The sequence below is a fragment of the Bacteroides sp. OM05-12 genome, assembly GCF_003438995.1.
GTDB lineage: Bacteria > Bacteroidota > Bacteroidia > Bacteroidales > Bacteroidaceae > Bacteroides.
The window spans coordinates 115,343-165,496 of the sequence record NZ_QSUN01000003.1 but is presented as its reverse complement, the minus strand read 5'-3'; the positions used below and the strand labels follow the sequence as shown (position 1 = coordinate 165,496).

Sequence of the window (50,154 nt, the reverse complement as noted above, 5' to 3'; positions counted from 1 at the left end):
GAAGGAAGTATGCAGAGAAGCGGAGGAGTAAATATGAGTATTGTTTATAGTGGATATACGGATTATTGTGATAACTTTGTATATGAGAATGATACATTGGTTAAAATACTGTTGTCTGAAGGATATATTGCCTGTAAAGATCGTACATTTCATTTCTATTTAAAAGATCATCAGGGTAATAATCGTGTGGTAGCAAATGAATCAGGCGGTATAGAGCAGGTAAATCATTATTATCCTTTTGGTGGATTATTTGGTGAAAGTAGTGGTGGTGATGTTCAGAAATATAAATATGGCGGTAAAGAGTTAGAGCGTATGCATGGAGTTGATTTGTATGATTTCAGTGCCCGGATGCAGGATCCCGTGTTAGGACGATTTAATACGATGGATCCTATGTGTGAGAAATATTATTCGATAAGTCCCTATGCTTATTGTAATAATAATCCGATTATGTATATCGACCCCAATGGTATGGATATTGTAATTTGGTACCAGAATGAAAGAGGAAAACAAGTGAACTTTATTTTTAATGGTCAAAATGAGAATAATGCACCGAGAAATAAATTTGTAAATTCGGTTATTTCTGCTTATAATTATAATATAAAAAATGGAGGAGGAAATAATCTGAAAGTAATTGTGACAAATGCTAAAATAAAAATTGAAATAGTTGAGACAGATAAAGATAATAAATATGTTTCAAATAATAAAGGACTTATTAGGTTTAATCCAAATGCAGGATTAAAATTGGATGATGGGAATATATTATCTCCGGCAACAGGGCTTGAACATGAAGCTGCACATGCTGTAAATGATAAATTTGATAAACAAAATGAAAAATATGATTCTAAATATGGAACGAAAGAAGAAAAAAATGTAATAAAAGGAGCGGAATTAGAAACAGCTAGGGCAAATGGAGAGTTGCCGATAAATCATCAAGGAAGAGAAAGTCATAGTGAAGGTAAATGGGTTGTAACTAAATCTGTTATTTCTAATAAAGAAATAGATGAAAAACGGTCAAGAGAGTTAAGGAAAAAAATAAAAGATTTTAAAAACAATTGGACTTCAGAATGAAACGATATTTTTTTATGATGTTATTCGTACTACTAAGTAAGACGTTGGCAGGTAAAGATATAGATAAAATAAAATTGGTATATGGTGCAGAAGGTACATTTCTTCCTATTTCAGCCTCTTGCTCTCCAGAATCTTTTAATTTTAGTTTTGGTGATGATATTAATTTTTTAACTACATATGATGATATATTTATACGTGAGTTTTCTTCTTTGTATAAAGGTCTTTTGCCAAAAAATGAAGATGACTCTATAGATGCATTTGACCCTAGGATTATGACTATAATTATTTATCGTGATTATTCTATTCCTAATGATACAATTTGTTTGGGAGAATTCTATGGAATTAGTTTTAATGGTGAATTAATGGAAGATAATGAAGCATTGCTTAATTTGGTGAAAAGAAAAATTGGTTGGAATAGAATTAACAGAAAATCTGAATTTATGAAAGATATTCAGTCTTTGAAAAGATACTATAGTAATGATCTTCTTCTTTTATCAATAGATCATATCGTTTATAAACTTTGCGAAACTGAAATCTCAGATCATTATATTATTAAAAAATTATTAGAACAATCATCTCAAAATGTAGATGAGTTATTATATAAATTTCAAATAGAAAATGAATCTGATGTATTGAAAAGAATAGAAAGATGGTGTGAAGTGTATTTAATTTTAAACACTTATAAAGATGTAGATAGTGATTTGCTGTCAATCTTATATAATATTCCTTTGATAAAGAACCTTATAATATCTTTTTTTAATAAATCAGAGTTGAGTGATAAAAAAATGCCTAATGATGAAGTTGAAGAGCTATTATATAGCATAAGTAATTACATTAGTACTCTTTCTGACAGTGAGAGAATCTCTTTTTATGAAATGTATTATAAAGAAATGCATGAAAAATTGGAACATGAAGCGAATTATTTAAAATGAGAAAGTAAATAGTGATTAAAATAAATGGAATACAAGAATTCAAACTTATGAACTGAGATGTCAATATTTTAAATTACATTATGGAATGCTTTACTATGATATTACTGCTTTTATCTGTTTGTATCGGTGGGTGTAAGAATATTGATAGACACTCTGATGAAAAAGATCTTTTAATTTTATTCAGGTGAAAGCTTTGAAAGATACTCTCTATTATTTTATTGAAAATGCAATGGGTTTGACTAAAAAATAATGATATGAAAAGCTCTATTATTTTATTATTATTGTGGCTTTTATAAATTATTATAGAGAGAATCAAAATAATTATTCAATCACAAAAAAAATGCTTAAGAAATATAAACGTCAATATGTTGGCTACTTAACTAATGATAATGATATTGTTGTATGGATTAATTTTATTAGAAATAAAGATGTATGTAATGATGAATAGTCTAAAGATATTATTAGGATTAATGATGGTGGCAATAACTATTGGTCGATTTTCATTAATCTAACGAAAAAAAATATTTGGTATGTATATTAATGGTATTGGTTAGTATACAGATATGATTATTAACTAAAGGGCATATATTGGTTTGGATTTTAATAATTCGTGTGAATGCAAGACTCTTTTGTCAATGAAATTGGATTATGACTAAATTTGTTGTTTCTAAGTTAAGGGGCTGATAAAGATAATTGAGAAATAAAATTGAATGAATAGTTACATAATGTTTTAATGAATCGCGTATGAAAAAAATAATTATTAATACAATATTTATTATTTGTTGCTCTCTTTGTGTTTTTCCAGATATAAAAGCTCAGCATCAAGAAAATAAGGCTGAAAAAGATAGTATAAAAGATGTTTATTTATTGATGTCTGGACGTGGTTCACTTTCAGATAGTTATAAATTGAGTTTACCTGTTGTGATTCCTCCAACACCTCAATCCCAAATTTATGAAAAATATGTAGATCATCCTGTAACCGAATATAATGGGCTGGTTGATATAACTGTCCCCTTATACGAATTGGAATTGGATGGTATGAAAATACCTGTCGTGTTAAATTATCATTCATCAGGGATTAAATATGATTATGCAGGTCAATATGCAGGAACTCCTAATCAAACACCAAATGCGAATGATGGTGATGCCGGAGCAGGTTGGTCTCTTAGTATAGGAGGATATAGAATATCAAGGACTATAAACGGTGCTCCAGATGAAAAGTATCCATTTTATGACGAGAATGAGGCAGAACAATATTTGAATTCGATGACTGTTGCGGAAAAAGATAGTTATTTAGCATCAATTTATTATGCAAATCGAGCAGGGAGTTCTCCGGTAAAGAATACTAAGCAACCTTATAAAGATGCAGAGTTTGATATTTTTACTTATATGATGCCTTCGTGCAATGGTCATTTTATTTTGGATAAAAATAGAAGTCCAATAAATGTAGAAGGTGGATCTGAAAGAATTCAGACTGACTCTAATTTGGATAATTTAATTATTACTGATGGAAATGGATTTAAATATTACATGGGTAAATATATTGATAATAATCTATTGGCAGAGGTAAGAGTTATTGATTCAAAGAATGAAAAAGTTGGTTGGCCATTAAAACGGATTACTTCACCGCATAATAGAACTATTGATTTTAAATACGAAGAGTTTTCTTATGACTTAATTAAATATTCTTCACTGCCAATTGTTGAGCCTTATTATTTAGATGAAGCAACATCGGTTATGGATTTTTCAAGTGAATTGCCTAATTACAATGAACTTATCGACGTAGATTTTACTACAATGAATAGTGATTCTTATATGTTTCCTTATAAGGAATTATTAATATCTGAAATTGTAGCTGAAGATGTTAGCCTAACAATAAAAAGAAGAAAAAATGAAAAACCTAACAATTTAATTGAATCAATCGAGATTAAAAGAAACAATAAATTTGTCAGAAAAATCGTATTTAATTATAATATTCCTACGGGAATTGATTGGCACTGTTTGTTGAAAAATATCACAATTGAAGATGGCTTTGGTGGTAAATTTCAAAAATACAGTTTTGATTATTATGATCCACCAATTGAAGGCTTTCGTTCTCTTTTTCCTGATCAATGGGGGTATTATTCAAAAGGGAAACCTTATCTACAGACTTCAGAGGATAGGAAAGACCTTTTTTTGCATGCGGAATTTCTAAATATGATGGTGAAAGAAAGACGTAGTAACCATGTTGGAACAACTAGTCTTTTAGGTGAATCTTTTATTGCGGATTATGTTAAAACTTTTACATTTGACCGATCTAATGATAATTTAAATCCTCACTATTTTTCTCTGAGAAGAATCACGTATCCAACTGGAGGTACTACTGAATTTATTTATGAATCTAATGAATATTTGGATGATACAGGTCAGAGAAAGATTGGTGGTGGACAGAGAATAAAAAAAATAGTATCTAATGCCAATGATAATAACTCTCCTGTAACTACTATCTATAAGTATGGTGAATCGGAGAATGGAATAGGAATGGCAAATATAGCAATAAAGTCTCTATATTTTTATGATAAGACAGCACATGTGAGTGTCACTTCAAGTCCATCTGGTGGTCATTTTCTTCTTTATGGTAAAATCAGTTCAATGTTACATTTGTGCAGAAATCCTATAGTGCCGGAAATATCTGATTTTGAAGTGAATTACGCATGTGTTACTTGCTACAAAACGAATGCGAATAATTTAGCACAGTTTAGTAAAATGGTTTCAACTTATGAAATTCCTCAACGGTATAAATTAAAAACTGCTGCACTTATGAATACAGGGGATATGATATATAGTGGAGCATGGCCATATTATTATCAAGCTTGGTCATTGGTTGAAGAATATAATTTAGGAAAAAAAACTAAAATAACTTCTCGAACAATTTTTAATTCAAATAGTAAGTTGATTCAATCTGAAACCTATAAATATAGAGACACATCCAATAATACTGTAATGAAAGGACTTAAAGTGAAACAAAATGTAACTTTTGACAGGGATATGTATCAGGCGCCATGGGCTGCTCCATATACTACAGGTGGATTGTACTATGTATATAGCTGGATTAACCATATATTAAGTTGTCATGAATATAAATTAAAAATAGGTTCAGAACTCCTCTCTGAAAAGAAGGTAATAACGTATGATTTTGATGGAAATAATCCTGTAGAAACTTTAGAAAGATATAATTATGATAATAAGAATAGACAGACAATATATTCAGTAGATAATAGTATCAATGGTTTATTGATGACGGAATATATTTATCCTCAGAACGAAGCTGAGTTGCTAAACAAAAATATCATTATTGACCCAATTGAAATTAAAACTTTCAACAATAATAAATTAATCGGTAAAATAAAAACAATTTATTCAAATAATTCCATTCTACCTATTTCCAAAGAATCTTATATAGGGAATAATATAAATGGAGTAATAACATACGACAGATATGACAATAGATTTGGAAATTTGCTTCAATATACTCTAAATGATGCGATTGTTACTACGTACTTATGGTCATATAATGGTAAATATCCAATAGCTGAAATTAAAAATGCTAAATACCAAGATGTTTGTAAAGAAATGGGAGGTGGTAATGAATCGTTAGGTAATTTATTTCTAGAAAATCTAGCAATTAAAGTTCAACCATCAGATTCGGATATAGATTTATTAAAGGGGCTGCAGACATCATTAAAAGATGCAATGATTACAATTTATATATATAAACCACTATTTGGTATAGAATCAATGATTGATCCTCGTGGTATAAGAACATATTATGAATATGATAATTTGGGTTACTTAAAAGAGATTAGAGATTCAAATAATAAGATTTTAGAGTATTATGACCGAAAATATAAAATGAATTAAAAATATTCAATACTATATTGGTGAAGCTAGCTATTTTTGATAAAATAGTTGGCTTTATAAGAACTATTTTGAAGTATTTTTTAGAACTATTTGGAAAAATTCCCCTCTTAAATTTATCAGAAATACATAGAGGATAAATATTGATTGACTTTTTCGTAAAATCATGTATTTCTCCATCTTGTTTTAGTTCTCTTTTTTGTTGGCATTTTGATTATTTTGCCTTGTCTAATGATATGGCTCCGGAAAATTATTGTCTGTTTATATGATGTTCAACATACGGTCGATTGATTACAAACGATAGGAGTTTGTGAACAATCGACCGTATGTTTGTCTTCAATCGTCCTTATGTTTTTTTCAATCAACCCGATGATTTTAAAAAAACATCAAGGTCATTTTATAAATCACCTAAGGGAGCGTTGTCTAACACACAAGGGGGCGTTGACCGACGCTCAAGGGAGCGATAGCTTACATCTACCGGAGCGTAAGCCGACGCTCCCTTAGGCGTTTTGCTTGTTTGTTCTGTCAATTTAGCTGCTATTCAACTTTTACTTGGACTTGCCTTCACCTTAGCACTTTTGCTCTTATATTATTGATTACTATTTAATTAAAGTGAAGGCACTGTTTTTTTGAAGTGCACCCCCAAAGTTGAACTGTACCGTCCCATTTTTAATTTTCTATTTTCAATTCTCAACTCTTAACTCTCAATTTTAAAAAAATGCCTTCACTTTAATTGTCTATTTAATAGTTACTTATTCTCAAAAGTGAAGAGGTGAAGGTAATATTCAGATAATTTAAAATATGTACAAAAAGCAAATTTTTACCGGTGGGGAGGACTATATCCTGAACAAATAAAAAAAGGAGCTATGTTTAAATAGCCCCTTTAAATATATATTGGTATAAATCTTATTCCTGAATAGCTGCAATACCCGGAAGAAGTTTCCCTTCGATAGCTTCAAGAAGAGCACCACCACCTGTAGATACGTAAGATACTTTGTCTGCGATGCCGAATTTGTTAACACAAGCAACAGAGTCACCACCGCCAACAAGTGAGAATGCACCGTTTTTAGTAGCTTCAACAATTGCGTTACCTACTGCACGAGAACCGTCAGTGAAGTTGTCAAACTCGAATACACCTGTCGGACCGTTCCAAAGGATAGTCTTAGAGTTTTTGATGACGTCTGCAAAGATTTCCATACTCTTAGGACCGATGTCAAGACCTTCCCATCCGTCAGGAATTTCGTTAACAGGAACGATTTGAGTGTTGGCATCGTTTGAGAAACTGTCGGCAGCTTTTGCATCTACAGCCAATACTAGGTTTACACCTTTTTCTTTAGCCTTTTTCATCAAGTCGAGTGCCAAATCAAGTTTGTCATCCTCGCAGATAGAGATACCGATCTTTCCACCCATTGCTTTGGTGAAAGTATAGGTCATACCACCGGCAATAATCAGGTTGTCTACTTTGCTAAGCAGGTTTTCAATGATCTCAATTTTTGAAGAAACTTTAGAACCACCCATGATAGCGGTGAAAGGACGTTTGATATCATTCAATACTTTATCGACAGCTTTCACCTCTTTTTCCATCAGATAACCGAACATCTTGTTGTCGGCATCGAAGTATTTAGCGATAAGTGCTGTAGAGGCGTGTGCACGGTGAGCTGTTCCGAAAGCATCATTTACGTAGCAATCCGCATAAGAAGCTAATTTCTTTGTAAATTCTTTCTGGCTTTCTTTTACGGCTTTCTTTGCTGCTGCTTTTTCTTCATCTGTCGCATCTTCGGCAAGACCTCTCGGCTTACCTTCTTCTTCTGCATAGAAACGAAGGTTTTCCAATAAAAGAGCTTCACCCGGCTTCAATGCAGCAACTTGTGCATCGGCTTTCATGCAATCGTCAGCAAATTTAACATCCACACCTAACTTCTCGGAAACGTGTGCCAAGATATGTTTCAAAGAATATTTTGGATCCGGATTCTTTTTAGGACGTCCCATATGGGAAGCGATGATAAGCATACCGCCGTCAGCGAGAATTTTCTTCAAAGTAGGAAGAGCTGCACGGATACGAGTGTCGTCTGTAATGTTGAAGTTCTCATCCAATGGAACATTAAAGTCCACGCGAACGAATGCCTTTTTACCGGCAAAGTTGAATTTGTCAATTGTTTGCATAATCTCTATTTTTGTTTAAAAGTATATTGAACGCTTTTGAAATACGCTTGCAAAGTTATTAAATATTTCTTTTCCACTTTGTGTTTAATCTGATATTTTCGGACTGTAAGTTAAATAATGTAAGCATTATATCGTATATTTGTTGCATTATTTAAGTCAATCAGGTATCTTTGCTACCTCTACTTTACAAATTAGAAATAGAATACAGATGGGACACATATCTTATAAAGTTGCGGAACATATCTTTCTTGTTCATGCGGAAAAACCGGAGGCGGTCTTTGAATGCCTGACTTCTTATCAGCCCTTTGTGACGGAGGAGACAGAAGCACCATTGTTTGAACTTACCATATCCAGGGAACAGCAAACGTATGGAGAAGAAATAAATCGTTTTGAATGGGATGGATCGGAGTGTGTGATTTACCGGGATGATAAGGGATATTCTTTTGAGCTCTTTCCCGGTGGTTCGTCTCTCTCTTATATAATGCGTGCGGAAAAGAACTTTACGAGAGTTACCGCGTCCATGAAAGGGGAAGATCAGGATGTTTTTGTTTTAAATAATTTCCTGATGATGACATTTGCTTTTGCTTCCGCATCCTGTAAGACTTTGATGATACATGCTTCTGTTATTCGTAACTCCGGAAAAGGATTTTTATTCTTAGGTAAAAGTGGAACCGGAAAAAGTACGCATAGCAGCTTGTGGCTCAAATATATAGAAGGAAGTGATTTGTTGAATGACGATAATCCGATTGTGCGTATTGTAAATGGTGTACCCATGGTCTACGGATCTCCTTGGAGTGGTAAAACTCCCTGTTATCGAAATTTAAGTGTCCCGGTCGGAGCTTTTGTCAAGTTAAAGCAAGCTAAAGAAAATAGGATAGAGAAAGTGAAGCCCGTGCGCGGATTTGCTACGGTTTTATCCTCTTGCTCCGTGATGAAATGGGATGAACGTATTTATGATGGTATCTGTGATACGATATCGGAAATATCTATGATTGTTCCCGTCTTTCAGCTCGATTGTTTGCCGGATGAAGATGCTGCGTTATTGTCTTTTAATACGGTTTGCGGATGAGCGACTTACGATGTGTTTCTGTTCCTAACGAATCATTGCTTACACAGGTGGGTGAGTTGATAGCAGGAGGACATCATGTGACGATTAAGGTACGTGGTAACAGTATGAATCCGTTTTTCGTGGATAGGAGGGATGATGTCATTTTATCTCCGTTTACACGGAAAGATCTTAAAGTAGGAGCTGTTATCCTGGCTCGTGATAGAGATCGACGATTCATTTTACATCGTATTATAAAGATGGAAAATGACGTGATTACGATGATGGGTGATGGAAATTGGAGAGGCGTGGAACAGACTGTCCCGGAGGATGTTATCGGTTTGGTAACCGGTGCCGTGCGTAAAGGGAAGCTGGTGTCCTGTCAAGGATTTTGGTGGGGTGTGTATTCTGCTGTTTGGATGACTCTGCGTCCGGTAAGGAGATGGATATTGGCTGTTTGGAGAAGGTTGTAATTTTTTTTGTATGATGAATATATAAAATAACGGTTATGAAAATTAAAGAAGGATTCAAATTACGTAATATATGTGATACGAATGTAATCGTGGCGCAAGGTTTGGAGAATATCAATTTCAGTAAAATCATTAATTTGAATGATTCGGCGGCATGGTTATGGCAACAGGTGGAAAGCCGGGAGTTTTCGGTGGAATTGTTGGCTTCTTTGTTGATGGAACATTATGAAGTGGATGAAGATACTGCGCGTCAGGATGCAAAAGATTTAGTAGATTCTTGGTTGGAAGCAGGAATTGTATCTGAATAGGATGGATACTATTCAGCGTTTTTTTGCTTTGCTTAGATCCGGTCTATGGGGAAAAGCCGTAGAGAGTTCTCTTTTTGCCGATGGTGAAACGGATTGGGATGCTATTATCAGTATGTCGATGGAACAGACTGTTACCGCATTGGTTTTTGATGGAATGGAGACGTTGCCTCCGGCTTTGCGTCCTTCCAAAGCCAATGTTATGAAATGGTTTTCGATGGTGGTCAGGGTTGAGCAGTCTAATAAATTATTGGACAGGGAGTTGGCAAATATTGTAGAGTTCTATCGTGGTCATAGTATATTCCCTATTCTATTAAAAGGACAAGGTGTAGCCAGCTTGTATCCTCGTCCGGAACATCGCCAATGCGGGGATATAGATTTATATCTGGGGGATGATTATGAACGGGCAAAGGAGTTAATCGCTTCACAAGGAATAAAACTGGGTGATGAAGGTGAAAAGCATGTTAGTTATTCATATAATGGTGCTCCGGTAGAAAATCATCACTACGCTGTCTGTTTTTATAATCCGAGACAAAACCGGATTTTGCAACGATGGGCGAAAGAATGGTTGAGTGCAAAGACGAAAACTTTTCATGTTCGTGATACGGAGGTTCTTCTTCCTGCCCCCGGATTTGATGCCATTTATCTTTTAATTCATGCTTTACTTCATTTTATTCCGGAGGGTATCGGGTTGAGGCAGGTTTGTGATTGGACACTTATCTTAAAGACATATCATCGGCAGATAGATCGGGAACGTTTAATCGGAGAAGTCCGGTTATTGAAAATGGAAGATGCTTTCAGGACTTTCGGATACGTGGCGGTTCATTATTTGGGATTGCCTGCCGAGTGCATACCGTTTCCATTGGACAATGTGGCGGAAGCGGGAGAATTTCTTTTGCATGATATTTTGGAAGGCGGTAATTTTGGCAAGATGCGTGAAGAAGATAAAAAATTGCCTCAGGGGAAATGGGGTAAAGTGTGGTATAACTATAAACATATCCATGCACGATGCAAGAAAATGAAAGTTTTTTGCCGGGAGGAAGCGCGTTGGTATCCTTATTTCAGAGCGTTGAATTTGGTATATAAGAAACTTCACGGGTTAGACTGATGAAAAGATTGAAAGACATACGGTTTAAGAATCTTCGTAATATTGCCCGTTGGCTTTATTCGATTACCTATGGCCAACGGTGGCGTATTGCCGTTAGTTGTCTGACCGGTGCTTTTGAAGTGGCATGTAGTTTGGGGTTCGTATGGGCTTCAAAACAGGTGATTGATATTGCTACGGGAGCGGTTGCCGGAAATATTTGGGTGGCTGCATCTATCACGATTATTATTTTGTTGGGGCAGCTGTCATTTGCGGCATTAGATATGTGGCTGAGCGGATGTATGCCTGTGGACGTAGGAAACCGTCTGCGTAGCCGTTTGTTTAATCATTTATTGCGTAGCCGTTGGAAAGAGTTGGAGCGTTATCACACGGGAGATGTGCTTAACCGGGTAAACCGTGACGTAGACGAGGTGGTGCGGTTGCTTACGGCCACTATTCCGGATCTTTTTGTTACTGTCATCCAGTTTCTCGCGTCTTTTGCTTATTTATGTAAGTTGGATGCTTCATTAGCATGGTTGCTCATTCTTATTATTCCGGTCTTTTTACTTATCAGTAAGTTGTATGTACGTCGGATGCGTGAATATAACCGTAATATTCGCGTCAGTGATAGTAAGATACAGTCGGTCATGCAAGAGAGTATCCAGCATCATGTGATTGTGAAAACAATGGAACGGACAAGAAACCGTCTGGCAGTACTTGGTGAGTTGCAAGGAGGGCTCCGTAAACAGGTACAGGGACGTACACGTCTTTCTCTTTTTTCACGTATGATGATGTCCGTAGGTTTCAATAGCGGATATTTGTTGGTGTTTCTCTGGGGAGCAATGCGTTTGAGCAGGGGGGATATTTCTTTTGGTACAATGACGGCTTTCTTGCAATTAGTGGGACGTGTACAACGTCCGGCTTTTGATTTGACATCTTTTTTACCATCATTCATAACGGCCTATACGGCAGCAGAGCGTTTGATGGAATTAGAGTCTTTATCGACGGAAGATGATGATAATTCTATTTTTATAGAGGAGGTTACCGGATTAAGTTTTAGAAACGTTTCTTTTGCTTATGTGGAAAATGGTGAGTCTGTTTTTAATCATTGGAATGCGGAGTTTCGTGCCGGGACTTCTACGGCCGTGTTGGGTGAGACGGGAGCCGGAAAGACCACACTTATTCGTTTGATTTTAGCATTGGTCTCACCAACAGAAGGAACGATTGTCTTGACGGGTCCTCAGGGAGATGTGGAGGTATCACCCGGAACCCGTCCTAATTTTGTTTATGTACCACAGGGAAATACTCTTTTTAGCGGTACAATCCGGGATAATCTTTTGATGGGGAATCCGGATGCTACGGATCGCGAAATAGAAGATGCGCTTCGTATGGCTGTCGCTGATTTTGTTTTAGAGCTACCGGATGGAATAAATACCGTGCTCACGGAACAAGGGGGCGGTGTATCCGAAGGACAAGCTCAGCGTATCGCTATTGCCCGGGCATTGCTTCGTAAAGGAAATATCCTGTTATTTGATGAGGCTACCTCTGCTCTTGATCGGGAAACGGAGAGACGTTTGATTTATAACCTGAAAACTTGCTGCCAGGGTAAAACCGTTATATTCATCACACACCATGCCGCTTTGGCGGAAGAGTGCGATGAGGTGTTGTCACTATAAAATTATTTTCTTGTAAGTGAACGGTAGTGTTTACACCATTCCTTTAAACCACATTCATCGCATTTCGGATTTCGGGCGATACACGTATAGCGTCCGTGAAGTATTAACCAATGGTGAGTTTTGGGTACGATTTCATCAGGAATATATTTGGTTAACTCTTTTTCTGTGGCGAACGGAGTGGTACAACTTTCAGGAACTAACCCAATTCTATGGCTTACCCGAAACACATGCGTATCTACTGCCATCGCTGCTTTATTGAATACGACAGACTGAATGACATTAGCTGTTTTTCTTCCTACTCCGGGAAGTTTAACGAGTTCTTCAAGAGTGCTGGGTACTTCTCCATTGAAATCTTTTATCAGCATCTTTGCCATTCCTACCAAATGTTTGGCTTTGTTGTTAGGGTATGATACACTGCGGATATATTCATAAATAACTTCAGGAGTTGTATTTGCCATCGCTTCCGGAGTGGGATAGTCCTGAAAAAGGGCGGGAGTTATCATATTGATCCGTTTATCAGTACATTGGGCGGATAATATGACAGCTATCAACAGTTGAAAAGGATCTTTGTAATGGAGTTCCGTTTCCGCTATCGGCATTGCTTCTTCGAAGTAAGCGATTATTTTATGGTATAATTCTTGTTTTCTCATCTCAATTTGTTTTTATGAAAATGTGGTGCGACCTTTAGATTAAAATAGAGTGCTGATATGACCGTGAGACATGCGCCGAAAAAATAGGCTTTATTGAATGTACTGATCTGGGAGATATATCCGCCGAGTAACATTCCTGCTCCTATACCTACATCCCATGAGGTCAGGTAAGTAGATGTTGCAGTTCCTCGTTGGCTATTCGGTGCAAGATTCACGAATAAGGTATTGAAAGCCGGAAACATTGTTCCGAAACCTATGCCTAGAAATAATGCGATTCCGAAGAATACATTTGTGCTGATTGTATCATTCCATTCCATCAGATAGGCACATGCGGAAAGAATGAAAAAGCAAATACATACCAAGTACATCCCGACGGAAATAACCTGTGTTATTTTGCCTTTATCCACCAGTCTTCCGGAAAACAACCGGGATACGGCCATTCCTATTGCCATGAAAGTGAAAAAGAATCCGGTTTCGGCCGTGATTCCTATTTGTTTGGCATACATTGCTATATAGTTACTGGTCATTCCATAGGGGATGGAAAGCAACAATAAATCTATACCGGCAGGTAATCCCTTGATAAGGATGAATCGGTCGAGAGATATCGGCTCGCGTTTGACAGGAGGCCTTGCCGGTGTCTTTACTAAAGTTGCCATGATAAATCCCAGTATGCAAGAGCATAAGGCGCAAATAAAGATAACTTCGAATGAGTAAGCATTATGCAGAAATAGTCCGACCATCGGGCCGATAGACATGGCGGTGTTGTTTGTCAATCCGTAATAGCCGATTCCTTCTCCTCTCCGGGAGGATGGCATAATATCTATCACCACCGTATTCCCCGCTACGGTAACAGTTCCGAAAGAAAAGCCGTGTATAATTCTCATGATAGTGAACAAAGTTAGTGTTCCTGCTATCAGATAGCCTGCAAATACACTGGTAAAAACAAAAAAGGCAAACAGGTATAGTGGCTTTCGGGAAAAGGTATCTAATAAATAACCGGAAAAAGGACGAATGCATAAGGCGGCAATCGTGTAGCAAGAAAGAATAATACCGACCGTAGCATTGCCTGTGTGGAAAACTTCCGTTAAATAAAACGGCAAAATGGGCATTAATAGATAAAAGCCAAAATATAACAGGAAGTTGGCTGCAAGAATATAACAATAACTGGGTGTGACAAGTCTATCTTTAGCCATAAGATTTTATAATTGAGAGATAAATAATGAAGAATTAATAATGAAAGAGTGATCGTCATTATTAATTCTTCATTATAAACTCTTCGTTGACTTAGTATGCCGCTTCGAATTCTTTTAGGAAACGTATGTCGTTTTCAGAGAAAAGACGTAAATCGTTTACACGGTATTTGAGGTTTGTAATACGTTCCACACCCATGCCGAGAGCATAACCGGTATATGTTTTGCTGTCTATGCCGTTGCTTTCCAATACGTTGGGATCTACCATGCCGCATCCTAATATCTCTACCCAACCTGTGCCTTTACAGAACGGACAACCTTTTCCGCCGCATATATTGCAACTGATATCCATCTCTGCACTTGGTTCTGTGAATGGGAAATAAGACGGGCGCAAACGAATCTTTGTATCTGCACCGAACATCTCCTTTGCAAATAACAACAGCACTTGTTTCAAGTCTGTAAATGAAACGTTCTTATCTACATATAAGGCTTCTACCTGATGAAAGAATGCGTGTGCACGATAGCTGATAGCTTCATTACGATAAACACGTCCCGGGCAAATGATGCGGATGGGAGGTTGTGACACTTCCATGACGCGGCTTTGCACACTCGATGTGTGTGTGCGGAGCACGATGTCCGGGTGAGCTTCGATAAAGAAAGTGTCTTGCATATCACGTGCCGGATGGTCTTCTGCAAAGTTCAGTGCGGAGAATACGTGCCAGTCGTCTTCAATTTCAGGACCCTCTGCAATAGAGAAACCTAAACGTCCGAAAATATCAATGATTTCGTTTTTAACGATAGATAAAGGATGGCGTGTGCCCAATTTAACAGGGTAGGCTGTACGGGTTAAATCAAGATCGCAGCTACCATTGTCTTTACTGTCAAATTCATCTTTCAAGGCATTGATACGCTCCTGAGCTTTTGTCTTCAGCTCATTCAGCATCATACCTACTTCTCTCTTTTGTTCGGCAGCTACGTTACGGAAGTCTGCCATTAAATCATTTATTGCTCCTTTTTTACTCAAGTACTTGATGCGTAGAGCTTCAAGTTCTTCGGCATTGTTCGCCTTCATCGCTTCAACTTCTGCGAGAAGTTGTTTAATTTTAGCTATCATATTTTTGAGTTATATTTTATACCTAATATAAAGTGGTGCAAATGTAATGCTTTTAAATTAAAAAACACTTGTAAGAATAGAAAAAATACCTGAAAGAGGGAGGAAGTACGAAAAACAAAAGCGTATCTTTGTGGTTTGTATCAAAAACAGGCAAAAGATGAGTGAACCAGATGAACAATTAGTCTTTATTCTTTCTCAAGACACCAAGTGGGGAAATTATACCATACATCCGGCTCGTGCCGTGGATCAGGGAGAGTTCTTTCTTTACTTGGGACGCCTCACCGAGACGGATAATTGGCAGATGTCACCTGTTGAGAAACAGATATTTGAACTATGTAAAGGGTATGAGGTAAGTGAACTGTATACCGTCTTTGGAAAGGACAAATATCGTACAGAACAACTTTTTATCGATAAAACTGATGAGAAGACGTTGAAGTCTGTTCGTGCTTATATTGACAAGATTGTGGAAAGGATTATTCGTCTTATCATGGAGGCCGACCTTTTGCTTTTTTTACGGGAGAGCCGTTGGGATAATCCTCATAAAAAGAACCGGATTCATTTGGGACAGGAACGGGTAAAGCCGCTACTTGGTTTCTTTCGTAGCGATGAAAATATACGATACAGACTTCGATTATCATTGGGAGATGAAATCATAATACCTTCGGAATCGGAGTTAAAAGTCATAACCGAGCAACCGGCCTTGATATTGATAGATAATGTTTTATACTATCTCATTGACAATTTTAGCGGAACGAGGTTAAAGCCTTTTTTGCAGAAAGAAGAAGTGATTATTCCCCGTCAGAATGAGGCTGCCTATTTTCGTACTTTTATTCTGAAAAACATTTGTAATGAAGATATTGAGGTTGAGGGGTTTGATGTGGTTGAACCGGAGATTAGTAAGAAGGTTATGTTGTCTTTGGAACAAAACCTGATGGGGGAACCGATTTTAGAACTAAGCTTCAAGTATAACGAACGTGTTGTTTCGTCTGCCACTCGGAAACCTTTTATCGTAGAACTTAAAGAGGAGGACGGACAATACCGCTTCTATAAGCTGGCGCGAGACTTTGAATGGGAAAAGACGTTTGTCGATGGTCTGGAGGAATTAGGACTTCATTGGTTTGCTGCCGGCTATTGGGGATGGCAGGAGAAGATGCTGTGGGCGGAAGCAGTAGAATGGGTGAATGTTCATTTGGAATATTTGAAGGCGCATCATTTTGAGTTTACTCAGGAAAGGCTGGACCGTAGGTTTTATATAGGTGGCTATAAACTGTCTTATGTACGTGAAGAGTCGTCTGCTGACTGGTTTCAGTTGAAAGCGGAAATCATGCTGGATAATGGATATAAGTTCTATTTGCAGGATTTGTGGGAGAACATATTGTCGGGCATACGGGAATATAAACTAAAGAATGGTTTGGTCTTTATGATCCCGGAAGAATGGTTTGCGCGATATTCCGGTTTGCTCCTTTTCGGACACCGGAATCGTGAAGGGAAAATAATACTGCAACGTAATCAATCTTCTTTGTTGGATAATGAAGACAGGAAATGCCCTGCTGAAATAAATGAAGTTATACCGGAAGTAATGCCTCCTTCTACTTTGCGGGCAACTTTACGTGACTATCAACTAAAGGGGTTTCGTTGGCTTTATACACTTTATAGGCAACACTTAGGGTCTTGCCTTGCGGATGATATGGGGTTGGGAAAGACGATTCAGACAATCAGCCTACTTTTAAAATATAAAGAAGAGAGCCGTAGGAAAGATACTTTGTGGGTTGAAACACCGAAACAGCCGGATTTGTTTGATGAGAGTAATGCAGAGGCAAATGAAGAATCCGGTTTGCCTCCTTTTTATACTTGTCTTATCATTGCTCCGGCATCCGTAGAGCATAACTGGCGGAATGAGTTACTGAAATTCGCACCGTCTCTGACAGTCGGGAGTTACATTGGCATGCATCGTTCAAGAATGCAACCGGCGTTGATGCGTTGGGATGTAGTGACGACTACTTACCAGACAATGCGGAATGATATTGATTTCTTTTCCCGGCAGCATTTTGGTATAGTGGTATTTGATGAAGCTCAGATGTTTAAGAATCGTGATTCGCAGCTTTATCAGGCAGTTCAGTCATTACAGGCAGAACATTTTGTCGCTCTTTCCGGTACTCCGATAGAAAACTCACTCAGTGATTTGTGGTCGTTGATGAATGTTATCAATCATGGATTGCTGGGTAATCATAGTTCGTTTCAGAAATATTTTATTCGTCCGATAGATAATGGATTCAATGAATTGCATCTGAATATTCTGAATCGTTTGGTTAAGCCTTATATCCTACGGCGAACGAAGGATGAGGTACTCCAGGATCTACCGGAACGTACGGATGAACTTATTTTTTGTGAATTGTCTTCCGAGCAAAAGAAAGTTTATGAGCAAGAGCTTTCCAAAGCCCGGAATCAAATCTTGGAACAGACTTTGGAACAGGCAGGCAATAACCGGACGTTTAACGCTCTTCAGGCAATAGGGCGTTTGAGGCAGATTGCTAATCATCCCCGTATGGTGGATATTGATTATAAAGGTTCGTCGGGTAAGGTTCAGGAAGTATTCCGTATGTTGGAAACGTTGGCAGGCAGTGGACATAAGGTTTTGTTGTTTTCAGATTATGTAAAATACCTCGATCTGGTAGCGGAAGAAATGGATGAAAGAGGATGGAAGTATGCGATGCTGATAGGAACGACAAAAGACCGTGAAAGGCAGATTTCTACTTTTAATACCGATAAGGAGTGTCAGTTCTTCCTAATCTCATTAAAAGCAGGTGGGGTTGGCATTAATCTGACGGAAGCAGACTATGTTTTCATACTTGATCCGTGGTGGAATACTGCTGCGGAAGAGCAAGCGATAAGTAGGGCACACCGCATTGGGCAGAAACAGGCGGTTTTCGTTTATCGCTTTGTCACTACCGGTACATTGGAAGAAAGAATATTGGATATTCAGCGTAAGAAGTCCCGGTTGTCGGATGCCATTATAAATGTGGATAATGATTCCATCCCTTTGACCGGTAAGGATTTGGAGCATTTAATAATAGATGCCTGATAGTGGATGGATATTCCATAAAAAGACAGCAAAGAGAAATATTTATTTATCTCTTTGCTGTTCTTCTTTTAATGAAATCGTCTTTAAATACCTTTGATCGATTATTTGATTACTTCAAGCTCTTTTCCGACTTTGATAAATGCATTGATACATTTATCCAGATGTTCTTTCTCGTGTCCGGCTGAAATCTGAACACGGATACGTGCCTGACCTTTCGGAACAACAGGATAATAGAAACCGGTAACGTAGATACCCTCTTCAAGTAGACGGGACGCATATATCTGAGAAAGTTTTGCATCGTATAACATGACGGCGCAAATAGCACTTTGAGTAGGTTTGATGTCGAATCCTGCGGCAAGCATCTTGTCACGGAAATAGTTCACATTCTCTACCAGTTTATCATGCAGTGCATTGCTGTCTTTCAGCATTCTGAATACTTCCAGGCTGGCGCCGATTACTGCCGGAGCTACCGAGTTGGAGAATAAATAAGGACGGCTGCGCTGGCGAAGCAGATCGATAATTTCTTTGCGGCCTGTGGTAAAACCACCCATTGCACCGCCAAAGGCTTTGCCCAATGTTCCGGTATAAATGTCCACTCGTCCGTATGTTTTATATAATTCGCTGACACCGTGTCCGGTAGCGCCTACTACTCCGGCAGAGTGAGATTCATCTACCATCACCAAAGCATCGTATTTTTCAGCTAAATCACAAATCTTGTCTACCGGAGCCACATTCCCGTCCATAGAGAACACTCCGTCTGTAACTATGATACGAAAACGCTGTTCCTGTGCTTCTTGCAAGCATTTTTCAAGTTCAGCCATATCAGCATTTGCATAGCGATAACGTTTTGCTTTGCAAAGACGTACACCGTCGATGATAGAAGCATGGTTCAGCGAGTCGCTGATAATCGCATCTTCTTCGGTAAAAAGAGGTTCAAATACACCGCCATTGGCATCGAAGCAAGCTGCGTAAAGGATCGTATCTTCAGTCTTGAAGTAATCGGCTATTGCCGCTTCCAATTCTTTGTGTATGTCTTGTGTACCACAAATGAAGCGTACGGACGACATACCGTATCCTCTTTTATCCATCATTTCTTGCGCAGCCTTGATTAGTCTCGGGTGGTTGGATAATCCTAGATAATTGTTGGCGCAAAAGTTCAGCACTTCTTTTCCTTTAACTGTGATGGCGGCCTGTTGCGGGCTTTCGATGAGTCGTTCTTCTTTATAAAGTCCGGCTTCCCTAATTTCAGAGAGTGTATCTCTGAGGTGTTCTTTGATTTTACCGTACATAAGTTATATAATTAATAATTAAGGTATTAAAAAAAGTGATTATGAAACTTGCATAACCGCTCTACTTTCTTTTTCCCAAAGTTCTGCATTTTATTTGAATAAACAAACAAGTTTTTGAATAATATTATAAAAAAAGGATTTATCTTTGTCAGTGTATAACATAACCTAATTATTAATTTTATGAAAAATATCTTGGTTATCGGATCCACGGGCCAGATTGGTTCGGAATTGACGATGGAGTTGAGAAAACGCTATGGTAATGAACATGTTATTGCTGGGTATATCCCATCAGCTCCTCCGACGGATGTTTTAATGGAGTCAGGTCCTTCCGAAGTGGTAGACATCACTTGTACGGATATGATTTTGGATGTTGTAAAGAAGTATCACATCGATGCGATATACAATCTCGCAGCTTTGTTGTCTGTAGTGGCCGAGTCAAAGCCTCAGCTTGCCTGGCATATCGGAATTGATGGTTTGTTCAATGTCCTGGAGATTGCCCGTCATTATAACTGCTCTGTGTTTACCCCTAGTTCCATCGGCTCTTTCGGGTTGGATACTCCTCATGTGAAAACTCCGCAGGATACGATACAGCGTCCTCGTACCATGTATGGCGTTACTAAGGTGACAACGGAATTAGTAAGTGATTATTATTATAATAAATATGGTGTGGATACCCGTGCCGTACGTTTTCCCGGTATTATCTCAAATGTAACCCCTCCGGGAGGCGGAACAACCGATTATGCGGTCGATATATACTATTCGGCAGTAAAAGGAGAGGAATTCGTCTGTCCTATCAAAGAAGGTACACTGATGGATATGATGTATATGCCGGATGCGTTGCATGCTGCTATTTCGTTGATGGAGGCAGATCCAAGCAGATTAGTACATCGTAATGCCTTTAATATCGCTTCGATGAGCTTTGCTCCCGAGACAATTTATGCCGAAATAAAGAAGCATAAACCGGATTTCAAGATGCGATATGAGGTTGATCCGTTGAAACAATCCATTGCAGACAGTTGGCCTGACAGCTTGGATGACACTTGTGCCCGTAATGAGTGGGACTGGAAACCTCAGTATAATTTGGAAACGATGACTAAGGACATGTTGGAGAAATTAAGCGCACGTCTTAAATAAGCCACATTTTCATTTATATTTTTTAAAGTAAAACGAAAGTCTTGTCTGTAAAACGACAAGTCTTTCGTCTTTTTTTTGCTTGACAGTAATCCTCATCATCCTGACCATTCATTCGTTTACCCAAGCAAATCCTTGCGTTTAGGCATGGGAAGCCTGTCGTTTAGCCAAGGTTAAACGACAGGCTTCCCATGCCTAAACGATTCAAACCATCGCATATTTTGAATAAATCTTTGTGAATGATTCAACTAAAGAGGTGCTTTTTTGTTTTGAGAAAAAAGTGCAGTGATTTAGATATTTAATAAATCTCTTTTCATTTTGTCGGATATTGTTTAGCTTTGCGAATGAAACCGGAAGTGTCTGGTATCAAATGAAATTGAGAAAATAAATATTATAAAGCGTTGTGCTTTATCTCTGTCGATGAGAACCTAGGAAATTTTCAATGATGTATGGAGGTAGCATAGCGGGTTCTGCGCATATATGCGTGGGTCTGCTGTCTATTTTATACATCGGGTTTTCCTAGGACCTTCGTCGATGAAATAGCACGCAGTTCCACGCTTTTTTATTTCAGAAACCGGCCATGAGGAACTGAGGCAGATGTTTAATTAAAAAAATTGCAGACATGGATATTTCTTATAATAAAAATAAGGCAGTAAAGTGCATCAAGTATTTGCATCGTCATAAAGATGCATGGATGGAACTGTGTGCAGTATGTGAGGAATGTCTGACAAGGAAGAGTCTGGAAAAAAGGAATTGCGGTCATGTGAAATTTGTTAATCATTTATTTCCTATCGACCAGATTATAACCAGATATGATGAATGGGTTGATCATTATTACCAACTGGATGAAGAAGCACAGAATCTTTTCTCCGAATATTGGTATCCGATAGGTAATGACTTTACCGCTGAAATGGTTTTCATAGATTTGTTGGTTTACAATCTTCCTGTTATTGTTATTATTCGTGAACCTAACTTCTATAGGATTACCGTGTGTGCTTCACTATTGGATTTTGTAAAAAAATATAAGAGTAAGAATCGGATTTATCGGAAATGGTTTTCTTTTAGCCGAACATAATATATAAGGAAATACTTTTGGAACATAAGTCTTGGTATATGTTAAGTAATAGATGCTAGAATGTTTATTTTATTATATTTTGAGTTATATTTTGATTCCTAGAAAATATAATTTAATTTTGTAAGCGAAATAACTACTAGAATAATGAAAATATACCTGCTTTTTGTATTAGTTTTCTTTATATCCTGTTCAAATGGTGAATTATCATCAGATGAAATGACTCAAGCAAATTCTTTATATCAACACGGTAAGTTGTTGGAGAAAGAGGGGAAAGCTGATTCTGCAGTAATATATTATCGTAAAAGTTTATCCTTATTAGATAAATCTAACGAATATCACTTGACGGCAACGGTCTATAATCAGTTAGGGGAGTTACTTAGCCTTCATCGTTACTATGATCGGGCTATAGAGCTACATAAGAAAGCCTTTGATATATCCAATCAAATAGAAGACAAAACTTTGGCTTCCAAATCTTTACGTGGAGTGGGTAAATGCTTCATATTTAAGGCTCAGTTGGATAGTACATTATATTATATACTGAAAGCCTATGAGATGAATCAGGAAATCAATGATAAAGAAGAATTGGCTGCTATTTATAATAATCTTTCCGTAATCTACGGAGAGATGGGCATGTTGGATAAAGCGATGGAATGGAATTCTAAATCGATGAATATAACTGAAGATAGTTTGACCAAGTATCGTAATTACTCAATTCACAGTTCATTATATATGCAGATTGGTAAGTATGATTCTGCTTGGTATTACAGCTTGTTAGGGCTTGAAAGCAATGATCTGTACATACATGCTAATTGTTTGCGTCGCTTATCAGAATTAGCAAGATATGTGGGGAGGGGAGATTCTCTTTTTTATGCCAAGCAATTTATGATTTTGAAAGACTCTATTGAGCATCTGAACAAGACTGTTGAGATAGGTGATGCAGAGTTAAAACTGAAACAACAACAGGTTATTGATGCCATGAATAAAAAGTCCGCCGTCTGGCTCTATTGGTTGTTGTCGGCGATTGTTCTGATTAACGTATTAATCTATTCTATTTATCGTAGAAGAAAAAAACTTGTTGAACGAATGATGATAAGACCATCTGACCCTATTTTATTGCAGCAAGAGGATGGAGAACAAATACAGATAATCATAAAGCGAGGTGAACTTTATGCGGAACTTTTTAAAGAAAGTCTGGCTTATAAGCAGTTAATTAAAACATTGAAAGGAAAGGGTAATCTGCTTTATAATGATCAACAAGTTTTAATGGACGCCATAGCCAAAACATTTGAACCATATATTGAAGATTTGAGTAAATATGTAAATTTAACGAGAGAGGAATGTTTATTGTGCTGTTTGGCTCAATTGAAATTAACTAACCAACAATGTGCGGCTTGTAAGAATGTGAGCGAAAATGCAATTCGTACTCAAAAGAGCCGTATTAAAAACAAAGTGCTACAAACAATGAAGTCAGAGGAACTATTTGATGCTATTTTTAATAATAAATGAGTTATTTATATGTTATTGTAACAGCTGCTGTTTTAATGCGTTGATTATCAGTATTGTTTTGCTTGCTGATGTAACGTTCTGAAACAAAAAAGCTTCTATTAATTAATTATTTTTGTATTTGTGAGAACAATAAGTACGAATCTAAAATTAAGAAGCTTATGAAAAAACTTGGACTTTTCTTTTTGTTGGTAGTATTGTCGCTTTTCTCTGTAAAAGCACAAACATTGCTTAGTGAAGATTTTGAGAGTGCGACTTCTATGCCTCCTCAAGGCTGGAGTGTTATTAATGATTCCCAAGAAAACAGCCATTTCCATTGGACGTTATATGAGGATGATAAGAGTGCCATTTCTGGTAAAAAATCAGCTCGCGTAGAATGTGGAGGATATACTTATGATGAGCCGATAAAAGAAGAATGGCTTATCACTCCGTTACTTCAATTAACAGATGACTCTTATAAATTAGAGTTTAAATGGGTAGGAGCTTCTGCTGCCGCTATAGATAAGCAGGAATATGATTTTCAGGTTCGTGTTCAAATAGACGGACAAAGTTCTTGGACTACAATCTGGTCTTTCTTGAATAAAGATCAGGTGGAAGATAGCGGAATTAAATATCCATGGACAGGATGGCTTAAATATACTTCACTTATAGATTTGACGAATTATAAAGGAAAATCAATTAAAATAGCCTTTGTTCATTGTAAATTAAAACCGGGTCTTGGCGTTGGTAATGACATAAAGGTAGATGATATACTTGTTCAGAAGTATGATCCGATATTGAATCCTCAAATAGAATCAGCAACGTCTACTTATACTTTTCCTGTTTCTTATATAGGTTCCAAGAAATATTCGGAAGTATTAAGTTTTAAGAACATAGGTAGTGGTGTTTTGAAGGTGACATCGGTATCTAGCTCAAATAGTACAGATTTCTCTACAACGATAATTCCGGGAGAGGTGGAGTTAAAGAAGAATGAAGAATATCAATTTCAGCTTATTTACCAACCTACTTTATCAGGTGCTCCTAATACTACGATTAAAATTGAAACAAACGGTGGTACTCCTTTAGAGATTAAAGTTTCCGGTTCAAAAAGAATACTTCCTGAAGGTTACACTTATGAAAGTTTCGAAGGTAATGTATTCCCTCCTCTTGGTTGGCGTATTGAAGGAAGTGGATGGAATGTTTATAATGCCGGATTATCGGGAGACCGCAGTGCGGTTGTTAGTATTTGCGAAAAGTCTGAACTAATATCGCCACGATTAAATTTGTCAGGAAATCAGGAATATACCGTTAACTTTGATTTCTTGGAAGACTATGAACCTAGTAGTGATGATGGAGGATTACCGGAAAACTATTTTAGATTATATTTGAGTACGGATGGTGGAGCTACTTGGGGGAAACCGTTATTTGATAATGTGGATTTGAATCAGGTACTTCATAAGGAAATTAGTTTAGGCTCGCCTAAATCCGATAATTGTTATTTGAAATGGTCATATACGTTACCGGGGCTGAATTTAAGCGGTGGCTATGATGAATTGCCTGAATATAGTAATGTATATCTGGATGATGTAGTACTTCCTCCTCTTTATGGCAGTGATAAAGCTCCATCGGCAGCTACAGGTAACATTCCTGCTAATAACGCAACTGATATTTATAATAAGAATCTTGTATTATCTTGGGGTGGAGTGTTGTTTGCTACTAATTATAAAGTATATGTGGGAACAGAAAGTAATAAATTCGATATCGTAAATGGTGAAAGTACCGGATTAAATACTTCTTATACACTTAATAGATTGGATTATGCAAAGACATATTATTGGAAAGTAGTGCCTTCTAATGCTGCGGGTGAAGCAACGAATGTGCCGGTTTGGAATTTTACAGTAATGGCAGACCAAAGTGTGAAGTCATATCCGTATATACAGGGATTTGACGAAAAAACATTCCCATTAGGATGGAATACAACCAAAGAAGGCTACACACGTTGGGATTTATCGCAGTTTAATGCTTTTGATGGCAATGGATCGGCCTATGCAGGAGGAAGTACCAGCAATTCAACTGCCATATTGGAGAGTCCTGAATTTGTACTTCCTACGGACAAAGAAGCTCAAATTACTTTCTATTGGGGAAATGGCGTTCCTGCCGGTTTACAGAAAGATCCGCTTGGTACAGCAGTAAATAATACAACGGGTCCTAATGACATTGATGCAGGATATTTTGAGATAGATGTCGACGGTACTTGGACTACATTGGCTATTATGTCTGATAAGGATAATGTTTATTGGGTACGTGAGCGCGTTGCTTTGGATGCTTATAAAGGTAAAACTGTAACATTCCGTTGGAGATACCATGTGGTTGATGGTTTAAAGAGCAAGGGAGTTTCCATAGATAATGTGAAAGTGGAACTGATTGGCTCAGAATGTATGGCTTATTTCAATAAGAATGAATGGAATGCAGGTGAAGTGAATTATTTGAGAAGCTTTAGTTCAAAGAATATATTGTCACTGACTAATGGTGGTAGCGAGACACTGAAGATTAAGAATGTGAAATTCTCTAAGGAGAACTTTACTACAACATTGCAAACCGGCATAACTTTAGAGGCGAATAAGGGTACTGTATTTGCTGTGATTTTTAATGCGGGAACGGTAGCATCTGAAATTAAGGATGAAATGGTCGTTTCATTTGAAAATGGACAATCGGTATCTTTACCGGTATCGGGTATTGCTTTGCCGGAAGATGTTTTATATTATAGCTTCGAAGATGATGAGTTCGCTTCTACTTCTCCAAAGGGATTGACAACAGTAGATGTTGATGCTTTGGCTACGGTTAAACCTGTGATGATTAATTATCCTAAGATTGGCACTCCGTTTGCTTATATCGTGATAAATCAAAAACCGGAACCCGAAGGGGCGGATTGGCGTAATATTTATCCACGTTCCGGTGATCAGCTATTGGCGGCAATGTGTGATCAGACTCATTCTTCTTCTACGAATGATTGGATTATTAGCGGAGAATTGACTGCTACACCTGAATCTAATTTCCGTTTTTATGGAAAGTCTTATGCACCGAAAGATCAATTTAATCTTCATCATGTTTCAGTTTGGGTAAGTACTACTGATAAGAATATATCTAGTTTTGAATTGGTAAGCGGAAATATTGAACTTCCTCATAAGGATGATTATGGTTTTACGGAGTTTAATGTGGATCTTAGCAAATATGCCGGTCAGAAGATTTATGTAGGTTTACAGCATATAGCAGATAAAGATGGATTTGTTGCATTCTTTGATGATTTCTATTTTGAACATTTCAGTTATGATATGACTGGAATAAGTCAGCATAGTATCGATAATGATATTCGTGTTTATCCGAATCCGGTTGCTGATGTCTTATATGTGGAAACTAACGATGTAGTGAAGCTGACTGTTTCCTCTCTGTCCGGTTCTGTGGTTCTATCCGAAGAAAATGTAAATAGCATAGATGTCTCTTCTTTGCCGGTAGGCATTTATCTGGTGACTATACAAACTGACGATAAAGTTCAGACTACCAGAATAATAAAGAAATAGCTATGAAAAGGAATATGTTAATGATTCTCGCACTACTATTATGTAGTGCGGGTTTTCTTCAGGCGCAAATACTGAATGAAAGTTTTGAAGGTACGACTTTTCCTCCAGAAGGTTGGACTGCTATTCCCAGTACGGAAGTTAATGCGACAAAACATTGGGAACGAATATATAGAGAGAAAGATAACCATATGAGTGGAAAAGCTTATGTGGAAGTGATTACTGATAGTAGTGAACCTGCAAAAGAAGAGTGGCTAATAACACCGGAGGTTGAAATACCATCTGAAGGTGTATATAGTTTTCAATTTAAGTGGTACGGACAAAAAGTTGGTTTTGAAAAGTATTGTGATTTGCAGATCAAAGTACAGGAAAATGGAAATGCAGATTGGGTTACTATTTGGGATATAAACAATGACGAACAGGTTGAAGCCAGTGGTGTAGTATGCCCATGGAAGCAATGGACAGTTTACACTTCTGATATAGATCTTTCTACATGGAAAGGTAAGAAAGTGAAGTTTGCATTTTATTATACTTCTGCTCCTAAACCTTTGTATGATGGAACTATGTATGCGTCAGGTTTGATAGATATCGATGATGTAAAAATAGATAAGTATATTGCACCTGTTCCAGTTGTTTCCGGAACAACTTCTTATAAATTTGAGAATGTATATATCGGTGTTCGTAAACAAGGAATACTCACTTTAAAAAACTCCGGTAAGGATGTTCTAAGAATTACTGGGATTTCCGGTTTGGAAGAAACTGATTTTTCCACTAATCTTGCGATTGATGCAGTTGCTCTTAAGTCAGGTGAGGAAATGTCTTATTATGTTTTCTATAATCCTACAATGGGAGGTCTAGGAAGTGTGACTTTGAATATTCAGACAAATGGAGGAAATTTGGATGTTGTGTTATCGGGGTCCAAGACAATTATTCCGGAGGGGTATACACTAGAAAGCTTTGAGTCTGGGATAATGCCTCCGTTGGGTTGGACAAATTCAGGATGGAAGATTTCTAAAACAGTAGCCATATCAGGGCTATATTCTGCTGTGAGTGGTATTTTAGAACAATGTACATTAACTTCTCCACGTTTAGATTTAAGTGGAGGAAATCATAAAGTTGTTTTTGATTTTATTGAGTCTTATATTGATGAAACAGGCGAAGCTGTTCCGGTTAATGACTTTACATTGGAATTAAAGCAGGATGATGGTAATTGGGAAGAAATCTGGTTTGCCAAGGATTTGATCTTTCAGGAAATAATAAGAGTATCGGTTGATTTAAATTCGACATCAAATAATTGTTATTTACGTTGGAGATATACAGGCGACTTTTCCGGTGGCTTTGATTCAGTAATCAGTGATATTTATTTTGATGATATTGTGTTACCACCTCTTTATAAAGAAGGCGCTCTTTTGCCGGCACAGAATCCTGTTCCGAAGAATGGTATGATTAATTGTAGTTATACAGATATCGAACTTTCCTGGGAAGGAGTTCTATTTGCCGAAGGATATAAATTATATGTTGGAACAGATCAAAATAATCCGATTTCTTTGGTTGATGGGGCAACTTTAACAGAGACGTCTTATAAAACAGGTGTACTTGCTCCGAATACTACTTATTACTGGAAAGTTATTCCTTATAATGAAACAGGAGAAGTAACTGATGTTACGGTATGGAGCTTTACAACGATGGCCGATCAAACAATTTCAACTTTCCCGTATAATATGGACTTTGAAGGTGATACTTTCCCGCCTTTAGGATGGACTGTTTATGGAGATGGTAAAGGATGGAATCAAAATTCTTACTATCCGTTTAATGGTAAGAATAGTTGTAGCGTATTTTTAAATGCTTCACAAAATCAGGAGGCATCTTTACAGACTTCTTTGATTCAATTGCCGACGGAAGAAATTGTAGCTGCATTCTGGTGGGCTAAAAATATGCCTGTAAATCTGGAAAAACAATCTGATGATAGTAAGTTAACAGGGACTGATAATGGAAATGATGCTCTGTATTTTGAAATTAAATCGGCAGATGGAGAATGGACTGAGTTGGCTAAAACTTTTGAAGAGAAGTATTGGTCACAAATGGTTGTTTCATTGAAGAACTATATGGGGAAACAGGTGTGGATGCGTTGGAGATATGCAGCCCAGAATGGCTATTCTGCCAATGCAGGTGCTGCTTTAGATGATTTTTATTTAGGTAATAAAGGGATGGTCGGTATACAAGAGGCATTCACTGGAAATATTTCTGTTTACCCTACTGTTGCTACAGAAGTAATTTATTTGGAAGGTGTTTCTCTTGAAATGACAGCTCTAATCTATGATTTAACAGGAAACGTTGTTTTAGAAGTGGAGAATACAACTCAAATAAATGTTTCATCCATACCACAAGGGATATATATTTTGAGTATTTGTCAGAATAATCAAATATATAATACTCGTATAATTAAAAAGTAGACGCGTTAGCGTTTACTTTTTATTAGTCTTAAAAATAAAAAAGTAAGGTTTATGAAAAAAATAACTATGCGTTTATTGTTACTGGTATCGGTCTTTCTAACAGGAAGTATTATGAAAGTAGGAGCGATTGATGTTTCTCCCTATTCAGAAACTTTTACCGGATTAAGTACTAGTAAACATGATTTTGCTCCTGTAGGATGGGGGCATATAGTGGATTATCTTCCCTATTCAGGTGGAGGTTGGGGAGGAGACGATGTCTATGTCTCATATTCAGTCCCCACTTCCGGCGGGCAGAGTGGAGCATATCTGAAAGGAGGTTCCCAATCTTTAACTAATGATGATTATGATTCTAAAACTGCTTATGATTTATTGGTGACTCCGGCAGTAAAAGGTACTGTGACTTTTTATGTGAAGAACAGTTCTTATAGTACAGGGAAATTGAGTTTGTATCAATGTACAAAGAATGGTGATACTTATACAAAAGGAGAAGAAATGACACTACCGGATGGTTTGTCTCTCACTTCTAGTTGGCAGCAAGTAACACTATCCTTAAATGATTATACATATATTGGTTTTCGTTTGCATAATGTAAGTTTAGATGAATTTAGTGCAGAACAGGCTGATATTCCGGAAAAGAGAGCTTTAGAGGTGGTTACAACAAGTCTGATTACCCCAATACCTGTTTATGCAGATGCAAATGGAAAGGCGATGATTACAGCTAAATTTACAGTTAAAAATACGGGAAATGTAGCATTGCATGCAGGTGAGGAGAATTATAGCTTTAGTCTGACAAATAGTTCTGGAGAAGCATTCTTTACACAGAATGCGACTTTTGATTTGGCTGTAGAAGAAACGAGCAATGAAATTGAAATATCCGGTGAGTATACTTTGAAAGACCCGACTGTTGATGAATGGTTCGGTTTGAAGGTTGAGGAAAATCTTACCGGATCATCTAAGTTAGTTCAATGGTTTGATGTAAAAGCTTATGTTGCTAATTTAGATGTAAGATTGAGTACCGGGGGCTCTATAAATGCTCCGATAGATTTTGAGGTATTTAAAGGAACACGCTCTGTGGATATTGCTTTGAAGAATGTTGGTGGTGCACCATTAACATTGAGGAATATAAATTTACCTGATGGCTTTACTCTGACGACTGTTAAAACATTCCCATACACGATAGGTGCTCAGGAAACTGTCGATGAAAAAATAACTCTGGCGGGAGCAGGCTTCAAGGGTGGAGATATCACATTTGATTTTGATGGAATAGGAACAAAAACGATTAAGGTAAAAGGGGCAGTTGTTACGGATAATGTTTGGTGGGAAGATTTTGAAAACGGTATATCCCAAGTTTGGTTATTACCGGATGGGTCTAATTGGAGATCCGCCAATTTACCATCGTCAACAACTTATAATAAGAAATGTGCGGAAAATGGTAATGTTGATTTGTCTGCATTAATATCTCCTAAACTTACGATAACAAGTGGAGATTCATTAGTCTTTTTTGCAGCAAAGAGATCAAATAGTTCTATATTGAAAGTTTCCTATTCTTCGGATCGCGTTAACTGGACGTTGTTGAAGGAGATTACAACTGATAATGCAGACGAGGTTTATAAGTTCCCTGCTTCTTCGAGTGAATTTAAAGCATTTGTTATTAAGGATATTCCGGTAGGTGATTACTATTTATCATTTGATGCCGGATATGCTTATATGGATAATGTATATGGTTATGAGTTAGCTCCGGTGGGGCATGATTTCTTTATCAAGTCTTTTGATGCCGACAAAACCGGAATGGTGAATAATCTGGTAAATCTGAAACTTACTGTTTCTAATTTAAGTAGTGAAATAGAGGCGGCGGGTACTTATACGGTATATCTTTATGAAGATGGTCGTGAAGTTAGTGCAGTAACAGGAGTCGAATTAGCTAGTTATGCCGACCATGAATTCAGTATGAGTTATGTACCTCATAAAGAAGGTGTGCATAAGTTGTCGGCGGAGATTAAGGTTAATGATTCGGAATATGCAGTAAAAACCGGGGAAGTTGAAGTTGTCATCAATAAAGAAGTTGCACTTGATGAAACAATTGTAGGTAGTGTGGACAAGACTAATTCTACAGTACCGTTAACTTTGAATTATAAAAACAGCATCAGTGAAATCGTATATACGTCGACTGTTTTAGGATTGGAAGCTAATAGTCCCATAAATAAATTGGCATTTCCATATTACTCTTCTTCAGAGGAACTTCCTGCACATGTAACTATTTGGTTGGAGAATACTGAAGATGAGGCACCTGCTACAGCATTGAGGGATACAATGATGATGACCAAAGTGCTTAATTCTGATTATACTTTTGTTCCGGGTGGCTCAAGCTCCAATTTTGTCTTAATGGAATTTACTTTACCTGTAGCGTTTAATTATACCGGTAAGAACTTGAGGCTTGTGATTCAGTCAGTGAGTGATACTTATAAGTCATATTCTTTTGGTTTTGATTCCAATATTGTTGGGACAGTATTGACTAAAAAAAGTGATAGCTATGATAGTTTCCTTTCTTCGACTATGTCTTCTGTTAACACTGTACCTGTTGTACATATATATACTTCGAAAGCAGTACCAACGGTTAGTGGAAAGGTGGTTGAGAAAGTGTCAAAAACCGGGTTGGCAAATGTAAATGTTACTTTGACTTCTGGTGATGTAATTTATACGGATGTAACAGATGCTGACGGTGCTTATAGCATAGAGGTTTTCCAAGGAAATAAAGACTATAAGTTGACTGCTAGTGAAAAAGGTTTTGCCGATTTGGAATCTGATATACACGTAGGTACTACCAATGTTATCTATGATGTTGAAATGGATTTCACGGCAATAGAGAATGCCAGAGTTGTAGGAAAAGGTACTATATCAGAGGGACTTGCCAATGAAAAAATCTTAGCTCTTATCGGTGAATGGAATGCTGATGATCTGGCTCGTCTTGCTACAGCGTTGGGATCAAGTAATATTGTTGCCGGTATTTATATGGAAACAATAACTGTTCCGGATAATGTTTCGGCTACTATTTTTGATAACATAAATTCTAATTGTTTGATTTATGTGACAGAAGATGCTGTGGTGCCGAATACTTGGAAGAATGTTGTAAAAGGAAATAAAGCAAACAATATTGTATTATTCGGAGATGGGGCGTTTGTTCCTGTGAAATCATTCACAGCGGAGAAAATCAGTTATGGCCGTGAGTCTTCTGATGAAACGTTAGAGACAATTTGTTTGCCGTTTGCAGTACAAAGTATACCTCAAAATAGTATTGTAAAAGAGTTTACGGGTTATAACTCTCAAAGTTTGTCATTGGCAGATGTCACAACAATGGGAGCCAATATGCCTTATATTATATTAAAACCGGAAGGTACGGCCGTGAATTTCGAGGCAACCAATGTTGTTATAACTACAGATCAGCCTGTTGCGGTAGAAAAGTCCGGATATACTTTTGAAGGTACATATTCTCCTTTAACGAATGATGAATCCACTCGGTATTACATTTTTGACGGGACCGCATTTACTCCAAATGTTGAAACTGTTTCAGCATTCCGGACGTATTTCAAAGGCATACCGGAATCTGTGACTTCATTGTATTATGTAGAAAATGATGCTTCCACTTTATCATTGCATGTAACATCTGTCACCGGTGATAACTTGAAAGGCATACCGGTAAATCTATCTAATTCGGAGTATGGTCTGGTTTATCCGACTGCTTATTTATCAGAAGAAGGTAAATGCACGATTCGTGGCGTCAGGGGTGGAGTGAACGTTTTATCTATTGATGCATCGAGTTTATCATTAGCTAAGTATGTTGATAATAATTTGGTTATAACCAAAGACCGTACATTGGATATTGTTTTGCAAGAAGCGGTAAGAGCTCCTTATGCTTTGAAAGCAGAGAAGTTACATGATGCACATACCGGGCAAACGGATGTTGTCTTAAATTGGAATAATGAGACGGACTATTTCTTTGATGACTTTGAAAGTTATGATGCTTTCTCTATTAATTTCCAACCGTGGACGGGAATTGATGGTGATAAGGAAGCTACTGCGCAAATTCAAGGTTCTTATCCGAATAGTATGTTGCCGCAATATGCAACAATCTTTAATCCGCTGACAATCACTCCTCCATTGTGGTATTCATATCCTGTTTTCCTTCCATATAGTGGAAAGCAATATGCAGCATTTATCCGTACGGCCAGTGGAGCGGTTAATAATGATTGGTTGATCTCACCGAAAATTAAAGTCGGAGTAGATAACGTGGTACGTTTTATGGCCAAGGCAGCAGACCGGTATAATGAACAATTTAAAGTAGGTGTTTCTACCACCGGTACTGAAATGTCTGACTTTGAATTCCTCACTCCGGGAAATTATGAAACGGTTAATTATCAAGCATGGAAAACGATTGAATATAGTCTGGCAAAATATGAAGGAAAAGAAGTTTATATAGCGATTCAATATGTTTCGAAGGCTTATTTCATGCTGATGGTAGATGACTTTTATGTAGGGCCGAGCTCTATTAAGCCATCGAAAGCTGCTAGGGTAAGCCGCTCGAATGATAATCCTTCAGAGAAATTCAAAGTTTATTGCGACGGTACATTTATAGCGGAAACAGAAGATACATCTTATCGATTTGAAAATTTATCTGTCGGGACACATCTATTGTCGGTAAAAGCTGTTTACCGTGTTTCTGAATCAGATATGTCTGAGGCTATCAGTGTAGATATTGAGGATGCATCTCATTATGCAACTGTCAAAATGAATGTTACTACAAACAATAAGCTTTCCGCTGATGGACTGACGGTAAACTATATTAATATATCTACCGGGAAACAGACCAGTGATGTGATTGCTAATGGTGTTTCACAACTGAAATCGTTGGAAAAGGGTAGTTATTTAGTTAATATATCGGCCGATTATTATGAATCTTACAATGAAAATCTTACACTTGATGGGGATAAAGAGTTGAATGTCATACTGAAAGAACAAATAATCACTCCTTATAATATAACGGCAGATTTCACCCCTGCTGCTGCGGAAGATAAGAGTGATGTATTGTTGAAATGGAATCAGGATTTGGGATTTACAGATAGTTTTGAAGACTATCAGGATTTCAGCCAGACATTTGGAGAGTGGACTACTATTGATTTGGATGGATTGCCTCCTTATGGTGTTCGTATGGGCGGGACGGATATTACTTTCCCCGGTTGCGATAAACCATCTCCATGTATGATATTCAATCCCAAAACGACAACACCTTCTATGGAAGAAGATGGTGCTATGCTGGCTCCTGATGGAGATAAATATGTTGCATTCTTCTCCGCTCAACTGGGGCAATCTAATGATTGGTTAATATCTCCGGTTCAGAAAATCCGTGAAGGATATGTTTTGAGGTTTATTGCCAAGTCTTATGAAGCAGCCTATAAAGAAAGAGTTGCCATTGCAATTTCCACAAAGAAAGATACGGAAACATTTGAAATATTGGATGAACTTGAACTGCCGGCTGATTGGATGCAATATGAAGTTGATCTTTCTAAATATGAAGGAGAAGAGGTATATATTGCTTTCCATTACATTTCGTATGATAAATTTATAATGCAATTAGATTTATTCTATGTAGGCCCGGGAGAGTCTGATGAAGAAACACCGACTTTAGGTAATGCCACCTATAATGTATATTTAAACGGAGTCTTGCAAGGTACTACTACCGATACGAATTATACATTTAATAACCTGGATAATGGAAAATCTTATACAGCCGGGGTTAAAGCCGTCTATGTTTCCGGAGAATCAGGTTTGGCAGAGTATACCTTTGTTTGTGGAGGATCTACTTCGGTTGACAAAACAAGTGATAGTGATGTCATAATCTATGGTGGTGAAGGTATCATTCATGTAAAGACCCTGTTGGAGTCATGTACAATCAAGGTTTATGATTCAACCGGAAGATTGATTTCTTTAAAACGTGTGGAAGATAGTGATACAGACATTGCGGTAGAAAAAGGAGTTTATGTTGTTGAAGTATTGCGTGGAAATGATTCTGTAAGAGGAAAGGTACTGGTAAAGTAATGGCTATTACCGGTTTATCATAGACAATATTTAATGTCTGTTTAACATACGGTCGATTGTTTGCAAACGATAGGAGTTTGTAATCAATCGACCGTATCTTTGTATTCAATCGACCTGACGTTTTTTTTAATCAGCTTGATGATTGTTTTTCTCATTGTGGATAATCTTGTTATTGCTATATTTGTTTTGAGGGAATATTGTTTATCTTTGCCACCGGCTGATAATGAAGTAACGTTTATTGTTCTTATGAAACCTATATTTATTCTGTTTGTTTTCATTTTCTTATTGTGCTCATGCAGTGGAGACAGGCATACTAATGCTTTAGCTCTTTATCAGGAAGGAGAACTATTGGAGAAACTGAATATTCCGGATTCTGCTGTAAATGCTTATCGTAAAGCGGCAGATTTGCTTGAAGGTTCGCAAGATTATGAATTAATATGTAAGGTCTATAATCAACTGGGAGATTTGTTATTAATTCATGAAGTCTATGACCGGGCTTTGGTTGCGCATCAGAAAGCATTAAAATATGGATTGTTACTAGAAGATAAGTCATGTCAGTCAAAAGCTTATCGGGGGATAGGGAAAAATTATTATTTGCGGAAAGACACAAAAGAGGCCTTGACTTATTTTATACGTGCACTGCAATTGAAAGATAGGATAAAGGATAAGGAAGAATGTTCATCTATCTATAATAATTTATCTAATGCCTATGGCGAATTAAAAGATTATGAGAAAGCTTTGGAATATAATTCAGAAGCAATTCGACTGACAGAAGATAGTCTGAAAATATATCGGAATTATGCGGTAAGAGGACGACTGTCTACATTGCTTCAAAGATATGATTCTGCTTATTATTATCTTGTAATGGCAAGCAGAAGTGGTGATGCTAGAATACAAGCTTCTTGTTATTTTAAATTATCTGAAATGCCTGTGGAGTCCGGGGTAACGGATTCCATGAAATACGAATATTTGAATAAAGCACATTTGCTTTCTGATTCTATTGAGGATATAAGCAAGTCCGTACAAATTACAGAAACAGAACATATACGCCAATTGGAATTATTAAAAAACAAAGAGAAGAACAAACTGATTTTCATTGTTTCGTTTTCACTTAGCCTAGTTTTATTAGTCGTTTTTTGTTTGTATTATCGTTATAAGCGTAGAATAAGGGCTCATCAGAAGAAAATAAATGATCTATATGCTGATCATGTGGAATTGAGAGACGAGAGAGAACTGAATAATGATAGTCGGGAAAAACAGATTATAGCAATTGTAAGTCGTGCGGGAAATGCTTGTTTGGAGAATTTTATGACTACATCTTTTTATACAGAGTTAAAAAATAAATTGCAGTCAGAGGATTGTGTCTTTAATTATGCAGAACAAGATGAATTGCAAAAAGTAATCTTCAAAGAGTTTGATAACTATATTCAGCAAATATCTAATATTATTAATTTATCTTCTAATGATATTTTGCTTTGTTGTTTGTCTTTGCTGAAATTAACGACAAAAGAGTGTGCTATTTGTCGGGGAGTTAGTAGTGAAACAATCCGTTCACAGCGTACGCGTATTAAAAAGAAAATTCCTAAAACTTTTCTTGAAAACGGTTTCTTTAGCGTAATTTTTGGAGAAGAATAAAACCGAATTGGAGTAAAATGCAACGTTTCATTTTGTAACTTGCTGATTATTAGCTTCTATTTTCTTTGAAATAGAAACGCTTTCTTCTTCACCGGAATAAGCGAATGTCTTATCTTTGTATTATAGAAAATATAAAATACTTGCTTTTTAGTTGCAATCTGATTGAAAATATATGCAATTTGTATGAATCTACTATAACTCAATTATATATTCATTAAAAAAAGATGTTATGAGAAAAGTCTACTTGTTTTTATTCTCAATCCTTGTTTGCATCAGCGGGTATGCTCAGGGGGTAAGTGAAATTAAGATTACTACGTCAAAATTGTATGGTGATACTTTTGATATGTGGCCAAAATCGACTTCAAAGGAAGATGCTATTATTGTAGATTGGGGTGATGGAAGCAAAGAAGAATATTTTATTGATCCTAAAGCTTCCGGCTATTATAGTAAAGTATCGGGAAAAATAGTGGGTGATACGATTCGAATTTTTACCCAATTAACAGAATTAGACTGTACAGATGGAGGAGTGACTTCTTTATTCCTTATTAACCAGCCGTTACTTAAGAAATTACTGGCTAATAAAAATGAACTAACGTCGGACAGTTATGATTTTAATGGAGCTCTTAATCTTGAAGTTGTTAATGTTGGCGAGAATAAATTGACACTGATGGATATGAGAGCATTTGAAAAGTTGCAATTCTTTTCAGCAAATACGAATGAGAATCTTAGCACAGTACTGTTCGCAGATGGTAGTGCTTTTCTACAATCCATTGATATGTCTAATTGTGATATCAGTCATTTCTATCCTATTGAATTACCTAATTTATCTTCACTGAATTTAGCTAATAACTCATTGATGGATCTTGAAATAGCTAATCATTATCCGAAGTTATCTTCATTGGATATCAGTGAGAATTACATAGAAGAAATAGATGCTACTCAATGCGGTAAATTGTCATCATTGAATTGTTCTAATAATAGATTTAGTAAATTGAATGTCGCTCATTGTCCGGAACTTCTTAATCTTTTCTGCAGTGATAACGAATTAAATGATTTGAATTTGGCAAATAATCCGGTTATTAGCAACCTTTCATGTAGCAATAATAATTTATCGGAGTTGAATGTTTCAATGTTGCCTAATTTAACGAGTTTGTCATGTAGTGGCAATAAATTAAAAACTATAGATGTTTCTAAGAATATCTTTTTAAAAACAATTGTCTGTTCGGAAAATATGTTTGATTTCTTGGATTTTACCGACAACTCACGTTTAACGAAAGTAGATTGCAGGAATAATCCTAATATGACGGCATGCTCTGTAAATTATATGTTTAGTACATTATGGGCATTGGACAGAGAAGTATATTCTGCTAACTTATTGATTGAAGGGTGTAATGCAGAAGGTGCGGATGATTCGGAAGTAACATCCAGTGATTATAAATGGATTACTGATATAACCTGTGACGGTTCTGCTAAATGTGATTCAATCGTTATTACACTAAATCCGGCAGAGAATGGCACTTACAGGTTGGAGCAACCTACCCAGTATGGACAAAATTATAAAGAGGTCACAACGAAAGCGATGGTAGGTACTCCGGTAAAAGTTATAGCAACTCCGGATGCAGACTATGCATATAAAAGTGTTGTTGTTAATGGAATTGAGATTTCAGATACATTGTTCTGCCCGAAAGAGGCTTCTACAATTGAAGTGAACTTTAAATCCACAAAAGTACCTTATATCACTGTTAATGTTCCTAACAATACAGATATGTCATTTGCATTGGGAGCGGAAGAAGAAGGAACTGTTGTTACTGTTGATTGGGGAGATGGTACTTTGCAGACCTATACTATCGGTGAGAATTGGAAGAGAATTGATGGAAATTCAGTGGGGACTACCGTCACTATAACCGGAGCTGTTATTGCTGCCAATTTTGAAAGTTATCCCGGCATGGGAGTTTGGGATAATCAATTGACTGGTATAGATATTTCTCATAATAATGATTTGGTTTGGTTGAGTACATATATGAATCCGATTCAATCGTTGACTGTTAGCAATTGTCCTAACCTGTTTTATTTAGATTGTTCTTATTGTGAATTATCGGAATTAAATGTATCTGATAATCCATTATTGATTAATTTGATCTGTTATGGTAATGAAATAAGCAAGTTGGATCTAACTAAGAATACTCAATTAGAGGAATTGAATGCTAAGAATAATAAATTAGCGGAGTTGAATTTATCAAATAATCTGGGATTGACTATCCTTGATGTACAGAATAATTTATTGGAAAATATTGATGTAACATCCATGAATGGGCTGGAAAAGCTTTATGCAAGTGGTAACAAGTTCTCAAATATAGATTTAACACACAATACAAAGCTATGGGATTTGGCGGTTTCCAATAATGATTTGACGAATCTTGATGTAAGTAAGAATACATTGATTACTAAATTATTATGTGAAAATAATAAACTTGCAGTGCTTGATTTAAGTAATCAGCCGGATCTTTGTTATTTGAATTGTGGAGGAAATGGTATGACTGCATGTGCCTTGAATGATCTTTATTACAGTTTACCGGAATATCCTACTCTGGAAGAACCAATAAAAGGGTATACTCTTTGGGTGAAAGGTTCTGACGGAAATATGAATGATGCGGATCATGCCGAATCTTTAATTGCTAAAGGAAAAGGATGGACAATCAATTATGAAGGTGATGGAAGCGGTTGTAATGAAGCCTATATTACGGTTAGAGAAACAGAAAACGGAAGTATTAAACTATTGGATGGTAACAATAATGAAGTAGCGTCCGGTAATAAAGTTCAAAAGAATTCAGTTATAATGGTTGAGGCTGTACCGGCTGAAGGATATAGTTTGGAAAGTGTAAAAGCAAATGGTGTAACTGCGGTAGACGGTCAGTTTACGGTGACTAGAGCTACGGAAGTAGTTGCCAGATTTACGGTTACTTCCGGAATTGATGATAAACAAGAAACGGTAGTTACAATATCAGGAGAGAAGGGAAGTATATATGTAAGTGCGCTTCTATCTGTGGATATTAGTATATATACGGTATCAGGAATACGAATCTGTACAAAAAATGTTATCGGTGATGAATACATAAGTCTTCCTGCGGGAAATTATATTGTCTCTGTGAATAGTGGGGAAAAGCAAATTTCTAAAGTGCTTGTTGTATATTAATCAGCGACATAATTAGGGTTGATCGGGAGGATGGATTTCAATAAATCCGTCCTCTTGTTATTAATGACTTATCGTTATAAATAATCTGTTTTCTATAATCATAATATGAAATAAACGTGTATCTTTGCGCGATTTTAAATTAGATGTGTTGCTTAGTAAGTATTTACATTAGTTGCAGCAAAAATGAAAAGGATAATTATAGGGGTTATTGGTTTGGTTTTACTCTCTTCTTGTAATAGTAGGAAATCAAAAATCGATCCTTTTGAGCCGTTGACGAGTCTAGTGGATTCAGTATCAATGGGACATCACAATAATGATTCGCTTGTTCAGGAAGAGGAAGAAGAACCGCTTCCGGTAAAAGCCGATGAAATTTTTGATGATTTTGTTTATAGTTTTGCCGTTGACGATAATATGCAACGTAAACGAATACTTTTCCCTTTGCCTTTTTATAATATGAATAAGCCTCTTAAAGTTGAAGAAAAGGATTGGAGGCATGATTCATTGTTTGTTAGTCAGGCATATTATACTTTGTTATTTGATAAAGAAGAGGATATGGAGCTGCAACAGGATACCTCATTGAATTCCGTTCAGTTCGAATGGATTAATATGGCTAAAAGTACAATTAAACGGTACTATTTTGAGCGGAAAAAGGGTGCTTGGATATTGGAAGCTATCGATTTGCATGAGATAAAGGCTAAAGAGAATGAAAGCTTTATTGAATTCTTCTATAAATTTGCTAATGACAGTCTTTTTCAGGCAGGGCGGGTTCATACTCCATTGACATTTGTAACGAACGATCCGGATGATGATTTTTCTATTTTGGAGACAACGATTGAAAGGGAGCAGTGGCTTGCTTTTATGTCGGTATTACCTAAAGACAGATTGACAAATATTAATTATGGACAAAATAATAGTTCGAAGTCTAAAACGAAGATTCTTAATATTAAAGGTATTAATAACGGCTTCTTTAATTCGCTTTATTTTCGCCGTCGCGGTGATGGGGAATGGGAGTTCTATAAGTTCGAGGACTTGAGCAACTAAAAAACTTTTAAGGTTTTCTACTTTCGATTTAATTCACTTTCTTTGCAGTAAATTCTACGTGCAATGATAACAAGATATAACCATTATTCGATGCTTTCACATAATACTTTTGGTATTGATGTGGAGGCTGAACTTTTTATAGAGTATTCTTCAGTTGAAGATTTACAATCTCTTTTATCTTCAAAAGAACTTTTGCCTCAACCTTTTTTACATATAGGAGGAGGTAGCAATTTGCTTTTTGTTTCAGATTATAAAGGTACTATTTTTCATTCGGGAATTAAAGGAATGGAGATTATTTCGGAAACAGAAGAGTATGTAATGGTTCGTGTAGGCGCAGGCGAGGTATGGGATGATTTTGTAGCTTATTGTGTAGATAACGAGTGGTATGGGGCAGAGAATCTTTCGCTTATTCCCGGTGAAGTTGGCGCAAGTGCAGTTCAGAATATCGGAGCTTATGGGGTGGAGGTGAAAGATATCATAGAACGAGTGGAAACGGTTGCAGTGGAAAGTGGAAAAGAGAGAACCTTTGCAAATGAAGATTGTAGCTTCTCTTATCGTCAGAGTATATTTAAGAAAGAACTTAAGGGGCAGTATATTGTTACTTATGTAACGTATAAATTAGATAAACATACTCGGTTTAATTTGGAGTATGGAAATATAAAAACAGAGTTGGAGAAGTTTGATGAGGTGAATTTAAAGACTATCCGGCAAGCGATTATTGCTATTCGTGAAGTTAAACTACCGGATCCGAAGATTGAAGGAAATGCCGGGAGTTTTTTTATGAATCCTATCTTACCCCGTGCACAGTTTGAACTATTAAAGCAAACATATCCTGATATACCTCATTATGATGTGGATGAAGATCGGGTGAAAGTTCCTGCGGCATGGATGATTGACCGTTGTGGCTGGAAAGGCAGATTACTGGGAAATGCCGGAGTGCATGATAAGCAGGCACTGGTCTTGGTAAATAAGGGAGGAGCTACAGGACGTGAGATTATAGCATTGTCAAAGGCTGTACAGTTGTCTGTAAAAGAGAAGTTCGGGGTGGACATCTATCCTGAAGTTAATTTTATCGGAGAGTAGATTATGAAGATAACGATATTAGGAAGCGGAACTTCTACCGGTGTGCCGGAGATTGGTTGTACTTGTGAAGTTTGTACTTCAAAAGATCCAAAAGATAGCCGTTTGCGTACTTCTGTATTGGTGGAAACAGAAGGTAAACGAATTTTATTGGATTGTGGTCCTGATTTTAGGCAACAAGTGCTTCATCTGGATTTCGCACCGTTGGATGGAGTTTTGATTTCTCATGAACATTATGACCATGTGGGAGGTTTGGATGATCTTCGTCCTTTTAGTCGGTTTGCCGATATTCCTCTTTATGCCGACGAATATACTGCCACTCATTTAAAGGCGCGTATGCCGTATTGTCTTGTGGAACATAAATATCCCGGTGTACCTGCCATCTCTTTAAATGTGGTAGATGCTTCCCAGTCTTTTTGTATAGCCGGTATAGAAATTGTTCCGATACAAGTGATGCACGGACGTTTGCCTATTCTGGGCTATAGAATCGGGAAGATGGCATATATTACCGATATGCTTACGATGCCGGAAGAAGAATATGAAAAATTACACGGATTAGACTGTTTAGTAATGAATGCTCTGCGCATAAAGCCGCACCCTACCCATCAATCGTTGGATGAGGCATTGAAGAATGTAGCAAGGATACAGGCAAAACAGACTTATTTTATCCATATGAGCCATCACATAGGGTTGCATCGTGAAGTGGAACAGTCGCTTCCTTCCCATATACATTTGGCGTATGATGGTTTGACGATAGAAGTATAGGTTATAATTCTCCTTTATAAGTTAAAGTGATACTTGGAAACACAGTACCGTTTGCTGTGGTGAATTGAGTTGTCATGAGAAAATTCCGGAAGAAATCTTTATTCTTAAAGAAGAAGTTAGGCATCAGGTGTCCATAGAGTTGTGGCTCTGTTATTGTTTTACTCATGTCCGTCATCAATAAGCAAGCTGATTCCGGTGCAAGTCCTGCCATACATTCCTCAAAAATTACATCACCTTCCTTTACCTTTCCATTGTCTACCAGATGAATATAATCTTGTATACAAGTATCGTTGGGGGCGATAAGTAAGCGGTCGTTATAGAAACAGCAGACATAATCTTCTGCTTGTCTGTTCTTGATAATGCCTCTTACAAAATGTCCGGTAAAAGTCAGTCGAGGTAAAGTCATTGATTGATATGCTTTCCCATTAAAATGGAAAAAAGAGCTTTCTATCTTTCGACCCGTAAAAGTCGGAATTAGACTTTTTAGGTAACTCTCTGCGCTTTCTCTGTCTTTTACAGGTATGTTGGCGATGATTCTTTGTGTATTTTCATCTTGTGATGTGGTAAACATAATTATACTCATGGTATTTTCAGCATACTCTTTAAAATAATGTAGCATGCAGGAGTCTGCTTTTTCTTGCGGAGTGTAGCACCTTAACGGAGGATATTCCTTTTGAGTGATTTGTTTGAATATCTTTTCCATATTTGATGTTGCCAATTGGCAGAGGAAATAAGTAGACTCGGGAAGTTCTTTACCTGATATATTGGGTACGGGCTCTACAGTTTTCAGAGCATTATCAAAAGAATTACAACTATCCGTATCAAAGCTGGTGCCAGAGAGATAGATTGCATCCGGGTTCAATTTTATATCAAATTCTCCCCAATGTGAAATACTTGTTGTTTTAGGATATTTATCTTCGTTGTTCCCAAGTTCAATTTGTTCCCCTTTGATAAAAATAGTGGCTTCCATGCGAGTCTTGTTACGATTGACGATTGAAGCGAATACGGAATCGCATAATATGGATTCTTTATCCAGATAGGTATCAATGACTTTTTCTATGAGTTTTTCCTGATAACTGACTACGAGAAACTCCTGATGATAGTAACAAGCGAGAAATTCAGTAGCATTTAGCGGATATATATGAATCTTCTCATTTCTGTATTCGAATGTCTTGGGAGGGAATAGTATAGATGTATTTCGGTCAATATATCCTTTTATGAAATCTTTGTCTCCCGAACCTAATTTGCAATATAGAATTTGGTCTTTGCTGGTATTAGGTTGATGGAAGCTGACAATGATCTGGCTCATTTGTTTGCTGAATCCATGTATCTTATTGTCGGATAGAGTTTCAAAGTTATTTTTGAGTCCGTAAAGCAACTCGGAAATCTTCAACGAATTAATATTACGTTCATAGTTTACATTATTTATGTTATGGAAAAAATGCCCTGCATTATCCGTTTCCAGAATGGCAATGCAATCTTTGGGAATGAGAGTATATAGGTTAGTGTCCGATTCCTTTTCTTTTTTGCTCAGTAGAGAATAGAAATAGGCACCGGTTATGATAAGAAGAAGTATAATAACGGCGGATAGCACTGTCCGCATAATCATTTTCTTATTCATGATACAGATGTTTAAGCAATATACGTATCTTTGCTTCGTTTATAAAAACGGATAACGGCAATATTTATTATTTGTTGGCAAATGAAATATTTATTAAGAAAAGAAATAGCTCTCTTTTTCAGTTCTGCAATGGGGTATGTTATTGTTGCGGTATGGCTGTTGGCCGTATCGTTAATGTTGTGGGTATTTGGAGGAGATTATAATATTCCGGATAGTGGGTATGCCAGTCTGAGACCATTTTTTTCATTAGCCCCTATATTACTTTTACTGTTCGTCCCGGCGGTAACGATGCGTTCTTTTGCCGAAGAAAAACGGTTGGGCACGATGGAATTGCTTTTGTTCCGGCCTATTCGCTTATCTACGATTGTATTATCTAAGTTCCTATCCGCTTTCTTATTAATGTTGATGGCACTGTTGCTCACGTGGGTATATGTATTCAGCGTGCAGATGATGAGTAGTTCAGGGATGGACATGGGAGAACTTGCAGGCGGATATATTGCTTTGATAGGGCTTATCGCGACATTTGTTTCGATTGGAGTGTTTGCTTCCTCTTTAACAAGCAATCAATTGGTTGCATTTTTGGTAGCCGCTTTTCTTTCTTTTGCAGGCTTTTTCGGTTTTGATCTGTTGGCTTCATTATATTCAGATGGGGCAATGCATAATATGTTGTCTGCCATGGGGATGAATGAGCATTATCGCTCTCTGATTCGTGGAGTAGTCGATTCGCGGGATATTATCTATTTTCTGACACTTTGTACCTTCTTTATAGGATTGACGATAGCAGTCAATACTTTGCGTAAAGATAAGAAGCTATGGAGGAATACGGTCGTCGTTTTATCAGGATTAGTTCTCTTCAATGTTTTTTCCGCATTTGTTTATATCCGTATTGATTTGACAGAAGGGAAAAGGTACACTTTATCCCTGCAAAGCCGTGATTTAGTGAAGGGGTTAGACAAACCGTTGGAAGTTTTGCTTTATTTGAATGGGGACTTGAATCCGGCTTTCGATCGCCTTCGTACGGCTACGTTGGATGTGTTGGAAGAGCTGTCACAATATGCAACTCATGGCATTGTTTTGAGGGAAGTAAATCCTGCTATTGCTCCGGATGAGGCGACAAGACAAAAGAATTATCTTAAAATGGATGAACGGGGCATAAAAGGTATCTCGGTGAATGAGCGGGATAGGGAAGGAAAGGTTTCGTCGAAAATCGTATTTCCGTGGTTAGAGCTGGTTTATGACGGAGATACTGTTCCTGTTGAACTATTGAAAAAGAATATTAATCTTTCTTCGCAAGAGGTGCTTAATGCTTCTGTCGCTGATTTGGAATATGGGCTGACAGATGCCGTTCGGTTACTGACCATGAGGGAACCTTCCAGAATCGCCTTTATAGAGGGGCATGGCGAATGGTCTGAACCTTATGTGTATGAAGCGACAAATTTATTGAGCAGATACTATCATGTGGATCGTGGCACATTAAGTGCGGATCCGGCAGAACTCTATCCGTATAAAGCTCTGATTATAGCTTCTCCCCAAACAGCTTTTACGGAAGAAGAGAAATTTGTGTTGGATCAATATCTGATGCATGGAGGAAGTCTTTTCTTCCTGTTGGATGGTGTGAAAATCTCGGAAGAGGAGTTTGCGGAGACAGGAGAATCACCGACATTGAAGAATGAATTGAATTTGGATGATATGCTGTTTACGTATGGCGTGCGGATTAATCCGGTAACCGTACAGGATATGAACTGTACTCCGATTCGTTTGGCTTCTTCGCAGGTTGGTGCAAAGGAGGCTTATTCTACTGTGCCGTGGTATTTCGCTCCGCTATTGGAACCCGTATACGACAGTTCAATTACCCGGAACATTTCACCTTTGAAATCGGAATTGGTTAGCACGATAACATGGGTGGGAGAGGGAGAAGGACAGAAAAAAACAACTCTGTTGACAACTTCCCCGAATGCCCATCTGCTTCCGGTTCCTGAGATGGTAAGTTTGCGATATGTGGAAATGCCGGCTGAACCCTCTTATTTCAATGAATCGCTGTTGCCTGTTGCGGGGTTGATAGAGGGGCAATTTACGTCTGTTTTTCGTAATCGTCCGGTTTCGTGGTATGCGGAGAAAGTGAAAGAAGTAAGTGAACCGGCACGAATCATCGTTTGTGCAAGCTCGTCTTTGATTAAGAATGACTGGAAAGGGCAAGGTAATCAGAGTATGCCTCTACCATTGGGATATGAACCGGTGACAGGGGAACAACTGGGTAATGCCGATTTCATAGTCAATGCGGTGAATTATTTGGCAGGGAATGAAAGCTGGCTGAACTTGCGTGCCCGGAATTCACGGCTTCGCCTGTTGAATAAACAGGAAGTGACTACCGGATTGTATAAATGGCAGTTAGTCAATGTACTTCTTCCTTTGTGTATCCTGTTTGCCGGAGGAGGTTTGTTTATCTGGAGTAGAAGAAGGAAATATCATCGCCGATAGTTCATCGGAAAAATATAGTAACTTCTTTGCTATTATTTTATATAGTTTTTATACCCCCTACTAAATTTTTGTCGCGGAGCTCATTACCAGCACTTTATCTTTCAAAAAGCCCCAAATAAGAAAACTTGTGACATTACTCGCCTTTATGAGTGCTGAAAATTTGTCGCGCTTTTTGCATGATACATAAAAACGCCCTACATCTTTACCCTTGACGCCCTACGTCTTTTTGCCGAATGCCCTACGTCTTTCGGTTGTTTCTTACGGGAGAATTTGCTTAAACGTCCGGGAGAAAAATGATAGTGATAAAGATGATTATCTTTAATCACCCGGGAGGTATTATATATATATTATAGGAATAGGATTGGATTCTTTAAAAAAGTTCACATAGCATATGGCTTTTGCTTTGTTTTATTGTTAATCGCTATTTTTTATTTGTACTTTTGGCATTTATCACATATATTTGTTTTCAATACAACTTTATGCATAATATTCCAATTTGATATCACAATGAAACCTCTTTATCAGGAACTGCCATTCTCCGTAGAGAACTATATAAATTTTTATCGCGAAGATTTGCCTTATTTTATTGTGCCATGGCATTATCATCCTGAGTTGGAGATCATGTGCATAGAAGAAGGAAGCGGAACTCGCTTTGTCGGTGATCACATAGAAAACTATGAAGTGGGTGATGTTTGTATTATCGGTCCTCAGTTGCCTCACGAATGGAGAAATGATAAAGCTTTCTTTGAAGAAGAATCCGGATTAAGGTCTGTGTGCTTATGTGTCTATTTCCGTAAAGAGTTATTTGAAGGGGTGATGATCAATCTGCCTGAATTTATGCATATTCGGAATCTGATAGAGCGTTCCCGTCGCGGTATTAAGTTCACAGGGGAGGCTCGCAGGATGCTGTCTGAATTTATCCGCACAACTTTTAATTCTGGTGGAGCGGAAAGGGTTACAAATTTGATAACCTTATTGGATATGATGGCAAAGACGGAGGAATACGAACTTTTAGCCAGTGTCGGCTTCACTCAGTCGGTTAATTCCTCCGATTTTGAGCGCTTCAATAAGATATATCAATATTTGGTGAAGAACTTCAATCAACCGATAAAGCTGGAAGATGTAGCGGGATTAGTAGGGCTTACTCCTACGGCATTTTGCCGTTATTTTAAGGAACGGACAAAGAAAACGTTTGTGCAATATTTAAATGATATGCGTATCGGACATGCCAAACGGCTTTTGATTGAGGGGAAAATGAAGATTTCTACGATAAGTATGGAAGTTGGTTTCAACAACTTGTCTAATTTCATTGACCAATTTAAAAAGACGGTTCATATGCTGCCTACCGAGTATCAAAAAGAGTATGGCGTGAAGAATAAGAAAGCTATTTAATTCTAACCTTTCATTCTGGAATATTACCAATTTAAATCTACGCATCTATATAAATGATAAGATATCATAATTATCGGGGAAAATAGGAAACAGTACGCTTGTTCTTATGACCTACCTTTGTTCTCAGAGAATTAAATGTAAAATCTTAAAATATAGGTGACTATGGAGAATAAAGGAATTATCTTTCCGGAACTGTTCTTTACCGATAAGAATTTAGTGGGACGTGGAGTCTGTAAGGTATCCAGAAAAATTGCCGACTTGAAGGGCATTTTTGCCGATGTAGAGGCATTTGAGAAAATGCCCCGGAATCAATTGGCTTATGAAGTAAGTAGTTTTTTGCCGGAGAAAGAAGGTACCCCCGGCGGATTGTATTTTGGTATTACTTACCTCTATCCGGGTAAAGTAGGCAATGAGTATATGATGACTAAAGGACATTATCATGCTAATATTGACCGTGCCGAGTATTATTGGGGACTAGAGGGTGAAGGTATGCTTATTCTGATGGATGAGCAGCGTAATGTATGGGCAGAACGGGTATTTCCCGGTAGCTTGCACTATATTCCGGGCGGAGTGGCACATCGAATGGCGAATGTGGGAAGCACGCTGTTTTCATTTGCAGCATGCTGGCCTTCGGATGCAGGTCATAATTATGGTGAGATTGCAGAAAAAGGTTTCTCTGCCAGATTAGTCGATGTAGATGGTACTCCTCATTTAATCTAGTCTGCGATGTATTGTATAGCGATAGATTTGGGGGGCACGATTATCAAGATAGGTTTGGTCAAAGGGGATGAAATACTTGAGTTCACTTCATTTCCGGCCGAAACCGATGGCTTGGGCAGCAATCTGGCATCTATGGAAGCCATAATAAATAGATTGCTGAGTAAGTGGAAAGTGCCGAAAGAAGAGTTTTCCGGTGTAGGATTGGCTTTTCCCGGCATGGTGAATCCGAAGGAGAAGAAGGTTACTTCTACCAATGACAAGTATGATGATGCTTGTGATATAGACCTCAGTTCTTGGGTTTATAAGAATTGGGAAGTTGCTTTTATCATTGATAATGATGCTCGTTTGGCGTTGGCCGGAGAATGGCACTTCGGTGCAGGAAAAGATTGCCGGAATATGGTAATGATGACGATTGGTACGGGTATCGGTACCGGAGTTGTTTTGGATGGACGCATAAT

Annotated in this window: 30 protein-coding genes (1 of these 30 running past the window's edge); 24 read left to right on the top strand and 6 right to left on the bottom strand. The window is 37.3% G+C overall.

The genetic code is table 11. From position 1 onward, the window contains the following. The 3 genes from DXB63_RS03945 to DXB63_RS03935 all read left to right on the top strand — a co-directional run. The coding region (locus DXB63_RS03945) for an RHS repeat domain-containing protein (RefSeq protein WP_147332260.1) at positions 1-1,068 on the top strand (1,068 nt) is incomplete at its 5' end. Then, entirely contained in the window at positions 1,065-2,000 is a 936-nt protein-coding gene (locus DXB63_RS03940; protein ID WP_122125097.1) for a hypothetical protein, read from the top strand. The genes DXB63_RS03945 and DXB63_RS03940, both read left to right, overlap by 4 nt. Before the next feature lie 744 nt (positions 2,001-2,744). Next, entirely contained in the window at positions 2,745-5,900 is a 3,156-nt protein-coding gene (locus tag DXB63_RS03935) for a hypothetical protein (RefSeq protein ID WP_122125096.1), read from the top strand. Positions 5,901-6,803: 903 nt separating this feature from the next. On the opposite strand, the gene pgk is transcribed toward DXB63_RS03935, so the two are convergent. Then, positions 6,804-8,060, bottom strand: coding sequence for a phosphoglycerate kinase (gene pgk, locus DXB63_RS03930; RefSeq protein ID WP_122125095.1), 1,257 nt, complete (start codon positions 8,058-8,060; stop codon positions 6,804-6,806). 208 nt (positions 8,061-8,268) lie between these two features. Between pgk and DXB63_RS03925 the strand changes: the two genes are divergently transcribed. Genes DXB63_RS03925 through DXB63_RS03905 form a run of 5 tightly spaced genes read left to right on the top strand, consistent with a single transcriptional unit; the run spans position 8,269 to position 12,640 of the window. Next, positions 8,269-9,129 (top strand): hypothetical protein, encoded by an 861-nt coding sequence (locus DXB63_RS03925; RefSeq protein WP_122125094.1) that lies wholly within the window; start codon positions 8,269-8,271, stop codon positions 9,127-9,129. Continuing rightward, the gene (locus tag DXB63_RS03920; RefSeq protein WP_122125093.1) at positions 9,126-9,578 is read left to right on the top strand and encodes a S24/S26 family peptidase; all 453 of its coding nucleotides are present in this window, start codon (positions 9,126-9,128) and stop codon (positions 9,576-9,578) included. Before DXB63_RS03925 ends, DXB63_RS03920 begins: the two co-directional genes overlap by 4 nt. A 35-nt stretch (positions 9,579-9,613) precedes the next feature. Next, the gene (locus DXB63_RS03915) at positions 9,614-9,883 is read left to right on the top strand and encodes a PqqD family protein (protein ID WP_122125092.1); all 270 of its coding nucleotides are present in this window, start codon (positions 9,614-9,616) and stop codon (positions 9,881-9,883) included. A gap of 1 nt (position 9,884) precedes the next feature. Next, on the top strand, positions 9,885-10,988 hold the full coding sequence (locus tag DXB63_RS03910; RefSeq protein ID WP_122125091.1) for a nucleotidyltransferase family protein: 1,104 nt from the start codon (positions 9,885-9,887) through the stop codon (positions 10,986-10,988). Next, a complete protein-coding gene (locus DXB63_RS03905) occupies positions 10,988-12,640 on the top strand; it encodes an ABC transporter ATP-binding protein (RefSeq protein WP_122125090.1) in 1,653 nt (550 codons plus the stop codon). Before DXB63_RS03910 ends, DXB63_RS03905 begins: the two co-directional genes overlap by 1 nt. Positions 12,641-12,642: 2 nt before the next feature. Here DXB63_RS03905 and nth read toward each other — a convergent pair whose 3' ends face one another. From nth to pheS, 3 genes are all read right to left on the bottom strand, one after another. Then, a complete protein-coding gene (gene nth / locus DXB63_RS03900) occupies positions 12,643-13,290 on the bottom strand; it encodes an endonuclease III (RefSeq protein ID WP_122125089.1) in 648 nt (215 codons plus the stop codon). Then, on the bottom strand, positions 13,287-14,483 hold the full coding sequence (locus tag DXB63_RS03895) for an MFS transporter (protein WP_122125088.1): 1,197 nt from the start codon (positions 14,481-14,483) through the stop codon (positions 13,287-13,289). Before DXB63_RS03895 ends, nth begins: the two co-directional genes overlap by 4 nt. 91 nt (positions 14,484-14,574) lie before the next feature. After that, a complete protein-coding gene (gene pheS, locus DXB63_RS03890; protein WP_122125087.1) occupies positions 14,575-15,594 on the bottom strand; it encodes a phenylalanine--tRNA ligase subunit alpha in 1,020 nt (339 codons plus the stop codon). A gap of 157 nt (positions 15,595-15,751) precedes the next feature. Between pheS and DXB63_RS03885 the strand changes: the two genes are divergently transcribed. Then, on the top strand, positions 15,752-18,676 hold the full coding sequence (locus tag DXB63_RS03885) for a DEAD/DEAH box helicase (RefSeq protein WP_122125086.1): 2,925 nt from the start codon (positions 15,752-15,754) through the stop codon (positions 18,674-18,676). Positions 18,677-18,777: 101 nt separating this feature from the next. Here the strand turns inward: DXB63_RS03885 and kbl are convergent, their stop codons facing one another. Further along, complete coding sequence (kbl, locus tag DXB63_RS03880; RefSeq protein ID WP_122125085.1) at positions 18,778-19,965, bottom strand: glycine C-acetyltransferase; 1,188 nt, start codon at positions 19,963-19,965, stop codon at positions 18,778-18,780. A 180-nt stretch (positions 19,966-20,145) separates the two neighbouring features. Here kbl and DXB63_RS03875 point away from each other — a divergent pair, with 180 nt between their 5' ends. The 11 genes from DXB63_RS03875 to DXB63_RS03825 all read left to right on the top strand — a co-directional run bounded on the left by DXB63_RS03875 (position 20,146) and on the right by DXB63_RS03825 (position 43,485). Beyond that, complete coding sequence (locus DXB63_RS03875; protein WP_122125084.1) at positions 20,146-21,099, top strand: NAD-dependent epimerase/dehydratase family protein; 954 nt, start codon at positions 20,146-20,148, stop codon at positions 21,097-21,099. 619 nt (positions 21,100-21,718) lie between these two features. Beyond that, a complete protein-coding gene (locus DXB63_RS03870) occupies positions 21,719-22,171 on the top strand; it encodes an SMI1/KNR4 family protein (protein ID WP_122125083.1) in 453 nt (150 codons plus the stop codon). A 144-nt stretch (positions 22,172-22,315) separates the two neighbouring features. Then, entirely contained in the window at positions 22,316-23,677 is a 1,362-nt protein-coding gene (locus tag DXB63_RS03865) for a tetratricopeptide repeat protein (protein WP_122125082.1), read from the top strand. A 158-nt stretch (positions 23,678-23,835) separates the two neighbouring features. After that, on the top strand, positions 23,836-27,231 hold the full coding sequence (locus DXB63_RS03860) for a T9SS-dependent choice-of-anchor J family protein (protein ID WP_122125081.1): 3,396 nt from the start codon (positions 23,836-23,838) through the stop codon (positions 27,229-27,231). A gap of 2 nt (positions 27,232-27,233) precedes the next feature. Next, the gene (locus tag DXB63_RS03855; RefSeq protein WP_122125080.1) at positions 27,234-29,681 is read left to right on the top strand and encodes a T9SS-dependent choice-of-anchor J family protein; all 2,448 of its coding nucleotides are present in this window, start codon (positions 27,234-27,236) and stop codon (positions 29,679-29,681) included. 51 nt (positions 29,682-29,732) lie between these two features. Continuing rightward, complete coding sequence (locus DXB63_RS03850) at positions 29,733-35,771, top strand: choice-of-anchor J domain-containing protein (protein ID WP_122125079.1); 6,039 nt, start codon at positions 29,733-29,735, stop codon at positions 35,769-35,771. Between the two features lie 246 nt (positions 35,772-36,017). Further along, a complete protein-coding gene (locus tag DXB63_RS03845; RefSeq protein WP_158563634.1) occupies positions 36,018-37,406 on the top strand; it encodes a tetratricopeptide repeat protein in 1,389 nt (462 codons plus the stop codon). Between the two features lie 229 nt (positions 37,407-37,635). Then, positions 37,636-40,599: a hypothetical protein gene (locus DXB63_RS03840; protein WP_122125077.1), complete on the top strand. Its 2,964-nt coding sequence runs from the start codon at positions 37,636-37,638 to the stop codon at positions 40,597-40,599. Between the two features lie 183 nt (positions 40,600-40,782). Continuing rightward, on the top strand, positions 40,783-41,640 hold the full coding sequence (locus tag DXB63_RS03835; RefSeq protein WP_122125076.1) for a DUF4348 domain-containing protein: 858 nt from the start codon (positions 40,783-40,785) through the stop codon (positions 41,638-41,640). A 63-nt stretch (positions 41,641-41,703) separates the two neighbouring features. Then, positions 41,704-42,723, top strand: coding sequence for a UDP-N-acetylmuramate dehydrogenase (murB, locus tag DXB63_RS03830; protein WP_122125075.1), 1,020 nt, complete (start codon positions 41,704-41,706; stop codon positions 42,721-42,723). Positions 42,724-42,726: 3 nt separating this feature from the next. Beyond that, a complete protein-coding gene (locus DXB63_RS03825) occupies positions 42,727-43,485 on the top strand; it encodes an MBL fold metallo-hydrolase (protein ID WP_122125074.1) in 759 nt (252 codons plus the stop codon). A 1-nt stretch (position 43,486) separates the two neighbouring features. Here DXB63_RS03825 and DXB63_RS03820 read toward each other — a convergent pair whose 3' ends face one another. Then, positions 43,487-45,106, bottom strand: a complete 1,620-nt coding sequence (locus tag DXB63_RS03820; RefSeq protein WP_122125073.1) for a hypothetical protein — start codon at positions 45,104-45,106, stop codon at positions 43,487-43,489. A gap of 81 nt (positions 45,107-45,187) precedes the next feature. Here DXB63_RS03820 and gldG point away from each other — a divergent pair, with 81 nt between their 5' ends. From gldG to DXB63_RS03800, 4 genes are all read left to right on the top strand, one after another. Then, on the top strand, positions 45,188-47,584 hold the full coding sequence (gene gldG, locus DXB63_RS03815; protein WP_122125072.1) for a gliding motility-associated ABC transporter substrate-binding protein GldG: 2,397 nt from the start codon (positions 45,188-45,190) through the stop codon (positions 47,582-47,584). A 507-nt stretch (positions 47,585-48,091) separates the two neighbouring features. Beyond that, entirely contained in the window at positions 48,092-48,976 is an 885-nt protein-coding gene (locus tag DXB63_RS03810) for an AraC family transcriptional regulator (protein ID WP_122125071.1), read from the top strand. A 162-nt stretch (positions 48,977-49,138) separates the two neighbouring features. Beyond that, positions 49,139-49,696 (top strand): glucose-6-phosphate isomerase family protein, encoded by a 558-nt coding sequence (locus tag DXB63_RS03805; RefSeq protein WP_122125070.1) that lies wholly within the window; start codon positions 49,139-49,141, stop codon positions 49,694-49,696. A 6-nt stretch (positions 49,697-49,702) separates the two neighbouring features. After that, a protein-coding gene (locus DXB63_RS03800) for an ROK family protein (RefSeq protein WP_122125069.1) crosses the window boundary here: on the top strand, positions 49,703-50,154 show its 5' portion. 511 nt of this gene lie beyond the right edge of the window; the window shows 452 of its 963 coding nt (coding positions 1-452); it begins with the start codon at positions 49,703-49,705; its stop codon lies beyond the right edge, outside the window.

What these genes read in the sequence shown, in the direction of transcription:
- DXB63_RS03850 (WP_122125079.1), top strand. Translation starts at nt 29,733, where the DNA reads ATGAAAAAAATAACTATGCGTTTATTGTTACTGGTATCGGTCTTTCTA.
- DXB63_RS03835 (WP_122125076.1), top strand. Translation starts at nt 40,783, where the DNA reads ATGAAAAGGATAATTATAGGGGTTATTGGTTTGGTTTTACTCTCTTCT.
- DXB63_RS03935 (WP_122125096.1), top strand. Translation starts at nt 2,745, where the DNA reads ATGAAAAAAATAATTATTAATACAATATTTATTATTTGTTGCTCTCTT.
- DXB63_RS03875 (WP_122125084.1), top strand. Translation starts at nt 20,146, where the DNA reads ATGAAAAATATCTTGGTTATCGGATCCACGGGCCAGATTGGTTCGGAA.
- DXB63_RS03870 (WP_122125083.1), top strand. Translation starts at nt 21,719, where the DNA reads ATGGATATTTCTTATAATAAAAATAAGGCAGTAAAGTGCATCAAGTAT.
- DXB63_RS03920 (WP_122125093.1), top strand. Translation starts at nt 9,126, where the DNA reads ATGAGCGACTTACGATGTGTTTCTGTTCCTAACGAATCATTGCTTACA.
- nth (WP_122125089.1), bottom strand. Translation starts at nt 13,290, where the DNA reads ATGAGAAAACAAGAATTATACCATAAAATAATCGCTTACTTCGAAGAA.
- DXB63_RS03855 (WP_122125080.1), top strand. Translation starts at nt 27,234, where the DNA reads ATGAAAAGGAATATGTTAATGATTCTCGCACTACTATTATGTAGTGCG.
- DXB63_RS03905 (WP_122125090.1), top strand. Translation starts at nt 10,988, where the DNA reads ATGAAAAGATTGAAAGACATACGGTTTAAGAATCTTCGTAATATTGCC.
- DXB63_RS03860 (WP_122125081.1), top strand. Translation starts at nt 23,836, where the DNA reads ATGAAAAAACTTGGACTTTTCTTTTTGTTGGTAGTATTGTCGCTTTTC.
- pgk (WP_122125095.1), bottom strand. Translation starts at nt 8,060, where the DNA reads ATGCAAACAATTGACAAATTCAACTTTGCCGGTAAAAAGGCATTCGTT.
- DXB63_RS03910 (WP_122125091.1), top strand. Translation starts at nt 9,885, where the DNA reads ATGGATACTATTCAGCGTTTTTTTGCTTTGCTTAGATCCGGTCTATGG.
- DXB63_RS03895 (WP_122125088.1), bottom strand. Translation starts at nt 14,483, where the DNA reads ATGGCTAAAGATAGACTTGTCACACCCAGTTATTGTTATATTCTTGCA.
- DXB63_RS03865 (WP_122125082.1), top strand. Translation starts at nt 22,316, where the DNA reads ATGAAAATATACCTGCTTTTTGTATTAGTTTTCTTTATATCCTGTTCA.
- DXB63_RS03925 (WP_122125094.1), top strand. Translation starts at nt 8,269, where the DNA reads ATGGGACACATATCTTATAAAGTTGCGGAACATATCTTTCTTGTTCAT.
- DXB63_RS03845 (WP_158563634.1), top strand. Translation starts at nt 36,018, where the DNA reads ATGAAACCTATATTTATTCTGTTTGTTTTCATTTTCTTATTGTGCTCA.
- gldG (WP_122125072.1), top strand. Translation starts at nt 45,188, where the DNA reads ATGAAATATTTATTAAGAAAAGAAATAGCTCTCTTTTTCAGTTCTGCA.
- DXB63_RS03940 (WP_122125097.1), top strand. Translation starts at nt 1,065, where the DNA reads ATGAAACGATATTTTTTTATGATGTTATTCGTACTACTAAGTAAGACG.
- DXB63_RS03915 (WP_122125092.1), top strand. Translation starts at nt 9,614, where the DNA reads ATGAAAATTAAAGAAGGATTCAAATTACGTAATATATGTGATACGAAT.
- DXB63_RS03885 (WP_122125086.1), top strand. Translation starts at nt 15,752, where the DNA reads ATGAGTGAACCAGATGAACAATTAGTCTTTATTCTTTCTCAAGACACC.
- kbl (WP_122125085.1), bottom strand. Translation starts at nt 19,965, where the DNA reads ATGTACGGTAAAATCAAAGAACACCTCAGAGATACACTCTCTGAAATT.
- DXB63_RS03820 (WP_122125073.1), bottom strand. Translation starts at nt 45,106, where the DNA reads ATGAATAAGAAAATGATTATGCGGACAGTGCTATCCGCCGTTATTATA.
- DXB63_RS03840 (WP_122125077.1), top strand. Translation starts at nt 37,636, where the DNA reads ATGAGAAAAGTCTACTTGTTTTTATTCTCAATCCTTGTTTGCATCAGC.
- DXB63_RS03825 (WP_122125074.1), top strand. Translation starts at nt 42,727, where the DNA reads ATGAAGATAACGATATTAGGAAGCGGAACTTCTACCGGTGTGCCGGAG.
- DXB63_RS03805 (WP_122125070.1), top strand. Translation starts at nt 49,139, where the DNA reads ATGGAGAATAAAGGAATTATCTTTCCGGAACTGTTCTTTACCGATAAG.
- pheS (WP_122125087.1), bottom strand. Translation starts at nt 15,594, where the DNA reads ATGATAGCTAAAATTAAACAACTTCTCGCAGAAGTTGAAGCGATGAAG.
- DXB63_RS03810 (WP_122125071.1), top strand. Translation starts at nt 48,092, where the DNA reads ATGAAACCTCTTTATCAGGAACTGCCATTCTCCGTAGAGAACTATATA.
- murB (WP_122125075.1), top strand. Translation starts at nt 41,704, where the DNA reads ATGATAACAAGATATAACCATTATTCGATGCTTTCACATAATACTTTT.